Raw genomic sequence first — 55,977 nt, forward strand, 5'->3', positions numbered from 1 at the left:
CAAGACCTATGGCTGCCAGATGAACGTCTATGATTCCACGCGGATGAGCGATGCGCTCGCTCGCGACGGTTACGAACCGACCGAGGATATGGAAGAGGCCGACCTCGTTCTGCTCAACACCTGCCATATCAGAGAGAAGGCGGCCGAGAAGGTCTATTCGGCGCTCGGGCGGCTGCGCGACATGAAAAAGAGGAAGGCGGCGGACGGCCGGGAGATGATGATCGGCGTTGCCGGCTGCGTCGCCCAGGCCGAAGGCGAAGAAATCCTGCGCCGCGCACCCGCCGTCGACGTCGTCATCGGCCCGCAGACCTATCATCGCCTGCCGGAAGCGCTGCGCCGGGCCAAGGAGGGCCAGCGGGTCGTCGATACGGAATATGCGATCGAGGACAAGTTCGAGCACCTGCCGATCGCCGAGAGCCGGAAGATCCGCGCCCGCGGCGTCACCGCCTTCCTGACGGTGCAGGAGGGCTGCGACAAGTTCTGCACTTTCTGTGTCGTGCCCTATACGCGCGGCTCGGAAGTGTCGCGGCCGGTTGCCCAGATCGTCGAGGAAGCCGAAAAGCTGGTCGAAGGCGGCGTGCGCGAGATCACCCTGCTCGGGCAGAACGTCAATGCCTGGCACGGCGCCGGGCCGCGGGGCGAGGCATGGAGCCTCGGCGACCTGCTCTACCGGCTCGCCGAGATCCCCGGCCTCGCGCGGCTGCGCTACACCACCAGCCATCCGCGCGACATGGACGACCGGCTGATCGACGCCCACCGCGATCTCCGGGCGCTGATGCCCTATCTGCACCTGCCGGTGCAATCGGGCTCCGATCGGATCCTCAAAGCGATGAACCGGCGCCACACGGCGGCCGAATATCTCTCGCTGATCGAACGCATTCGCGCGGTGCGGCCCGATATCGCCCTGTCCGGCGATTTCATTACCGGCTTTCCGGGGGAGACAGACGAGGATTTTGAGGATACATTAGAACTTGTGAAGAAGGTGCGCTATGCGCAGGCCTTCTCGTTCAAATACTCGACACGGCCGGGCACCCCCGGCGCGGAACTGAAGGACCAGGTGCCGGAAGAGATCAAGGCAGAACGGCTGGAACGCCTGCAAGCGCTTCTCGTGAAGCAGCAGCAGGAATTTGCCGAATCCTGCGTCGGCAAAGAGATCGACCTGTTGCTGGAAAAGCCCGGTCGCATGCCGGAACAGCTGATCGGACGTTCTCCCTGGCTTCAATCCGTGAATGTTGATGCAAAAGCATCGCAAATCGGTGACATTATTAAAGTGCGAATCACAGGAACCGGAAACAACAGCCTGTTTGCCGAACGCGCAGAGGCTGCGGTTTAACTCAAGGAGCCCGACCGCTTGAACGGACAAGAATTGGTTTCTTCTTCACCGCGCCACCCCCGCACGCCGAGCGACACCAATCACTTCGTCCTGACGTTCGAGAACAACCGCTTCGCCAGCGAGCTCTTCGGTCAATTCGATCAGAACCTCAAGCTCCTCGAGGAACGGCTCAACATCGATGCACGGGCCCGTGGCAATTCGGTCGTCATCACAGGCGATGTCGTGACCACCAACCAGGCGCGGCGCACGCTCGATTATCTCTATGAAAAGCTTCAGAAAGGCGGCAGCGTGGAACGATCCGACGTCGAGGGCGCAATCCGCATGGCGGTCGCCGCCGACGACCAGCTCAGCCTTCCCACGATGGAGCGCAAGGCCAAGCTGACGATGGCGCAGGTTTCCACCCGCAAGAAGACGATCATCGCCCGCACGCCGACCCAGGACGCCTATATCCGGGCGCTGGAGCGTGCCGAGCTGGTCTTCGGTGTCGGCCCGGCCGGCACCGGCAAGACCTATCTCGCCGTCGCCCACGCCGCCCAGCTCCTGGAGCGCGGCGCGGTCGAAAAGATCATCCTGTCGCGTCCGGCCGTCGAAGCCGGCGAGCGCCTCGGCTTCCTGCCCGGCGACATGAAGGAAAAGGTCGATCCCTATCTTCGCCCGCTCTATGACGCGCTTTACGACATGATCCCCGCCGACAAGGTGGACCGGGCGATCACCGCCGGCGTCATCGAAATCGCGCCGCTCGCCTTCATGCGCGGCCGCACGCTCGCCAATGCCGCCATCATCCTCGACGAAGCGCAGAACACGACCTCGATGCAGATGAAGATGTTTCTGACGCGTCTCGGCGAGAACGCCCGGATGATCGTCACCGGCGACCCGAGCCAGATCGACCTGCCGCGCGGCGTCAAATCCGGCCTCGTCGAGGCGCTGCAGCTTCTCAACGGCGTCGAAGGCATCTCGATCGTGCGCTTCAAGGATACCGACGTCGTCCGCCATCCACTGGTCGGGCGCATCGTCAGGGCCTATGATTCCACCTATGCCGAAGCCGAAGCGGTCAGCCGGCAGGACTGATGGCAGACCTCGACATTCAGATCAGCGTCGACGACATCGGCTGGCCGGGCGAGGAGACGCTGCTGTCCTTCTGCGAGCGCGTGCTCGGCGCCGCCGTGGTCTATCTGCGCGACAGCGAGAAGCAGCCCTTCCCGACGATGCCGCCCGAGGTTTCGCTCGTCTTCACCGACGACGCCTCGATCCAGGACATCAACGCCGAATGGCGCGGGAAGGACAAGGCGACCAACGTGCTGTCCTTTCCGGCCTTTCCGGTGCAGCCCGGCAAGATGCCCGGCCCGATGCTCGGCGACATCATCATTGCCCGGGAGACGGTGGAGCGGGAAACCATCGAACTCGAAAAGAGTTTCGACGACCATTTGACCCATCTTCTGGTGCACGGTTTCTTGCATCTTCTCGGCTACGACCATATGAATAGTGCCGAAGCCGAAATTATGGAGGGGCTGGAGACTCGCATTTTGGCGCAGCTCGGCCTATCTGATCCCTACGAGGGTCAAGACCTTAAAATGGAACCATGAGCGACTTTACGACGAAGCCGGCGGCAGACGCCAAGGACTCCGAGCCATCCTCCTCTTCCGACGAGGCGGGCAGTAGTAGTCGGCCATCCGGCCGATCCCAATCCTTCTGGTCGCGCGCCGCGCGCATCCTTCGCCCACAGCAGGGCTCGCGGCTGCGCGAGGATCTTGCCGACGCGCTGATGACCGATGCGGCCGGCGACGACGCCTTTTCGCCCGACGAACGGGCAATGCTGCACAATATCCTGCGCTTTCGCGAGGTGCGCGTCGCCGACGTGATGGTGCCGCGCGCCGATATCGAGGCGGTCGATCAGAACATCACCATCGGCGAATTGATGATCCTGTTCGAGGAATCCGGCCGCTCGCGCATGCCCGTCTATGCCGATACGCTCGACGATCCGCGCGGCATGGTGCATATCCGCGACCTGCTCTCCTATGTCGCCAAGCAGGCGCGCAACAAGCGCCGCGGCCCGGCGAAACCGGCCGTTGCCCTGCCGGCGCTGCCGGCGATCGAAGTCGCGCCCGAAAACATCCAGAAGACCACGCGTCCGGCCAAGCCGAATCTGGATCTCGCCCGCGTCGACCTGCAGAAGACGCTGACGGAAGCCGGCATCATCCGCAAAATCCTGTTCGTGCCGCCGTCGATGCTGGCCTCCGACCTGCTGCGCCGCATGCAGGTGAACCGCACGCAGATGGCGCTCGTCATCGACGAATATGGCGGCACCGACGGGCTCGCCTCGCATGAGGACATCGTCGAAATGGTGGTCGGCGATATCGACGACGAACATGACGACGAAGAGGTGATGTTCAAGCGGGTCGCCGAAGACGTCTTCATCGCCGACGCCCGCGTCGAACTGGAAGAGATCGCCGCGGCGATCGGGCCGGATTTCGACATCAGCGAGCAGGTCGACGAGGTCGATACGCTGGGCGGCCTGATCTTCTCGGCGCTCGGCCGCATCCCGGTGCGCGGCGAGGTCGTCCAGGCGCTGCCCGGTTTCGAATTCCACATCCTCGACGCCGATCCGCGCCGCATCAAGCGGCTGCGCATCACCCGCAAGCGCCATGCGATCCGCCGCCGCGCCAAGGTGGATGGCGACATCCCGCCCGGCTCCGACGCCGGCGACGACCGGCCGGCGGAATCGACCGCCAACTAAAACTGTATTTTGTGCATGTCGTCGTCCCGGAACGGCTGCACGGTTCCGGGCGATCTTCATTAACAGGACAAAGAGCCGCTTTTTTGAAAGACTGCGAACGGGTTGATTCGCGGTTTGATGGGAGTGCGCATGGAGCGGCTTGCGGACAGGGTTATCCTCGTCTGGGGTTTCAAACGGTCGCTGCTGGCCATCGCCGCCGGGGCCTTAGCCGTGCTGGCGCTGCCGCCCTTCGGCTTTTTCGCGGCAATGTTCGTCTCCTTCCCGCTGCTCGTCTGGCTGATCGACGGGGCGGCGGCTTCGCCTGAAAGCGGCCTCATCGGCAGGCTGTGGCCGGCCTTTGCCACCGGCTGGCTGTTCGGCTTCGGCTATTTCGTCGCCGGTCTCTGGTGGCTCGGCCATGCGCTGCTGGTCGATCAGGAGGAATTCGCCTGGGCACTGCCGCTCGCCATTCTCGGGTTGCCGGCCTGCCTGGCGATTTTCTACGGGCTGGCGGCCGCCCTTGCCCGCATCTTCTGGTCCGACGGCATGGGACGGATCGCCGCACTGGCGGCCAGCTTCGGGCTGATGGAATGGCTGCGAAGCGTTGTTCTCACAGGCTTTCCCTGGAACGCCATCGGCTACGGCATGATGCCGGTTCCGCTGATGATGCAGTCGGCGCATTTGATCGGTGCGATGGGGGTGACGGCCCTTGCCGTCTTCATTTTCTCCGCGCCGGCCCTTGCCGGCACCCGGCAAGGCGCACGGGCGGGCATCGCGCTCGCCGTCCTGCTGTTTGCCGCCCATCTCGGTTACGGCGCCTATGCCCTCTATCTGGCGCCGCGGGCGGCGGCCTTGCCGGAAGATAAGCGGCCGGTGGTGCGGCTTGTGCAGCCCGTCATCGACCAGGCGGCGAAGATGGATAACGATGCCGACCGCAATGCGATCTTCGAGACCCATCTGAAGCTCTCGGCCGAAGCGCCGAAAAATGGCGGGCGCAAGCCCGATATCATCGTCTGGCCGGAAACCTCGATCCCCTTCATCCTGACCGACAACCAGGATGCGCTGACGCGGATCGCCGATACGCTCGACGACAACCAGATCCTGATCGCCGGCGCGGTGCGCGCCGAGGAGATGGGGCCGGGCACGCCGGCGCGCTACTATAATTCCATCTATGTCATCGACGGCCGCGGTCAGATCATCGCCGCCTCCGACAAGGTGCATCTGGTGCCTTTCGGCGAATACCTGCCCTTCGAGAACCTGCTCACCGAATTCGGAATCCAGAACGTCGTCGAGATGCCGGGAGGGTTTTCAGCAGCAGTGAGCCGGCACCTGCTGGCGCTGCCCGGCGGGCTCAATCTCTATCCGCTGATCTGCTACGAAATCATTTTCCCGGAGGAAATGACCGGCGACATCAAAGACGCCAATGCGATCCTCAATATCACCAATGATGCCTGGTTCGGTGCGACGCCCGGCCCTTATCAGCACTTCCAACAGGCGCGGGTGCGGGCTGTTGAAACCGGATTGCCGCTGATTCGCGACGCCAACAGCGGTATTTCAGCAATTGTGAATGCACGAGGCGAGATTGTTGCCGGCCTCGACCTCGAACAAATCGGCTATATTGATGCAACTCTTGATAGGCCAGGCGTAGAAGCCCGAACGACATACCCCCGGCAAACATACTTCTGGTTGACCGAGATCCTGCTCATTTTGATTGCGCTGATTTCTCGTAGAGGTTTTATTTCCGGGTTGAATTGACCAAAAACCCCTAAAATTGCATAGTGATGACAATCGGCGTTCCGAACCTATGTTCAAAGGTGGGTTCTCACCACCTGCAACGTGGCGTTTGGGATGGATCAGGGGCATGCCGGTTAAACAGGTTGAAATTCTTAGCTAGGGCACGACCATGATTGAAAACAAAAAGAAGCCGAATCCGATCGACATCCATGTTGGCAGCCGTATTCGCCTTCGCCGCACAATGCTGGGCATGAGCCAGGAAAAGCTCGGCGAAAGCCTCGGCATCACCTTCCAGCAGATCCAGAAATACGAAAAGGGCACCAACCGCGTCGGCGCAAGCCGCCTGCAGAATATCTCGAACATCCTCAATGTTCCGGTTTCCTTTTTCTTCGAGGACGCACCCGGCGAACATTCCGGCGCCGGCGGCGGCATGGCGGAAGCCTCCAGCTCGAATTACGTCGTCGATTTCCTCTCCTCGTCCGAAGGACTGCAGCTCAACCGCGCCTTCGTCAAGATTTCCGATCCGAAGGTTCGCCGCAAGGTCGTGGAGCTGGTGAAGGCTCTGGCAGCCGAGGCCGATTCCGACTGAGCCACACCCATCGCAAAACCCGAAAGGCGGTCGAAAGGCCGCCTTTTTTGCGTTTTTAGGGCAAAATTTGTCACTTTGTCGCGGATATAAAGATATATTTATGTCCTTCTGCGCTTGTCATCGGGCCTCGAACTGAGTACCTACTAGCTAGCTTTTGTTCTTTGAGGGGAATCCCGGAATGCGCGCAAATTATCTCTTTACCAGCGAATCTGTTGCCGAAGGTCACCCTGACAAGGTCTGTGACCGCATCTCCGACGAGATCGTCGATCTGGTCTACCGCGAAGCGGCCAAGACAGGCGTCAACCCCTGGGGCGTGCGCATTGCCTGCGAAACGCTGGCGACCACCAACCGCGTCGTCATCGCCGGTGAAGTCCGCCTTCCCCCGAGCCTGATGAAAAAGGACAAGGACGGTAAGGACGTCATCAATCCGTCGAAGTTCAAGGCCGCCGCCCGCCGCGCCATCAAGGATATCGGCTACGAGCAGGACGGCTTCCATTGGAAGAAGGCCAAGATCGACGTGCTCCTGCATTCGCAGTCGGCCGACATCGCGCAGGGCGTCGACAGCGCTGCCGACCAGCAGGGCGACGAGGGCGCCGGCGACCAGGGCATCATGTTCGGTTACGCCTGCCGCGAAACGCCGGATCTGATGCCGGCCCCGATCTATTATTCCCACAAGATCCTGCAGCTGCTGGCAGTCGCCCGCAAAAAGGGCGACGGCGAAGTCGCCAAGCTCGGCCCCGATGCCAAGAGCCAGGTCACCGTGCGTTACGTCGACGGCAAGCCGTCGGAAGCGACCTCGATCGTGCTTTCGACCCAGCATCTCGACGAGAGCTGGGATTCGAAGAAAGTCCGCGCCGTCGTCGAGCCCTATATCCGCGAAGCGCTCGGCGAACTGAAGATCGCCGACGATTGCAAGTGGTACATCAACCCGACCGGCAAGTTCGTCATCGGCGGACCGGACGGTGATGCCGGCCTCACCGGCCGCAAGATCATCGTCGACACATATGGCGGCGCTGCCCCGCATGGCGGCGGTGCATTCTCCGGCAAGGACACGACGAAGGTCGACCGTTCGGCCGCCTATGCCGCCCGTTATCTGGCGAAAAACGTTGTTGCCGCCGGCCTTGCCGACCGCTGCACGATCCAGATCTCCTACGCCATCGGCGTCGCCCAGCCGCTGTCGATCTATGTCGACCTGCATGGCACCGGCAAGATCAGCGAAGATCAGGTCGAAGCGGCGATCCGCAAGAACATGGACCTGTCTCCGTCGGGCATCCGCCGCCATCTCGACCTCAACAAGCCGATCTACGCCAAGACCTCCGCCTACGGCCATTTTGGCCGCAAGGCCGGCCGTGACGGCTCGTTCTCCTGGGAGCGCACCGATCTGGTGAAGGCGCTCAAGGAAAGCCTAAAGGCCTGAGATAAAGCATGACGGATATGGAACGCCGCGGCCGGGCGACCGAAGCCTTTTTCGGTCGCCGCAAGGGCAAGGCCCTGCGTGAACATCAGGCCGAGACGCTGAACAGTCTGCTGCCGGCATTCCTTATCGATCTCTCAGCGGCTCCGCTGGAGCCGCTGACATCCCTTTTTGCGGCTCCGGTCGAAAGATTGCGGCTGGAAATCGGTTTCGGCGGCGGCGAACACCTGATCCACCGCGCCCTGGAAAGACCGTCCACCGGCTTTATCGGCGTCGAACCCTTCGTCAATTCCATGCAGAAGCTGCTGTCGCGCGTCGGCGAGACGGGCGCGCGCAATATCCGCGTCTATAATGACGACGCGACGCAATTGCTCGACTGGCTGCCGGACGCCTCGCTCGACCAGATCGACCTGCTCTATCCCGACCCCTGGCCGAAGCGGAAGCACTGGAAACGGCGCTTCGTCTCGAAGACCAATCTCGACCGCTTTCATCGCGTGCTGAAGCCCGGCGGCCTGTTCTGCTTCGCCTCCGACATCGATACCTATGTCAACTGGACGCTGCTCAAATGCCGCGACCATGGCGGCTTCGACTGGATGGCCGACAATGCCTCGGATTGGCTGACGCCTTATGAGGGCTGGCCGAGCACACGCTACGAGGCCAAGGCCCGACGCGAGGGCCGGTCTTCGGCCTATCTGACGTTCCGGAAGATCTGAGTTTCAGGGACGGTCCTTGCGGTCATCCAACTTTTGCTTTCATAGCAGCGCCACTGCAGTGCAAGATGCGGTTAAGTGAGTGTCTTTCCCTGAGGCTATCGATGCAGCGCTTGCCGCGTACCCCCAAAGCCATCCTATTCGACATGGACGGCTTGATGTTCGATACTGAAGCTTTGTATCGAGATGCCACGATGGCGGCCGCACGGAATGCAGGGTTCGAATTACCGTTGTCGGTCTATCTCGAAACCGTTGGTTTGCCAGCCTCCCGTGTCCGCGAACTTTTGTTGGCCCAGTTAGGTAGCGATGCTCCTCTGGAGGATTTCTGGAGGCGGGCATCGGACCTATTCACGCAAATGGCTCGAACAGACTTGCGAACGAAGCCCGGCTTGCGGGAAATTCTATCCTTCCTCGAGGTGCAACGAATACCTTCGGCTATCGTAACCTCATCGAGCCGGAACACCGTTGAGGAGCACCTTGCAGCTACCAGCCTGCACGGTCGTTTTCAAACCATTGTCGCCTACGGCGATTACCTCTCGGGAAAACCGCATCCTGATCCATACCTGCTGGCCGCCGAGCGGCTCGGCTTGCCCATCACCGAATGTGTTGTCCTCGAAGACTCGCGAAATGGCGTTCTCTCGGGATCGAGCGCAGGGGCGATGATGGTGATGGTACCTGATCTCGTTCAGCCAACTCCGGACATTCTTGGTCACTGCGAGTGCATATTGGCCGACCTTCACGCCGTGCAGGAGCTTCTGGCAAATAGTCTGACTGACCGCATCGGGCAGAGCGACGCATTGCCCTTTAAGCAGACAGGTTCGTTTTAGGCAGTGCCAGAACGCCTTGCTCCCTCTTCTCCCCAGCGGGGAGAAGGTGGCCTGCAGGGTCGGATGAGAGGGCCGCAGGCACAGCACCAACGGCGATCAGCCTATCCTGAAGCAGCGTCCGACAATTAGGCACTCTCAGTGCAGGCTGACCGTCTTCAGTTCGTCTTCGGCAGCCTTGAAGAAGGTGCTGGAGCGGTTGTCCGTCAAGAGGATCGGCGTGCCGTCGGCGCCGAAGAGTGCCCAGAGGTCGACGTTCGGATCGATATCCGGGGCCTCTGGAAAGCACTTAGCGACCTCTTCGGTGCGCATTTTTCTGATATAGGCGACCTCGCCGCTGCCGATGTGGGCAAGCTCGGATTTGGTCAAGTGAGACGTGGCTTCTTTCATCAACATTCCTGTTCCTCCGGAAGAAGGGACCAACGGTTCGACAAACCGTTGTGCTACTGTGAGACCGAAATGTTAATTTTCTTGACCATGCGCGCGGGCTCGGGCCGAATTAGATCGACGGAGAGCAGACCGTTCTTCAGGCCGGCACCGAGCACCTGCATGCCGTCGGCAAGAACGAAGGTACGCTGAAACTGGCGGGCGGCGATGCCGCGATAGAGATAGTCCCGTTCTCCCTGCTCGACCTGGCGGCCGCGAATCAGAAGCTGGTTTTCCTCGATGGAAACATCGAGTTCGTCCTCGCCGAAACCGGCGACAGCGAGCGTGATGCGCAGACGTTCCGGCGCGCCGCTATCGGCACCGATGCGTTCGATATTGTAAGGCGGATATCCGTCGCTCGCCTTGGAAATGCGCTCCAGCGTCTTTTCCATGGCATCGAAGCCCAGAAGCAGCGGGCTGGCGAAAGGGGTAATGCGGCTCATCTCTTTTCAAGTCCTTGATGCAAGCGACCATCCCGGACCTTAAGGGCAGCATCCGGATGCCGCTAATATGGGGACAGCACCCCGGCGCTGCAAGACGCAGGCGACGTCTCGGCGCCACCCGCAATTTCAAGGTGACGGCCGGGGCTGCTTGACAAAGCGCCTGCTGCCTCGCATCAACACGTGCCGGCGCGCAATGTGCCGATTTGCGACGAGAAATGAAGAAAACGGTGCATCGGATGGCAGGCGCAAGAAAGATCATCATCGACACGGATCCCGGTCAGGACGACGCGGCCGCCATCATGCTGGCCTTCGGCAGCCCCGACGAGCTCGAGGTGCTGGGGATCACCACGGTCGCCGGCAATGTGCCGTTGGCGCTGACCAGCCGCAATGCGCGCATCGTCTGCGAACTCTGCGGCCGGACGGAGACCAAGGTTTTTGCCGGCGCCGACGCGCCGATCGCCCGCAAGCTGGTGACCGCCGAACATGTGCACGGCAAGACGGGCCTCGACGGTCCTGAACTCAGCGAGCCGACGATGGCGCTGCAGCCGGTTCATTCCGTCGATTTCATCATCGAGACGCTGCGCCGCGAGCCGGCAGGCACCGTGACACTCTGCACGCTCGGGCCGCTCACCAATATTGGCTTGGCCTTGCAGAAGGCGCCCGATATCGCCCCGCGCATTCGCGAACTGGTGATGATGGGCGGCGGCTTTTTCGAAGGCGGCAACATCACGCCGGCGGCCGAATTCAATATCTATGTCGACCCCGAGGCCGCCGATATCGTCTTCCGCTCAGGCGTGCCGATCGTGATGATGCCGCTCGACGTGACGCACCAATTGCTGACCCGCAAGGACCGGGTGAAGCGCATGGCCGAGATCGGCACGGCGCCGGCAAAGGCGATGGTCGAGATGCTGGAATTCTTCGAGCGCTTCGATATCGAGAAATACGGCTCCGACGGCGGGCCGCTGCATGACCCGACGGTGATCGCTTACCTCTTGAAGCCGGAGCTTTTCCAGGGTCGGGACTGCAATGTCGAGATCGAGGTCCAATCCGAACTCACCATCGGCATGACTGTGGTCGACTGGTGGCATGTGACGGATCGCAAGCGCAATGCGAAGGTGATGCGCCATGTCGATGCGGACGGTTTCTTCGATCTTCTGATCGAACGCTTCGCCCGCATCTGATCTTTTGGTTTTCCTTCTCTCACACAAGAGAAGGAAAACAACTTCAGGCGTCCTTCTCGTCGAAGACGGAATTGGTTTCGGCTTCGGCCGCCTTCGGGCCGCCCTTGGCGACGCCGACCATGGCCGGGCGCAGCACACGCTCGCCAATGGAAAAGCCTGCCTGCACGACCTGGACGACGGTGTTGTTCGGCACCTCGGGGTTCGGCACCTCGAACATCGCCTGATGGAAATTCGGGTCGAACTTCTGGCCGACCGGCTCCAGCTTGCGAACGCCGTGGCGCTCGAGCGCCGACAGCATGGCGCGCTCGGTCATCTCCACGCCCTCGATCAGGGTGGTCAGGCCGGCATCGGCCGCGTCCTTGACCTCTGGCGGGATGGCATCCAGCGCCCGGCGCAGATTATCCGAGACGGCCAGCATGTCACGCGCGAAACCGGCGACGGAATAGGACTTGGCGTCTTTGACCTCACGCTCGGTGCGGCGGCGCAGATTGTCCATTTCGGCGGCAAGGCGCAGATAGCGGTCGCGTAGCTCGCCGTTTTCGGCTTTCAGAAGCTCGAGTGCATCAGGCTGAGGGGCCTCTTCCTGCGCGATATCGTTCTCGACGTAGGCGGCAGCGTCGGCTGCGGCATCGGCCGCAGTTGCGTCAGGTCCGTTTTTCGTCGTGTCATCGGTCATGACGGTCTCCGGTTGGTGTCTTCAGATGCGCCCGATATCGAGGTTTGACCGAAAAAAATCAAGTCTGCATGACAAAGAAGCGAAAATTCCGCGGTCTTGGTCAAAGCCACGTCAAAGCGGATTGCGCGAAAGCCGGGAGACGAGCTGGGCGGTGTAATCGACCATCGGCACGATGCGGGAATAATTGAGCCGCGTCGGGCCGATGACGCCGACGGCGCCGACAATGCGATCGTCGTCGTCACGATAGGGCGCGACGATGAGCGACGAACCGGACAGCGAGAAGAGCTTGTTTTCCGAACCGATGAAGATGCGCACGCCCGAGCCGGTTTCGGCGAGATTGAGGATCTCGATCAGGCTGTCCTTCTTTTCGAGATCGTCGAACAGCAGGCGCAGCCGGTCGAGATCTTCGGCGCCGGCGAGGCCTTCGAGCAGGTTGGCGCGGCCGCGGATGATCAGTTGCGCCGGCTTGCCCTCGTCCGGGCTGCCGGCCCAGACGGCAATACCGCGCTCGACGAGATCGCGCGACAGGGCATCGAGCTCGTGGCGGACGTTGTCCTTCAGCTGGCTTAATTGTTTGCGCAGCTCCGGCAGGGTCTGGCCGGACATATGGGCGTTGAGAAAATTCGCAGCCTCGGCCAGCTGCGAGGAGGTGACGCCCGCCGGCAGCTCGATGATGCGGTTTTCCACCTGATCGTGATCACCGACGAGTACGGCCAGCGCCTTGGTCGGCTCCAGCCGGATGAACTCGACATGTTTGAGCACCGGATCGCTTTTCGAGGTGATGACAAGGCCGGCACCGCGCGAAATGCCGGACAGCATGCGGCTGGCCTCGTTCATCATCGATTCCACCGGATTGCCGCCGCTTTCGGCCCGCACCTGACGGTCGATGCTGGCGCGGTCCTCGGCGGAGAGATCGCCGACCTGCATGAAAGCATCGACGAAGAAACGCAGGCCGATCTGGGTCGGCAGCCGGCCGGCGCTGATATGCGGCGAATAGATCAGGCCAAGATCTTCCAGATCGCTCATGACGTTGCGCACCGAGGCCGGCGACAGCGACATCGGCAGCAGGCGGGACAGGTTGCGCGACCCGAGCGGCTCACCGCTCTCCAGATAGCCTTCGACGATGCGACGAAAAATTTCCCTGGAGCGCTCGTCCAGCGCAGCAACGGCATCCGAAACCGATGTCGACCTGATGCCCATGAAGCTTTAGAATCCGCGCTGATGATACTTCCCGAAAAGTAAGTCAAACTCGCAGCCGTGGCAAAAGGGAATTTGCAAATGGGCGCCGCCAATCGTAGAAGCGGTCAACAAACCCCAGGAGATAAGAATGCGGCCTTCAGGCAGAAAAATCGACCAGATGCGCAAGGTCTCGTTCGAGCGCAATTTTTCCAAGCATGCGGAAGGCTCGTGCCTGGTGAAGTTCGGCGATACGCATGTGCTCTGCACGGCCAGCCTCGAAGAAAAGACGCCGCCATGGCTGCGCAATACCGGCAAGGGCTGGGTCACGGCCGAATACGGCATGCTGCCGCGGGCGACCGGCGAGCGCATGAAGCGTGAGGCGGCGGCCGGCAAGCAGGGCGGCCGCACCCAGGAGATCCAGCGGCTGATCGGCCGATCGCTGCGCGCGGTCGTCGATCTGCAGGCGCTCGGCGAACGGCAGATCACCCTTGATTGCGATGTCATCCAGGCCGATGGCGGCACGCGTACAGCCTCGATCACCGGCGGCTGGATCGCGCTTTACGATTGCCTGAAATGGATGGAAAGCCGCAACATGATCAAAGTCGACCGGGTCCTGAAGGATCATGTCGCCGCCATTTCCTGCGGCGTCTTCGCCAGCCAGCCGGTGATCGATCTCGATTACCTCGAGGATTCCTCGGCCGAGACCGACGCCAATTTCGTCATGACCGGCGCCGGCGGCATCGTCGAGATCCAGGGCACGGCCGAAGGCACGCCGTTTAGCGAAGAGGAATTCACCTCGCTGATGGGTCTTGCCAAGAACGGCATCGGCGAACTCGTCGCCCTGCAGAAACAGGCGATTGCGGGATGAACTCCATGCTGGAAGGCATGTTGGAAACGGCGCTCTATGCGCGCGATCTCGATAAGGCCGAGGCGTTCTACGAGAGCGTTCTCGGGCTCGAAAAGATCACCCGCGCCGCCAACCGGCATGTCTTCTTCCGCTGCGGCCCCGGCGTTCTGTTGATCTTCAATCCGGAGGAAACCGTGAAGCCGCCGGCACCTGACGCGCTGCAGGTGCCGCCGCATGGCACGAGCGGCGAGGGCCATGCCTGCTTTCGGGTGTCCGGCCGCAACATCGATGCGATGGCCGAACGGCTGAAAGCGGCCGGTGTGGCGATCGAATCCGAGGTGCACTGGCCGAACGGCGGCCGCTCCATCTATTTCCGCGATCCTGAGGGAAACAGCCTCGAATGCGCGGAGGCGAAAATCTGGGGCATCGAACAGGATAGCTGAATGCGAAAGCTCGAAACAAAGACCATTGTCGTCGCCAGCCACAATGCCGGCAAGATCCGCGAGATCCAGGAACTGATCGGGCCGCTCGGCTTCACCGCCAAATCGGCCGCCGAGCTGAATTTCGTCGAACCTGACGAAACCGGCACCAGCTTCGAGGAGAATGCGACGATCAAGGCGGTCGCCTCCGCCAATGCCGCCGGCATGCCGGCGCTTTCGGACGATTCCGGGCTGGTGGTCGATGCGCTCGGTGGCGATCCCGGCGTCTACACCGCCAATTGGGCGGAGACATCGGACGGCACGCGCGATTTCGACATGGCGATGGCGAAGGTGGAAAAGGCGCTGCAGGATGCAGGCGCCACGGCGCCCGAACAGCGCACCGCGCGCTTTGTCAGCGTGCTTTGCCTCGCCTGGCCGGACGGCCATACCGAGCTCTTCCGCGGCGAAGTTGAAGGCAATGTCGTCTGGCCGCCGCGCGGCACCCAGGGCTTCGGCTATGATCCGGTCTTCCAGCCGGAAGGCCACGGCGTCACCTTCGGCGAGATGAGCGGCGAGGAAAAACACGGCTGGAACATCGGCAAGCCACAGGCGCTGTCGCACCGGGCCCGCGCCTTCAAACTCTTTGTCGAAACCTGCCTGGAGGCATAAGGTCGCGAAGTGGACAATTTCGATACGCCAGGCTCCTCGCGCGATGCGGCGCTGCTGCCCGATACCGGCGAGCCCGGCTTCGGCGTCTATGTCCATTGGCCCTTCTGCGCGGCAAAGTGTCCCTATTGCGATTTCAACAGCCATGTGCGCCACCAGCCGGTGGATCAGGAGCGCTTTACAGCCGCCTTCCTGAGGGAGATGGCGACGGTGCGGGCAATGAGCGGGCCGAAGACAGTCACCAGCATCTTCCTCGGCGGCGGCACGCCGTCGCTGATGAACCCGGCAACGGTCTCTTCAATTCTCGACGGCATTGCCCGGCACTGGCATGTGCCCGCCGGCATCGAGATCACCATGGAGGCCAACCCTTCAAGCGTCGAGGCCGACCGCTTCCGCGGCTATCGGGCGGCCGGCGTCAACCGCGTCTCGCTCGGCGTGCAGGCGTTGAACGACCGGGATCTGAAATTTCTCGGCCGGCTGCATGATGTCGCCGATGCGCTGAAGGCGATCCGGCTGGCGCGCGAGATTTTTCCGCGCATGTCCTTCGACCTGATCTACGCCCGGCCGGGCCAGACGGTCGAGGAATGGGAAAAGGAGCTCAAGCAGGCGATCTCCTATGCGGTCGACCATCTGTCGCTCTACCAGCTGACCATCGAGGAAGGCACGCCCTTCTACGGCCTGCACAAATCAGGCAAACTGATCGTGCCGGATGGCGAGCAATCGGCGGTGCTCTACGAGGCGACGCAGGAAATCACCGCGCGCGAGGGCATGCCCGCCTATGAGGTTTCCAACCATGCCCGGCCGGGTGCGGAAAGCCGGCATAACCTGACCTATTGGCGTTACGGCGACTATGCCGGGATCGGCCCCGGCGCGCACGGACGGCTGACGCGCGGCCCCGAAAAGATCGCAACGGCGACCGAGCGCAAGCCGGAAGCCTGGCTCGAGATGGTCGAGCGCGACGGCCACGGCATTCTCGACGAGGAACGGCTCGGCTACGAGGAACAGTCCGACGAATTGCTGCTGATGGGGCTGCGGCTCAGGGAAGGTGTCGACCTTGCCCGCTGGCAGCAGCTTTCCGGCCGCGACCTCGACCCGAAACGCGAGGAATTCCTGCTCGAACACAAATTCATCGAGCGAATCGGCAATTCGCGGCTGCGCTGCACGCCGACGGGCATGCTGATCCTCGATTCCGTCGTCGCCGATCTCGCCTGCTGACATCGGATAACGGATTGTTTCCGGTGCGGCGATAACCTTACCGCCGCACCGGAAAATATTCTCAGCCGTGGCCCTGCATAATTCCTTAAATCGAAATCGACTTTAAGGATAAAATTATGCAGCAATTCAAAGTGCTACAGCGTCCTTTGCGCGTCTGAAGAGACGCGCGGCGCTGTAGTGGCGCCCGCCTTGAACAGGCTGCCGGTCGGCGTCTTCAGGAACATCTCCAGCGGAATATGCTCCTGGTGCAGGAAGCCGGTGGCCGGCAGCAGGCCGTCGCGGACCATCTCGATGACGGCAACGACGGAGGCCGAGGTCGTCCAGGCGATCGCCGTGCGGCGGGCGCCGGCAATCTCGATCGGGTAATAGGCACGCACGAACTCCTTGCGGCGCAGGCTGCCGTTCTCCGTGCCCTCGGCGGCGACATGGACATAGACGACATCGTCTTCAACAGGCGGCTTGGCATTGGTCAGGATCTCGCCCGCAAGCTTGCGCTTGTCGCGCATCAAAAGCTCGTGGAAGAAGAAGTTCATCAGCTCCATATGGCCGGGATAACGCATGGTCTTGTAATCGAGATTGTCGATCTTGCCGAGCATGGTGTCGCACATGGTGCCGAGGCCGCCCGAGGTGGTGAAGGCTTCGAGCTTGACGCCGCCGACATAGACGGTCTCGTGCCATTCCATCGGCGAGACGAGCTTGCGCACCCCACCCTCGATGACCTCGCAATCGTTCAGATATTCGTTGACGACACCTTCCGGCGACCAGTTGAAAGCATAACCCAGCAGCCCAGTCGGATGCTGCGGCAGGGCGCCGACGCGCATGCGGATCGAACGGCAGCGATCGAAGCCGTCGGCAAGGCTGGCGCCGACGATGCCGACGAAACCCGGTGCCAGGCCGCATTGCGGCGCCATCAGGCCGCGGGCGGTCTTTGACAGTTCGATGATGAAATTGGTGGTGGGAACGTCTTCGGTCAGGTCGAAATAATGAATCCCGGCGAGATGGGCGGCGCGCGCCAATTCGATGTTCAGATGGTAAGGCAGGCAGGAAAGCACCGCCTCGACATTCGACAGCAGCTCGCCGACCACTTGGACGTCGGCAATATCGCCGGCCCGGCACTTGAAGGGAACGTCGCTCAGCGGCAGTTGCGCATCGACGCCGATGACCTCGAAACCGCCCTCATGCAAAAGCGTGGCCGCCAGCCGTCCGACCTTGCCGAGGCCGAGAACGGCGATCTTTCTAAAACTCATTCATTATCCTCCCATGCGCCCTCCCGGCGCTTCAGTCTTGTCCGATGCACGCCGCTCCAAATCGGACATGCAGGGGACGGCCGGAGGTATAGAATAAAAAGCTCATAAAGCAAAACGGCCGGAATCGCTTCCAGCCGTCAAAACTTTGCGAAAATCGGATGGCTATTCGTTGATCAGCCGCTTCAGAAGCTCGACCTCGTGCGACAGCTTGGTGTCCCCGGAAATCAGCTCTTCGATCTTGCGCACGGCGTGCAGCACGGTCGTATGATCCCTTCCGCCGAAACGGCGGCCGATCTCGGGGAAGGAGCGCGGCGTCAGCGTCTTCGACAGATACATGGCGATCTGGCGCGGCTTGACGATGACGCGGGTGCGGCGGTTCGAGACCAGTTCCTGGCGCGAGACATTGTAGTGCCTGGCGACGATGCGCTGGATATCCTCGATGCGCACGCGGCGGGGCTCGCCGGAGCCGACCAGATGGGCCAGCAGCTCGTCGACGCGCTCGATCGACAGGTTCGGCTCGAAGGAGCGCCGGAAGACCAGCTGGTTGAAGGCGCCTTCGAGTTCGCGGCCGCTGGCCGTGATGTTGCGGGCGACGTGCTGGAGCAGGTCGGCCGGTATTTCGAGCGACGGATCTTCGAGCCGGGCTGCCGCCAGGCGACGCTTGAGGATTTCGAGACGCATCTCGTAATCCGGCGCGTCGAATTCGATCGCCACGCCGCCCTGCAGGCGCGAGCGGACGCGGGGATCGAGCGATTCCAGCTCCCAGGGGGCGCGATCGGCGGCGACGACAACCTGCTTGGCGCTGTCGAGCAGCATGTTGAGGAGATGGCAGAATTCATGCTGAATCATCTTGCCCTGCAGGAACTGCATGTCGTCGATGATCAGGAGATCGATATTGCGCAGCGAATCCTTCAGCGTCAGCGCGTCATTGTCACGGATCGCGGTGGCGAAGCGCCACATGAAATATTCGGCGGTGAGATAGACGACGCGCAGCGCCCGCGGGTTCTGCACCGCTGCATTGGCGATTGCCTGCAGCAGGTGGGTCTTGCCGAGGCCGACCGCCGAATGGATGAACAGCGGATTGAAGCGCACAGCGCCGGAACCGGCTTCGGCGATCGTCTTCGCAGCCGCAAGCGCGACGCGGTTCGAGCTGCCTTCAACGAAGGTGTCAAAGGTGAAGCGGCTGTCGAGCGGCGAACCGAAGAGCGGCGAACCAAAGCTTGCGGGCCTTGCCGCAGCAACTGAGGAAACCGCCTGCTGGACGGCTTGGCCGGCCGGCTGGGCGCTTGCAGGGCGGCGCGCCTGGGGGGCAACGACCGGCTCGGGCTGGACCGCCTCATCGAGCGCCTTCGTGCCGCTGCGCGTCGCCGTGCGCACCAGGACTTCGATCTTCAGAATTTCCGGATCCTCGGCCTGGAACAGGCCGGTGATGAGATCGAGATAACGATTGTTGATCCACGACTTCAGGAAGGTGGTGGGAACCGACAGGCGAACCACGCTCTTCGATACCGAATGCAGCTTCAGCCGGGCGAACCAGCTGGCATAGACGTCAGGACCGACCTGGGCCTTCAAGCGCGCGCTGACGCGCTCAAACAAGATGCCGTGCTTCATTTCCGCCTGTGCTTCTCCCACTTCGAGGCGAATGGAGCCAAACGCCTGCGGTGCCACATCCCCATTGTCGAGCCCGCCCGTCGTCATCGTATTCATCTGCATAATGCCGCCTTTCAATTCCACCGGGCGGCTTCCGCTAAAATAGCCGCCCGATTATTCCCCGCTTTGGCGGGCCGACGGCATCCTCATGAAGCCGCTTACCTGCCGGTTCACTCAAACACTGCCCCCGAAGGGACCGGCACAAAACGCCGTTGCAGGAACCGCATTCATGCGGCAACCTTCATCGGCTTTCCGTGCCAGGCCAGCGGTCGATCCTCGTTTTCGACCGATCAGCCCGAACGCAATATCACTTTAACCTTCTCCGGCGGCCTCGCCTTAAACGTGTGGCCACTGAAGGCACAAAACATCCCTGCCCGTAACAGCCACGTTACGGCCCAAATCCGTCGAGTGCTTGAAAAAACGGAAGCGCAAGGCTCCGTAACAAATGGCACAAACTTATCGCCCTGCCGACGTGGCAGTTAAGACCGAGCCTCTGCAGGTGATGTCCGCGCCCTTTGTTGAAAGCCATTTAGGCAGGATCAAAAGGCAATATCAACGATGAATTTTACGCAAAATTAAGAAGCGGGCATTGACTCCGGGGGCCGTTTTCGGGCGTCACACCAGCGTCAAAAAAGAATCGCTTTTGAATCAAGGAGATTCCCCGTTCGGGCTATTTTGACACGCATGGAAAGAAAAAAAATAAAAATCTTCTTGACTCCCCCCTGGTCCCGGAAGGTCGGGGCAGAGTCGCGCGGCGTGAAAGCATCCTTGCGCAAGTCTTTGTTTGTGAACGCTTTTTCCTGTCATGGCACTGACACGAAACAGTCGCACGATTAACCATACAGGGGCCGATCGGCGGAATCGAAAAAGCCCGGTAAAATTACCGGGCTAATCATAAAGATGAAGTCGTTAACGGAAGATTACGCGGTCGCGCTAACCGAAAGAGCCTTCACACGAGCGGCCAGGCGAGAGACCTTGCGGGATGCCGTGTTGGAGTGCAGCACGCCCTTGCTGGCGGCGCGGGCAAGCTCGGGCTGAGCGGCCAAGAAAGCGGCCTTCGCCTTGTCGGCGTCACCGGATGCGATGGCCTCTTCGACCTGGCGAACGAAAGTACGAACGCGCGAGCGACGAGCCTTATTGACGTCGGTACGGCGGGCGATCTTGCGGGTCGCTTTTTTCGCCGAAGTTGTATTGGCCATGGATGCCTCTCTCAAGAATTCGAACAAACTCCGCCATTACCGCGGGCCCTGCGGCCACAAAATCCAGCAATGCGGGAGCAATCGCGGAAAACCAAACCGGCTTTCCGAACCGTGGGCGGGCATATAACTCTAAAGCCGGCCCACGTCAACGCGGATTTTCACGCTTTGCCACCGGCAAACGCCGAAAAGCATTCAACGGTGCTTAAAAGCCGGTTTGCGCTTTTCGACGAAGGCCGCCATGCCTTCCTTCTGGTCGTCGGTGGCAAAGAGACTGTGAAACAGCCGGCGCTCGAAGCGGAGCCCCTCCTCCAGCGTCGTCTCGAAGGCGCGGTTGACCGTCTCCTTGGCCATCATCACCGAGGGCTGCGACAGCGAGGCGATCTTTTCGGCCGCGGCGAGAGCTTCCTCGATCAGACGCCCGGGCGCCACCACACGCGAAACGAGTCCCGACCGCTCCGCCTCGGCGGCATCCATCATCCGGCCGGTGAGGACGAGATCCATCGCTTTCGCCTTGCCGACGGCGCGCGTCAGCCGCTGCGAGCCGCCCATGCCGGGAATGACCCCGAGGGTGATTTCCGGCTGGCCGAACTTCGCCGTCTCCGAGGCGATGATGAAATCGCACATCATGGCCAGTTCGCAGCCGCCACCGAGCGCAAAACCGCTGACGGCGGCAATCACCGGCTTGCGGGCCTTGGCAACCTCGTCCCAGCCGCTGATGAAATCACTCTTATAGATATCGGCGAACTGAAGCGCCTGCATCTCCTTGATATCGGCGCCGGCGGCAAAGGCGCGTTCCGAACCGGTGATGACGATCGCGCCGACCGCCTCGTCGGCGTGGAAGGCGGCATAGGCCTCCTTCAACTCCTTCAGGACGGTGGAATTCAGCGCGTTCAGCGCCTGCGGTCGGTTCAGCGTGACGAGGCCGACACTGCCTCGGGTTTCGACGATCAGGGTCTCATAGGCCATGCTGTTCTCCCGGTTTTCGCTTACTTCTGGCAGGTGGCGCAATAGAAGGTGGAGCGGCCCGCCTGGACGACGCGGGCGACCGTACCGCCGCAGCCGGGCGTGCGGCAAGCCTCACCTTCGCGATCATAGACGGAGAAGGAATGCTGGAAATAGCCGAGCGATCCGTCGGTCTGGATATGATCGCGCAGCGACGATCCACCGGCGGCGATGGCATCGGCGATGACGTCGCGGATCGAGGCGACGAGCAGGTCGAGCTGCTGCTTCGGCTTACCGCCTGCGGTTACCAGCGTGCCGGCGGCGCGGACCGGCGAAAGATGCGCGCGCCACAGCGCCTCGCAGACATATATATTGCCGAGACCGGCAATGTTCTTCTGGTCGAGCAGCGCACTCTTCAATGGCTGCGCCTTGTTGCGGAAGCGCTCGGCGAGATAGGCGGCGCCAAGCTCGTTTCCGGTCGGCTCCGGCCCGAGATCGCGGAAGAAGGGATGGGTGGCGAGATCGGCGCGCTCGACCATATCCATGAAGCCGAAACGGCGCGGGTCGTTATAGACGACGCGGCGCGGGCCGCTTGCGCCTTCCAGATGAAAGACGACGTGATCGTGCTTCTCGTCCTTCGAGCGGGCATGGTGGAATTCGCCGGGCGTGGCGGCTGCGGCGCCTTCCTCGATGCGGCCCTCCTCGATGCGAAAAGAGCCGGACATGCCGAGATGGGAGATCAGCGTGTTGCCGTCGTCGAGATCGACCAGCAGATATTTGGCGCGGCGGCCAAGCCCGACGATGGTGCGGCCGGAAACCCTGTCGGCGAATGCGTCGGGAAAGGGAAAGCGCAGATCGCCGCGGCGCAGCTCCAGCCTGGCGACGCGAGCCCCCTCCATCGTCGGCGCCAGGCCGCGTTTTACCGTTTCGACTTCTGGCAATTCCGGCATCTTAACCCATCTGTATCTAACGTGTTTCAACCGAGGACGATGTGCGCTATAGCGCCAGTGGTCCGCGGAGAGCGCGGCCCAGTGATAACGTCGCGCGCGGCCTTTCGCTATGGCCTGCGCGGCTGAATATCAAGGAACGGAGCAGTCTGATGTCAGAAAGCCGCACTTCCGCCGATGGCGGCATGGAGACCTCCTACGGCTTCCGCGAGGTGTCTGACGGCGAGAAGCAGGGCCTCGTCAACCAGGTGTTCCACAAGGTCGCCAAGCGCTACGACATCATGAACGACGTCATGTCGATGGGCATGCACCGCGCCTGGAAGGATGCGATGATTTCGGCGCTGAACCCGCGCAAGGAGCCGGGCTACAAGGTGCTCGACGTTGCCGGCGGCACCGGGGACATCGCCTTCCGCATCGTCGAGGCTTCGGGCCGGCAGGCGCATGCGACCGTGCTCGACATCAACGGTTCGATGCTCGGCGTCGGCGCCGAGCGGGCGGAAAAGAAGAAGCTTTCCGGCAATCTCACCTTCGTCGAGGCAAATGCAGAAGAACTGCCGTTCGAAGCCGCCAGCTTCCACGCCTATACGATCGCCTTCGGCATCCGCAACGTGCCGCGGATCGACGCGGCGCTGTCGGAGGCCTATCGCGTCTTGAAGCGCGGCGGCCGGCTGCTGGTGCTCGAATTTTCCGAAGTCGACATGCCGCTGCTCGACAAGATCTACGACGCCTGGTCGTTCAACGCCATTCCGCAATTCGGCAAGGCGATCACCGGCGATGCCGAACCCTACCAATATCTGGTGGAATCGATCCGCAAATTCCCCAACCAGGAGAATTTTGCGGCAATGATCCGCCAGGCCGGTTTTTCGCGCGTCAGCTACACCAATTATACCGGCGGCATCGCCGCGCTGCATTCCGGCTGGAAGCTCTGAGGGAATGGGACAAGAAAAGACAACCCTCCCTCGGCGGGGCACTGTGGCATGAGCACTTTCGGAGCCTATTTCCGCCTTTGGCGCGTCGGCTGGGTGCTCGTGCGTGAGGGCGTCGTCTCGGCGCTGCCTTCCGAGGGGCTGCCGCCTCCGGTGGCGCTCGCCAAATCCTTCGTCACGATTTTCGAGCGCAGCAAGGCGCGGCATCAGAAACGCAGCGACCGGTTGGCGCAGGCCGTCGAGCGGCTCGGCCCTTCCTATGTGAAGATCGGGCAATTCCTGGCGACACGGCCGGATGTCGTCGGCGTCGAATTCGCCAACGACCTGTCGCAGTTGCAGGACCGAATGGCCTTTTTTCCCTCGGCTGCCGCCAAGGCCAATATCGAAGGCTCGCTCGGGCGGCCGATCGGCGAACTCTATGCGAGCTTCGAGGAGCCGATCGCCGCCGCCTCGATCGCCCAGGTGCATCCGGCCGAAGTCGAGACATCGGCGGGGCGCAAGAAGGTCGCCGTCAAGATCGTGCGGCCCGGCGTGCGCCAGCGTTTTGCCCATGACATCGAGGCGATGTATCTCGTCGCCCACATGCAGGAGCGTTTCCTGCCCTCCAGCCGGCGGCTGCGGCCGGTCGAGGTGACGAAGACGCTGGAACAGACGACGAAGATGGAGATGGATCTTCGCCTGGAGGCGGCCGCCCTTTCCGAGACCGCCGAGAATACCGAGAGAGATCCCGGCTTCCGCGTGCCGAAGGTCGACTGGGAGCGAACGGGGCGCGACGTCATCACCATGGAGTGGATCGACGGCACGCGCATGTCCGACGTCGAGGGGCTGCGCGCGGCCGGCCACGATCTCAACCTGCTTGCCGATACGCTGATCCAGTCCTTCCTGCGCCATACGCTGCGCGACGGCTTCTTCCATGCCGACATGCATCCGGGCAATCTCTTCGTCGATGCGAGCGGCATGATCGTCGCCGTCGACATGGGCATTGTCGGGCGGCTCGGCAAAAAGGAGCGGCGGTTCCTCGCCGAAATCCTCTACGGCTTCATCACCCGCGATTATATCCGTGTGGCCGAGGTGCATTTCGAGGCGGGCTATGTGCCCGGCCACCACAATGTCGAGAGTTTCGCCCAGGCAATCCGGGCGATCGGCGAGCCGATCCATGGGCAGCCGGCCGAGACGATCTCGATGGGCAAGCTGCTGACGCTGCTTTTCGAAGTGACCGAACTCTTCGACATGGCGACACGGCCGGAACTGGTGATGCTGCAGAAGACCATGGTCGTGGTCGAAGGCGTGTCGCGCATGCTCAACCCGCGCTTCAACATGTGGAAGGCCTCCGAGCCCGTCGTCGGCGACTGGATCCGCACCAATCTCGGGCCGAAGCGGATCGCCGCCGACCTCAAGGACGGGCTGAAGGCGGCGGTGAAGCTTGCCGAAGCCGTGCCGGAAATTGCCGCGAAGACCGAAAAATTCCATCACCAGCTTCTGCAGATGAGCGAACACGGCTTACGGTTCGACGAACAGACGGCAGAGGCGATCGGCAAGGCCGAGGCGCGGCATAACCGTTCGGCCAGGATTGCGCTGTGGATCATCGCATTGACGCTTCTCTATATTGCCTGGATGCTGAGCTGATCCGTCCGTAAACATGCTGTGTTCGGCATTTAGGATATCCCATGTGACGGAGGAGCCGCTTAGTCTGACAATCTAAAGCGCGCCGCGATCTTCAGATTCGCTCCTTGCGCTTTAGGTCTTTGGTTTTACGCATGTCGTTATCGCAAAACCGCTGCACACTTTTGCGCGACATGCGTTAGGAGATATGGCACATGCAGCACGAACGCCCTGGCATCGAACTTTCCGGACGGCCGCTCGGGTTTGCCGAGATGGCGGCGATCGGTGCGGGCAAGGCGCGGATTTCGGCTTCGGCGACCGGCATGGCCCGCATCGCCATTGCCCGCGAGATCGTCGAGGATGCGATTGCCTCAGGCATGCCGGTCTACGGCTCGACAACCGGCGTCGGCGCTATGAAAGATGTGGAGTGGTCGGCCGACGAACTCGACACGTTCAATCTCGGCCTGGTGCGCGCTCATCATTTCGGCACCGGCACGCCGTTTTCCTGCAATGTCGTGCGCAACGCCATGGCGATCCGCGTCAATACGGCGCTGACCGGCCAGGTCGGCTGCACGCCGGAGCTGATCGAGGCCTATATCACCATGCTGGCAGCCGATCTCATTCCGGTCGTGCGCCGCACCGGCTCGATCGGCTGCGCCGATATCGGCCTGATGGGGCAGATCGGCGCGGTGCTGACCGGCGTCGGCGAAGCGGTCTACCGCGGCAACCGCATGCAGGCGGCCGAGGCCTTCAAGGCGGCGGGTCTGCAGCCGGTGCGGATGGCGCCGCGCGATAGCCTCGCCTCGCTCAGTATCAATGCGGTGAGCTTTGCCGCAGCGGCGGAAACGACGCGCAATGCCGCCGCCTCGATCCGCATCCTGCTGGCGACGGCGATGATGGCGGCCGGTGCGCTCGGCGCCTCCCGCGATCCCTGGAAGGCGGTGCGCCATGTCGGCACGGCGCGCGAAGCGCTGATCGGCGCCTGGCTCTGCAACGCCTCGGACGACTGGAACTGGCCCGTCGCGACGCATGTGCAGGATCCGCTCAGCCTGCGCATGATCGCTCAGGTGTTCGGCGCGGTGATCGAAAACCTGCTGTCGACGGGCCATAAGATCCTTGCCGCCACCGGGCGTTCGGACGACAATCCCGTCGTGGTCGAAGGCCGGGTGATGACCTCGGGCGGTTCGCTGCCGCTCGACGTGACGATCCTGCTCGAATCGGCCGCACTCTGCATGGCGCATGCGGCGCGCAACGCCTTCAACCGCTGCGTCATTCTCGGCAACGGCCAGCGGCGCGACCTGCCGGTCAATCTGGTGCCGCCGGGACGCATCGCCACCGGTTTCGGGCCGATCATCAAGCTTGCCGGCGAGATTTTTTCGCGCGTGCTGTCGATGTCCAATCCGGTGTCGGCGCAGTCGCTGGTGGTGGCGGCGGGGCTGGAGGACGAGGCAGCCTTCCTGCCGCTGGTCATCGAGCGCTTCGAGCGGCAGATGCAGGCGCTGAAGCGCCTGGCGGCGCTGGAGGCGCTGCTCTCGGCCCAGGCGATCGACATTCTCGGCGACGAACCGAAGGGCGTCGCCGCCATGCTCTACGAGGTCGTGCGCAAACATGCGGATTTCTATATCGTGGACCGGCCGCTTTCGGCCGAGGTCGAGGCAATCGAGGAGGAGCTCGGCTCGGACGACTTCCTCTCGAGGTTGACCGAGCAGGTTCCGATCGCCTCCTTCGACGATTTCTTCGCGCTCGGATCGCTGGAGCATATCGAGGAGCGGCTGCCCCACCACGAGGCGCAGGCACTCTGAACTCAGCCTGGGGAGGAAGCGTCATGGACTTCGATCTCGTTCTGCAGGGCACGGTGGTGCTGCCGGAGCGCATTCTCGAAGCGGGTTATGTCGCCGCCCGCAACGGCAAGATCGCTGAAGTCGGCCTCGGCGTGCCGCCTGCGGCGCGCGAACGGCATCTGCTCGGCAAAGCGCTGATCCTGCCCGGTGCGATCGATGCGCAGGTGCATTCGCTGTCCCAGAAGGACCAGGAGGATTTCATCTGGTCGACGCGTTCAGCGGCAGCCGGCGGCGTGACTGCTATCGTCGACATGCCCTATGACGAGGGCGATCTCGTCTGCTCGGCCGCAGCGGTTAAACGCAAGATCGACCACGCAGGCGCGCAGGCGCGTGTCGACTTCGCGCTTTACGGCACGGTCGACCCGGAAGAAGGCCCGGCGCGGATCGGCGAGATGGTCGAGGCGGGCGTCGCCGCCTTCAAATTTTCGACCTTCGGCACCGACCCCAAGCGTTTTCCACGCATTCCGCCGGCCCTGCTCGACGCCTGCTTTGCGGCGATCGCGCCGACGGGGCTGACGGCGGGCGTGCACAATGAGGACGACGAGGCGGTGCGCAGCTATATGGCTGAGGTTAAGGCGAGCGGCATCACCGACTGGCGGGCGCATGGCCTGTCACGGCCGCCGATTACCGAACTCCTGGCGATGCACACGATCTTCGAGACGGGTGTCGTGACCGGCTGCCCGGCGCATGTGGTGCACTGCTCGCTCGGGCGCGGCTATGACATCGCCCGCGCTTATCGGCGTGACGGTTTTGCCGCGACCGTCGAATGCTGCATCCATTATCTGACGCTCGACGAAGAGAACGACGTGAAGCGCCTCGGCGGCAAGGCGAAGATCAATCCGCCGCTGCGGCCGCGCGCCGAGGTGGAGACGCTCTGGCGGAAGGTGGCCGACGGCGATGTCTGGCTGGTCTCGACCGATCACGTCAGCTGGTCGGAGAGCCGCAAGACCAATCCCGACATGCTCGTCAATGCTTCGGGCGTGCCCGGCCTCGAGGTGATGGTGCCGCTTTTCGTCAAAGGCGCCATCGAACGCGGCATTCCCCTGACATGGGCGGCCCGGCTGATGGCGGAAAACCCGGCGAAGCATTTCCGGCTCGACCATATCAAGGGGGCGCTGACGCCGGGCAAGGACGCCGATATCGCCGTGCTGGAACCGCGAGACAGCGTCTATGATGCGTCGGCAAGCGGCAACAATGTCGTCGGCTGGAGCCCCTATAACGGCATTCGCCTGCCCTGGACCGTTTCCGCTACCTACTTGCGCGGCGAAAAGATCGCCGAAGGCGGCAAGGTGCTGGCTGAGCCCGGTAGCGGGCGGTTCGTCCGGCCGCTGCCGCGCCAGGTCGTTGCGGGAGCGCCCGCATGAGCCGCAATCTGCCCGTCAATGCCGGCCGGATTGCCGGGGATATCGAGGCGCTGGCCGCAATCACCGAGCCGGGGCATCCCTGGACGCGGCGGGCTTTCTCATCGCTCTTTCTCGAAGGCCGGGCCTATATCGAAGCGAAGATGAAGGCGGCTGGACTGGAAACGCGGATCGATGCCGCCGGCAATCTGATCGGCCGGCGCACGGGCCGCAAACCCTGGCTCGGCACGATCATGCTCGGTTCGCATTCCGACACGGTGCCGGATGGCGGCCGTTTCGACGGCATTGCCGGGTTGATATCGGCGCTCGAAGTGGCGCGCGCGCTCAGCGACCAGGCGATCGAACTCGACCACGATCTGGAGATCATCGATTTCCTCGCCGAAGAAGTCAGTATCTTCGGCGTCTCCTGCATCGGCAGCCGGGGGATGACCGGGCAATTGCCGGAAGCCTGGCTATCGCGCGTCAGCGATGGGCGCGACCTGGCCGAAGGTATCGCCGAGGTGGGTGGCAGGCCTGGCGTGCTGGATCAGCAGAAGCGGCCCGATCTGGCAGGCTTCCTCGAGCTGCATATCGAGCAGGGGCCGGTGCTCGAAGCCGAACGGGAGGATATCGGCATCGTCACCGCGATCGCGGGCATCACCCGCATCGAAATTGCCGTCGAAGGGCGGGCCGATCATGCCGGCACGACGCCGATGGACCGGCGGGCGGATGCGCTGGTGGCTGCTGCCCAGCTGGTGCTCGACATTCGCAACGCCGCCGCTGAGCTCTCCAAAACGCCGGGCCACTTTGCCGCGACGGTCGGCGAATTTCGGATCGAGCCGAATGCCGCCAATGTCGTCCCGTCGAAAGTGGTGCTGCTGATCGATGGCCGAGCCGAGATTCGTGCCGACATGGAGGCCTTCTGCCGCTGGCTCGATGGCCATGTCGAAAAGCTGGCCACCGCCTATGGCGTCACGATCGAGACACCGAACCGAGTGTCCGACAATATGCCGACGCCGGGCGATGCCGGACTGCTTTCGACATTGGAGACTGCCTGCGAACGCGTCGGCGCCAAACATCGGCGCATGGCCTCCGGCGCCGGGCACGATACCGCCTGGATCGCCAAGGTGGCGCCGGCGGCGATGATCTTCGTGCCCTGCCGGGGAGGCCGCAGCCATTGCCCCGACGAATGGGCCGACAATGACGATATCGCGCTTGGCGCCGCCGTGCTGTTCGAAGCGGTGCGCGAGATGGATAAGGATTTGAAGCGGGAGAAGGCCGATGGGACGCATACTGGTTGAAAAGGACGTCGAAGCCGCCGTCAAGGGCGGCTCCGTCTATGCCGCCGGCGGCGGCGGCTGGGCCGACCATGGACGCATGCTCGGGCTTGCGGCCGTCAATGTCGGCAAACCGGAGCTGATCTCGATCGACGAACTGAAGGACGAGGACTGGGTTGCTACCGCCGCCGCCATCGGCGCCCCCGCCTCCACCACGCCCTGGGAAATGCAGGGCATCGATTATGTGAAGGCGGTGCAGCTCTTGCAGGAGGCGCTGGGTGAAAGGCTTTCCGGGCTGATCATCGGCCAGAACGGCAAATCCTCGACGCTGAACGGCTGGCTGCCCTCGGCGATCCTCGGCACCAAGGTAGTCGACGCGGTCGGCGATATCCGCGCCCATCCCACCGGCGACATGGGCTCGATCGGCATGGCCGGCTCACCCGAGCCGATGATCCAGACTGCCGTCGGCGGCAATCGCGCCGAAAACCGCTATATCGAGCTGGTGGTGAAGGGGGCGACGGCGAAAATCTCGCCGGTCCTGCGCGCCGCCGCCGATCAATCCGGCGGTTTTATCGCCAGCTGCCGCAATCCGCTGCGCGCGTCCTATGTCCGCAGCCATGCCGCACTCGGGGGCATCTCGATGGCGCTTGCGCTCGGCGAGGCGATCATCGCGGCGGAGAAACGCGGCGGATCTGCTGTGATCGACGCCATCTGCAAGACAACGGGCGGGCATATCCTCGCCGAGGGCGTCATCTCTCGAAAGGACGTCGTCTACACCAGGGAAGCTTTCGACATCGGCACGGTCACCGTCGGCACGGGCTCAAAATCGGTGACGCTGCATGTGATGAACGAATATATGGCCGTGGACGATGCGGGTGGCGGCCGGCTTGCAACCTTCCCCGCGGTCATCACCACGCTATCTCCGGAGGGCGAGCCGCTCAGCGTCGGCCAGTTGCAGGAGGGCATGTCCGTCTTCATCCTGCACGTGCCGAAGGATATCATCCCGCTGTCGGCGAGCGTGCTCGATCCCACCGTCTATCCCGTCGTCGAAAAGGCGATGGGGATCGAGATCGCCCGCTACGCTTTGGAAACGAAGGCCTGAACCATGACGCGCGATCCCGGCCTTGAAGAGCTGTTGCGCGAGGAACTCGGCGATCGGCCGGGGCTTGCCGAAAAATCCATGTTCGGCGGCCGGGCCTTCCTGCTGAACGGCAATCTTCTCTGCGGCGCGCGCAGCGACGGCATGCTGATCCGCCTCGGCAGAGGCAATGACGGCTGGGCGCTGACCCTGCCCGGTGTGGTCCAGATGCTGTCGGGCGAGCGGGTCATGCAGGGCTGGGTGCGGGTGACCGCCGAGGTCTACGGCGACGATGCGCTGAGACGGCGTTTGCTTGATGCGGCGCTCGCCTATGTGGAATCTCTGCCGGAGAAGTAACCTCCCTTCTCCCCAGCGGGGAGAAGGGAAAAGGTTGAGAACCAAGCGAGGAACAACCATGCCGAAGGCCAATCCGCGTCATCCGAAATTCCCGATTCCCGGCGGGCCGGACTTGCGCGCCAAGGGCTGGCGGCAGGAAGCGCTGCTGCGTCTGCTCGAAAACGTGCTATCGGTCGGCGAAGACCCGGACAATCTGATCGTCTATGCCGCACTCGGCAAGGCGGCGCGCAGCTGGGCGGCACACAAGGGCATCGTCGAGGCGCTGACCGAGATGGAAGAGGACCAGACGCTGCTCATCCAGTCCGGCAAGCCGATCGGGCTGGTGCGGACGCACGCCAAGGCGCCGCTCGTTATCATGGCGAACTGCAATATCGTCGGGCAATGGGCGAAGGCCGAGGTGTTCTACGAGCTGCAGCGCAAGGGACTGATCTGCTGGGGCGGACTGACGGCCGGCGCCTGGCAATATATCGGCAGCCAGGGCGTCATCCAGGGAACCTACGAAATCTTCATGCGCATTGCCGATCGGCGCTTCGGCGGCGATCTCGCCGGCCGCTTCGTGCTGACGGCCGGCCTCGGCGGCATGGGCGGGGCGCAGCCGCTTGCCGGCCGCATGGCGGGGGCTGCGATCCTCTGTGTCGATATCGACCCGGAGCGTGCCCGCAAGCGCCAGCAGATCGGCTACCTCCAGGAGATCGCCCCCGATCTCGATACCGCCCTTCAGATGATCGACGCCGCGGTGAAGGAAAAGCGGGCGCTGTCCGTCGGGCTCGTCGGCAATGCGGCCGAGGTCTATCCCGAGATTGCCCGGCGCGGCATCGTGCCCGATATCGTCACCGACCAGACCTCGGCGCACGACCTGGTCTATGGCTATGTGCCGAAGGGCATGAGCCTCGATCAGGTGAGAGGGCTGCGCGACGACGGCCAGGGGCAGTTGATGGCGGCAAGCCGCGCCTCGATCGTCGAGCATGTGACGGCGATGCTGGAATTCCAGAAGCGCGGCGCGGAAGTCTTCGACAATGGCAATCTCATCCGCACCCAGGCGAAAGAGGGCGGCGTCGCCAATGCCTTCGACATTCCGATCTTCACCGAAGCCTATCTGAGGCCGCTCTTTGCCCGGGCTATCGGCCCGTTCCGCTGGATGGCGCTCTCAGGCGAGGAGAGCGATATCGCCCGCATCGACGACCTGCTGCTCGAACTCTTCCCCGACAACAGGATCATCACCAACTGGATCCGGCTGGCGCGCGAGCATGTTCCCTTCGAGGGGCTGCCAGCCCGTATCGCCTGGCTCGGCCACGGCGAGCGCACGATGCTGGCGCGGCGCGTCAACGCGCTGGCCCTAGGCGGCGAGCTCAAAGGCCCCATCGCCTTTTCCCGCGACCATCTCGATGCCGGCGCCATGGCGCATCCAAATATCATGACCGAGCGGATGAAGGACGGCTCGGATGCGATCGCCGACTGGCCGCTGATCGATGCGATGATGCTCTGCTCGTCGATGGCCGATCTCGTCGTCGTCCATTCCGGCGGCGGCGGCTATGCCGGCTACATGACGAGCTGCGGCGTCACCGTCGTCGCCGACGGCACTGAGGCCGCCGATGAGCGGCTGGACCACGCGCTGACCAACGACACCGCCCTCGGTGTCATGCGATATGCCGATGCGGGCTACGAGGAGGCGCTTGATGAGGTGACGAAGAAGGACGTGCCCTATATCCGGCTTGGTTGAACAGCCCCGGACTTGCTATAGATTGCCGTCATCCCATCAGGAGCCCTGAAATGGAAACAGCCAAGATTTTCTGGTCAGGAGGCTTCCAGGCCGTCCGGTTGCCCAAGGAATTCCGTTTCGACGGCGATGCCGTCGCGATCAGACGCCAGGGGCGTGCGATCATTCTCGAGCCGATTTCCGACGATTGCGAATGGCTTGCCGACGTGACTGGTCCTGTCGATCCCGACTTCGCGGCAGCGGCGGAAGAACGGCCCCCGGCTTAGGAGCGTCAGCCGATCGGATTCGAGACTTCGATAAGATTGCCGTCGGGGTCTCGGAAATAAACCGAGCGCAGGCGCCCGGTCGCACCGGTGCGTTCGACCGGACCCCCTTCGATCACAATGCCTCCGGTCTGCAGATGGGCAATGACATCGGCAAGCGGTGTCTCGGCGATGAAGCAGAGGTCGCCGGAGCCGGGTGTGGCATGTCTCGCCTTGGGTTCGAATTCGTGTCCGGCCTGATGCAGGTTGATCTTCTGTCTGCCGAATTTCAGTGCCTTTCGGCCGTCAGCAAAGGTTTCCACCGACATGCCGAGGATGCGGGAATAGAAATCGCAGCTGGCTGCGATTTCGGCGACGGTCAGCACGAGATGATCGAGACGGTCTATGCGGATCATGCTTTTCTCCTCACGAGATGCCGGGCGACACAGGCGGAGATAAAGGCGAGCGCCAGCATGGCAAGCGTGAAAAGGACGACGGCGGCCCAGCCCTCGACCGCGAAGAACCAGCCGCCGGCCGAGCCCATCAGGCTGGAGCCGACATAATAGGCGAGCATATAGAGCGACGAGGCGTGGCCCTTGGTGCCGCGCGCCAGCTTGCCGACGAGGCCGCTGGCGATGGAATGGCTCATGAAGAAGCCGGCGGTCAGCACCACGATGCCGAGAATGATGGATGGCAACGCGGCAAACAGCGTCAGCGCGCTGCCGGCGGCCGTCAGCGTCAGACCGAAGAGCAGCACGCGAAAATGCCCGATCCAGTCTCCGATAAGGCCGCCGATCGAGGCGGCGCCGATGCCGAAGAGATAGACGGCGAAGATCAGGCCGAGTTCGGTCTGATTGAGGTTATAGGGCGGCGCCACGAGACGGAAACCGGCATAATTGTAGATGGTCACGAAGGAGCCCATCGCCAGGAAGGCGATGGCGAAGACGAAGGGCAGCGCCGGATTTTTGAGATGGCCGAGCCAGGCTTTCGCGTGAAAGCGCGGATCGAAGCCCGGCCGGCGGACGAAATTCTTCGACGGCGGCAGCAGGGCGATGAAGCCGATCGCGGCGGCAAGGCCGATGGCGCCGATAAGGAAAAGCGCCGGCCGCCAGCCGAGATCTTCGGCGAAGATGCCGGTGAGGACGCGGCCGGACATGCCGCCGAAGGCCGTGCCGCCGACATAGAGGCCCATGGTGGCGCCAAGGCCGCGCGGATCGATTTCCTCCGCGAGATAGGCCATGGCGACGGCCGGCACGCCACCGAGAACGAGACCCTGCAGGGCGCGGACGACGAGCAGCAGATGCCAGTTCGGGGCAAAAGCCGTGGCCACCGTCAGTAAGGCCGCGCCGACCAGCGACAGCGCCATCAGGCTGCGGCGGCCAAGCCCTTCCGAGAGGGCGGCGGCACAGACGATGGCGACCGCCAGGAAGCCGGTGGAGAGTGAAAGGGACAGCGAGCTTTCGGCCGGGCTGACGGCAAATTCCTGCGAGAAGACCGGCAGCAGCGGCTGCACACAATAAAGCAGCGAGAAGGTGGAAAAGCCGGAAAGGAAAAGCGCCAGGCTGGCGCGGCGATAGGCGCCGGTGCCGCGTGTCAGATAGTGCTTTTCTCCTGCGATCGTAGTCTTCACGCCATGCACTAACAGCGGCATATCTTCATCCTGACGAACCTTCGAGTTCATGGACTATCCGTAAGATCCCAATAGGGCGGATCGCCGAAACTCTTCTTCAAGTGATCGGCAATCGCGCGCAGCTTGGCCGAGGGATTTCGTCCCTCCGGATGGGCCATATAGATGAATTCGGCCTCCGGCCTGTGACCGACATCGATTTCGGCAAGCCTGCCTTCGCGGATAGCCGGGCCGGCGATAAAGGCGGGCAGCAGCGCGATGCCTAGACCGGCAATTGCGGCGTCGCGGAGCATGTCGCCATTGTTGATGGCGAGCGCCAGTTTCGCGCGGACAACGACCGCACCCTCCGGCGTCTGGAAGCGCCAGTCGGCGACGCCGCGATTGGTGTAGAAGATGCCACGATGGCCATTCAGCTCGGCCAGCGACGCGGGCGTGCCCTGACGGGCGAGATAATCCGGCGAGGCGCAGAGCAGGCGGCGGCTGCGCGTCAGCTTCCAGGCGACCAGTCGGCTGTCGGCGATCGGGCCGTTGCGGATGATGGCGTCATAGCCGTCCGAGCCCGCATCGACACGCCGGTCGTCGATATCGAGCGTCAGCTCGATATCGGGATGGTCGGCAAGAAAGGGGTAGAGCGCCGGGCCGAGATGCATGCGGCCGAAGGTGACGGGGGCGGCGATGCGGATCGGCCCGGATAGCGTGCCGCGCCGCTCGGCCATGTCGGCGGCGGCCTCCTCGATCTCACGCACGATGCGCGCGGCCCGTTCCAGGAAGACCGCACCGTCCTCGGTCAGAGTGAGTTTGCGCGTCGTACGGTGCAGCAACATGCCGCCAAGCGCCTTCTCCAGTTCTGCCAGCCTTTCGCTGACGACGGATTTGGAGAGCCTGAGCCGCCGGGCCGCCTCGCTGACCGAGCCGGCCTCGACGACGGCAACAAAAGCGGCAATGCCTTCGATCCTGATCATTGTTCGGTCTTTCCGAATTCGAATTCCCCGATCTGGAGACTAATCCGAACGAAAAGAAAATGCCATCTTCCATTCAACGGAAGGGACGGCAGGGGCCGCCTCGCGTGAACACAGGAGATGGAACCATGAACCGCTTGAACAACAAGGTTGCAATCGTCACCGGCGCAAGCTCCGGCATCGGCCGCGTCACGGCAAAGCTCTTTGCCGCAGAAGGCGCCAAGCTCATCGTCGGCGCCCGCCGTCAAGCCGAACTCGACAGTCTTGTCGCGGAGATCAAGGCAGAGGGCGGCGATGCCGTGGCCGTTGCTGGCGACGTCCGGTCGGAAGACTATCACAACGCACTAGTCGCGGCCGCCTTGACCCATTACGGCAAGCTCGACATCGCCTTCAACAATGCCGGCATCATCGGCGAAGCCGGTCCGAGCACCGGTGTCTCGGAAGCAGGTTTCAGCGAGGCGCTGGCGGTCAATCTCACCGCATCCTTCCTCGCCGCCAAACATCAGATCGGCGCGATGGCGCAAAATGGCGGCGGCTCGGTGATCTTCACCTCGACCTTCGTCGGCTATAGCTTCGCCTTTCCCGGTGTCGCCGCCTATGCCGCCAGCAAATCCGGCCTGATCGGGCTGACGCAGGCGCTCGCCGCCGAATTCGGGCCGCAGGGCGTGCGCGTCAATGCCATTCTGCCGGGTGCGGTCGATACCGACATGTACCGGGACATGAACGATACGGCCGACAAGCAGGCTGCCGTCACCGCTATGCATGCCCTGAAAAGGGTCGCCACACCGGACGAACTCGCCCGCTCGGTTCTCTACCTCGCCTCCGACGATGCGAGCTTCGTCACCGGCACGGCGTCGCTGGTTGACGGCGGCATTTCGATCACCCGCAGCTGAGACGGCGAGGGCTACCGCCATCGACCGGAAAAGACCCCTCCCCAACCCCTCCCCACAAGGGGGAGGGGCTAACACGTTGCACCAACTGCGACAGACATCGGCCTTTCTGCGGATGAGACGATGAAAGGGATATAGGCGGCGCGTCATCTAAGCCCCTCCCCCTTGTGGGGAGGGGTTGGGGAGGGGTCTTCACTACGCAACTATTCACCGCTCTTGAGCAGATCCGATGCCTTTCCCCCGCGATTGCATGTTCTGCGCCAAAGGCTTAGGGTCGGGCCCGGTCAATAAGGCGACGGGTAGAAAGCCATGGCTCTCAGCGGCAAACGCATCCTCCTCATCATCTCAGGCGGCATCGCCGCCTATAAGAGCCTGGATCTGATCCGCCGGCTGCGCGAGCGCGGTGCAAGTGTGCGCCCGATCATGACCAAGGGGGCGCAGGAATTCGTCACGCCGCTTGCCGTCGGCGCGCTGGCCGCGGACCACGTCTTCCTCGATCTGTTTTCGCGTGAAGACGAACAGGATGTCGGCCATATCAGGCTGGCGCGCGACTGCGACCTCGTGCTCATCGCCCCTGCCACGGCCGACCTGATGGCGAAGATGGCGAATGGGCTTGCCGACGATCTCGCCTCGACCGTGCTGCTGGCGACCCAAAGGCCGGTGCTGGCGGCACCGGCGATGAACCCCAGCATGTGGGCGCATCCGGCGACGCGGCGCAATGCAGCGCTGCTCCGGGCAGACGGCATCCGCTTCGTCGGACCGATGGCCGGCGAGATGGCGGAGAGCCGGGAGGCCGGGCTCGGCCGGATGGCGGAGCCGCTTGACATCGTTGCGGCGGCCGAAACCATGCTCGACGACGGAGAAAAGCCGCTGAAGGGGCGCAAGGCGATCGTCACCTCAGGACCGACGCACGAGCCGATCGACCCGGTGCGCTACATCGCCAACCGCTCATCCGGTCGGCAGGGACATGCGATTGCCGCAGCCCTTGCCAAACTGGGAGCCGAAGTGACGCTGGTCTCGGGGCCGGTGACGATCGCCGACCCCGTCGGCGTCAGCACCGTGCATGTCGAGCGGGCGGAGGAAATGCGCGATGCGGTGCTCGCGGCGCTGCCGGCCGACATCGCGGTGATGGTGGCGGCGGTGGCGGACTGGCGCGTTGCCTCGGCCGCCGACCAGAAGCTGAAGAAACATCCGGGCGAATCCATCCCGACATTGGCGCTGACCGAAAACCCCGACATCCTCAAAACCGTCGGCCATCATACGATGCGGCCGAAGCTGGTGATCGGCTTTGCCGCCGAGACGCAGGACGTGGAAAGCAATGCGAGGGCGAAACTCGAGCGCAAGGGCGCCGACATGATCGTCGCCAACGACGTCTCGCCGGCGACCGGCATCATGGGCGGCAGCCGCAACAGCGTCCGACTCATCCGTCACGACGGCGTCGAGCGATGGCCTGACCTCACGAAGGAAGAGGTTGCCGATAGGCTGGCGGCCCTGATCGCCGAGAGTTTCAGGCAGGGATAGCCATGCGCTGGGGCTGGACGGCACTTCGCTTTCCCAGCCGGAACTCTGTGACATCGATGCCGTTTTCGCCGACGGTGACGGCGCTGCCATCGGGAATTTCAGCCCAGGCGTCGACATCGTCGTTCAATGGCTCGGAGACGAGGCAATAGCCGGCGCTGGCGGGTGAGGCATAGAGCGTCGGCGCCTTGCGATCGGTGGCATAGCGGATCGCATAGAGGGTCTTGCCGTCGGAAAAGGCGGCGGTGAAACGCAGCAGGATCGAGCCGAGGATGCTTTCGGCCAGGTCCTCCACGAAGCCGACCATATCCGCCATGGCGGCGATCGGCGCTTCGCGCAGGCCGAATTGCAGCGCCAGCAGGAACATCAGCTCGGAATCGGTCGTGCCGCCGCGGGCATTGAACAACTCGTCGTCGAGCATCGCCTCCATCGGCCGGCGCAGACGCTCGAAGCCGGAGATCTGGCCATTGTGCATGAAGGACCAGGTGTCGTGGGTGAAGGGGTGGCAATTGTCGCGGCGCGTGCCGCCGCCGGTGGCGGCGCGGACATGGGCGAGGAAGAGCGGCGAGCGGATCTGCCGCGCCAGGCTCTTCAGATTGCAATCCGACCAGGCCGGCAGGATATCGCGGTAGCGGCCGGGCTCGGGCCTGTCGCCATACCAGGCGATGCCGAAGCCATCGCCATTGGTCGCCGTCTTGGCGCGGGTGGCGCAATGAGACTGCTCGATCAGCGAATGGGCGGGCGAGGATACCAGCTCCTCGAGATAGAGAGGGTCTCCGCGATACGCTGCCCAGCGACACATGGCTTTCTTGCTCCGGGACCCGCCGCCGCATCGGCGGGCATGCTGAAATTGTCTGCCGTCGCGGCTAATAACAGCTTAACGCGCGACCGGTTTGCAAGCGCAAGGTGACGGTTTCGTGGCGCTCGGGATGTTCAAATTCGGCGAAAGCCTGTGTTCTTTTGTGAACACTGCGTTGTGCGCAGGGCGGGCTTCGCGCTTAGCGGCCGGGCCGCTATAGTTGCCGCCAAGTTGAACCTTCAAGAGGACATCATGTCGATCCGCCCCGTCAAACATGAAAGTACCGCCACACCGACCATGGAAGGCGCGGGCGTGAAGCTGCACCGCGTCTTCGGCTTCGGCGATCCTGCGATGACCGATCCCTTCCTGATGATGGACGATTTCCGCAATGACAATCCGGCGGAATATGTTCGCGGTTTCCCATGGCACCCGCATCGCGGCATCGAGACGATCACCTATGTGCTTGCCGGCACCGTCGAGCATGGCGACAGCCTTGGCAACAGTGGCCTGCTCGGCGCCGGCGATATCCAGTGGATGACGGCCGGCAGCGGCATCATGCACCAGGAAATGCCGAAGGGCGATTTCGCCGGCCGCATGCACGGTTTCCAGCTCTGGGCAAACCTGCCCTCCTCGCTGAAGATGACGGCGCCGCGCTATCAGGACGTCAAATCCGCCGATATCCCTGTCGTCGTCGATGATGACGGCACGGCCGTGCGGGTGATCTGCGGCGATTTCTGGGGCAAGGCCGGTCCCGTCGACGGCGTTGCCGCCGAGCCGATCTATCTCGACGTCTCGGTGCCGCCCGGCAGGAAGAAGCGTCTGCCGGTCGACACCTATCGCAACGCCTTCGCCTATATCTTCGCAGGCTCCGGCACCTTTCGCGATGCGTCGAAACCCTTCGGCGTGCGCGTCGAGAAGGAGGTCGACGGTGAGGAGCTGAACATTCGCGACATGTCCGGCAACCGCACGCTCGTGGTCTTCGACAGCGGCGACGAAGTGACGGTGCAGGCGGGCGACCAAGGCATCCGTTTCCTGCTTGTGTCAGGCAAGCCAATCGAGGAGCCGGTCGCATGGCACGGCCCGATCGTGATGAATTCGCGCGAGGAAATCATGCAGGCGATGCGCGAACTGCAGAACGGCACCTTCATCAAGGCGGCGCATTGATCGCTTTTCTCTCTTGCATCTGCGAAGAATCGGCCTACCTTCCACCTATCAGCAACAGAACGAAAGGAAGGTGATCCAATGTCTAATGAGATTTCGGACCTCGTAACGGGCATGGGAGAGGTGAAGAAAGCGAGGCAGCCCTCGCTGTAATCCCCGCCTTCCTGGGGCTGCATAGACAGTCCAGGCCAGTTTGAGGCCAAACTCATGGAAAGGGTCGCCGAGGCGGCCCTTTTTTATTGCCGTGATGTCGTCAGCATTGACGAACCATCGCGATCCCACTACTCATAAAGTCATCTGATGACTTTATGAGTAGTGGGATGCGGGCGATCAGCAGGACCAATCTTGCCGATGCGGCAATCGAGGCGATCCGCAGCGATATTCTCGGCAAACGCTGGGCCGTCGGCGAGAAATTGCCGAATGAAGCCGCGCTGTCGGCCATGCTTTCGGTGAGCCGCGGCACGGTGCGCGAGGCGGTGCGGGTTCTGGTCTCCCAGGGTTATCTCGAAACGCGGCAGGGGTCGGGTACCTATGTCCGCGCGACCAGCGATGCCGGCCGGCCGCTGACCATGGCACGGCGCGCCAGCCTGCGCGACCAGTTCGAGGCACGCCTGGCGCTCGACGTCGAGGCCGCCCGGCTGACGGCGGTCCGCAAGACGCCGGCGACGGTTGCCGGGCTTCGCCGGCTGCTTGCCGAGCGCGGCAGTTACGAGGACGGCGATCAGGCGGCTTTCATCGAACGCGACCTCGCCTTCCACAAGGCCGTCATTGCCGCCTCCGGCAATCGGGCGATGATCGAGATCTATGATTTCTTCTCGGCCTCGATCGCCGATACCATCGCCGCCACCCTCGGCGGGGATATTCCCGAACCGGATATGCAGGCGCATGCCGATATTGTCGACGCCATCGAAACCGGCGATCCCGTGAAGGCGGATGCGGCGGTGCGCCGCTTCATGGCGCCGGTTCTTGCCGCCCTCGAGCGGATGATCCTGTCATGACCACATCTTCCGCCGATGCCGTCACGGCACTCAACGCATCAGACGAATTGCTTGTGGACGCCGAGGCCGGCAGCCTGCCGCCGCCGCAGGCAACACCGGTGCGAGGACGCGCGGATCGCTTCCTGCTTGGCGCCAGCCTGGTGCTGATCGCCTTCAACCTGCGCCCGGTTTTTTCGAGCGCCTCGGCGCTGCTGCCGGAAATCCGGGCGGAACTAGGCCTCAGCGCGCTTGGCGCCAGCCTGCTGACGACGCTGCCGGTGGTCTGCCTCGGCGCCTTCTCGCCGCTGGCGCCGCGTCTTGCCCAGCGCCTGGGCACGGAACGCACGCTGCTCGGCGTTCTCCTGCTGCTTGCGCTCGGCACCGGTCTGCGCGGGCTTTCCTCCTTGCCGCTACTCTTCATCGGCACCGCGCTCGCCGGCGCCTGCATCGCGGTCGGCAACGTGCTGCTGCCGGGACTGGTGAAACGGGATTTCTCCGGACGCGCGGCACTGATGACCGGCTTCTACACCATGGCGCTCTGCGCCGGTGCGGCCAGTGCGGCCGGGCTGACGCTGCCGATCGAGCACGCGCTCGGCGGCTCTCTCGACGGCGCGCTCGCCGCCTGGGCACTGCCGGCGCTCGCCGTCGCCCTGCTCTGGCTGCCGCAGGTTCTGCGCAGCGGCAGCCAGGCAAGGCGAAACGGATTTCATGTCAATGGCCTCTGGCGGGACCGGCTTGCCTGGCAGGTGACGCTGTTCATGGGGCTGCAATCGGCACTTGCCTATTGCGTCTTCGGCTGGCTGGTCCCGATCCTGCGCGAACGCGGCCTCGACGGTGTCACCGCCGGGGCGATCGTTTCGCTGTCGGTGATGGTGCAGGCGGCATCCTGCCTGATCGTGCCGCATATCGCCGTGCGGGGGAAAGACCAGAGGCTGATCAATGCAGGCCTTTGCGGCGTCGCCGTCACCGCCCTGCTCGGCCTGCTGTTTGCGCCGCTGTCGACGGTCTGGCTGTGGGCCTTGCTGCAGGGCATCGGCCAGGGCGGGCTGATCGCGGCGGCGATGACGACGATCGTGCTGCGCTCGCGCGATCCCGATGTCGCCGCCCATCTCTCCGGCATGGCGCAATGCGTCGGCTACTTGCTTGCCGCTATCGGCCCGCTGATCGTCGGCCTCATCCGCAGTTGGACCGGCAGCTTTTCCTGGTGCGCCGCCCTCTTCGTCGCGCTGGGGCTCGGAGCGGCGATCAACGGCTGGAAGGCCGGCCGGTCGGTCGAGATCAATGTCCATGCCGTGGAAAAGGTGAGCTGAGCCCTCACCGACCCATCACCATCTCTTGATGCCGGTCGCCGGTCGCGGATGTTACGCTATCTCTAAGGCGCAGCCCGCACCGCCGGAGGAGACACTTTGCGTTTACGACCCCTGTTTCTGTTTGCCGCTCTGGCGGTGTCGCTCGCCCCTGCCCTTTCCCCGGCTGAGGAAAGCGGTCAATCGGGAGAGAATGTCGAGCGCAGTGCGCGTGATGGCGTGCTGAAGCTGCTGCCGGCCGATTCCGTCACCGAGCACGAACTGACGATCGGCGGCCGGAAGATTGCTTATACCGCGACCGCCGGCACGCTCGATCTCTTCGGCCAGGACGGCGCGCCGACCGGGGCGATCTTCTACACCGCCTATGTTGCAAAGGATGCAGGCCCGGACCAGCCGCTGACCTTCGCCTTCAACGGCGGCCCGGGTGCTGCTTCCGCCTTCCTGCATCTCGGGCTGGTCGGCCCCAAAGTGCTCGATTTCGGGCCTCAGGCGCGCGACGGCGCGCATGCGCAGCTCGTCGAGAACCCGCAGAGCTGGCTTGATTTCACCGATCTCGTGCTGATCGATCCGATCGGGACCGGCTGGAGCCGGACGGTGAAGGCCGACGACGCCTCCAATTATTACAACGTCAACTCGGACGCTGAGAGCATCGCCAAGGCGATTGCGCTCTATGTCGCGCACAACAACCGTTCCAACGCGCCGAAATATCTGCTCGGCGAAAGTTACGGCGGCTTCCGTGCTGCCAAGGTCGCCTCGGCGCTGCAGGAAAGCCAGGGCATTGTCGTTGCCGGCGCGGTGATGCTTTCGCCGCTGCTCGAAGGCCAGCTGATGTTCAACGCCGATCAATTCCCACTTGGCGCAGCACTGGAGCTGCCGTCGCTGGCCGCGGCCGAACTCGACCGACACAACGCCTTTGACGAGCAGAAGCAGCGCGCAGCGGAAACCTTCGCGCTCGGAGATTATCTGACGACGCTTGCCGGTCCGCCGCCGACGGGCACTGAGGCCGCCGCCTTCTACGGCAGGATCGCCGGGCTGACGGGCATCCCTGAGGATATCGTCACGCGCAACCGCGGCTTCCTCGGCAATTCCTTCGTCAAACATTCGGACGGGGGCAGCGGCGAGGTGATGAGCCCTTACGATGCCGCCTTTGCCGCCCCCGACGCCTATCCGGAATCGGATTACGACCGCGGCGACGACGCCATTCTCGACGGCTTCACCCGCGCCTATGGCGGCGCTTTTGCCGACTATGCCCGCAACGAGCTCGGCTTCAAAACCGAGATGACCTATTCGCTGCTCGACAGCGATATCAGCCGGCGCTGGGAATGGGGCGGCGGGCGCGGCGGCGGATCGCGCTTGCAGGCCAGCGCCACCGACGACATCCGGCAGCTGCTTGCGTCGAACACGGCCTTCCATCTTTTGATCGCGCATGGCTACAGCGATCTGGTGACGCCTTACGGCGTCAGCCGCTATGTTGTCGATCACCTGCCGCCGTCGCTTGCCCGCGGCCGCGTCGGGCTGAAACTTTATCGCGGCGGGCATATGTTCTATACCAAGGCCGATCAGCGAGCCGCCTTCACGGCGGATGCCAAGGCCTTCTACGCCACGCGCCCAGCCACGCCGCCGGCGGAGTGAGGACACGCCGATGCATATCACCGGAGGATGCCATTGCGGAGCGATCCGCTATCAGGCCGAGATTGATCCGGAGCGGGTGTCGATCTGCCATTGCACCGATTGTCAGCGGCTGACCGGCTCGGCCTATCGCATTACCGCGCCGGCGCGGCCGCAAAGCTTCACGCTCGTAGCAGGCGAGCCGCGCGGTTATACGAAATATGGTGACAGCGGTGGCCTCAGCCGGCAATTCTTCTGCCCGAACTGCGGATCGCCGCTCTATCGCACCGATGGCGAAGGCGGCGCCATCGGCATTCGCCTCGGCGGCATCGACCAGCGGCGGGAACTGGCACCGAAGAAACAGATATGGTGCCGCTCGGCCCTGCCCTGGGTGGAGGATATCGAACCGCTGCCGCGGTTCGATCGCGAGGATTAAGCTGGCGCCGCAGCGATCACGCCGCCTTGGCGGCGTGATATTCCTTGATGGCGACCATCTTGATCGCCGGATGGCGTTCCGATTCGTACCGCAGCGAGAAGGCGTCCTGGGCGAGGAAGACCGGGTCTCCGTCGAGATCGCGGGCGATATCGCCGCGTTTGACGGTGAGGAATTTTTCCAGATCGGCCGGCTGATCGGCCGAGATCCAGCGGCAGACGGAGAAACGCGACATTTCGAAGGAGACCGGCAGGCCGTATTCGGCCATCAGCCGCTCCTTCAGCACGTCAAGCTGCAGGGCGCCGACGACGCCGACGATTGCCGGCGAGCCGTCTTCAGGCGAAAACAGCTGGACGACCCCTTCTTCGGCCATCTGCTGCAGCGCTTCCTTGAGCTTCTTCGCCTTCATCGCATCTTCCAGGCGCACGCGGCGCAGGATCTCAGGCGAGAAATTCGGCACGCCCTGGAAGACGAGGGCTTCGCCTTCGGTCAGCGTATCGCCGATGCGCAGCGTCCCGTGATTGGGAATGCCGACGACGTCGCCGGCATAGGCGGTGTCGGCAAGCTGGCGCTGCGAGGCGAAGAAGAATTGCGGCGCCGTCAGGCCGAGCTGCTTGCCGGTGCGGGCAAGCCTTGCCTTCATGCCGCGCTCGAGCTTGCCGGAGCAGATGCGGGCAAAGGCGATGCGGTCGCGGTGGTTCGGGTCCATATTGGCCTGGATCTTGAAGACGAAGGCGGTCATCTTGTCGTCGGTCGCGTGCACGGTCCTGGTATCGGCGACCTGGTCGCGCGGCGGCGGCGCAAAATCGCCAAGCGCGTTGATCAGGTCGCGAACGCCGAAATTGCGCAAGGCCGAGCCGAAGAAGACCGGCGTCATATGGCCTTCGAGGAAGGAGTCGCGGTCGAAGGGGCGGCAGGCCTCGATCGCCAGCTCCGTCTCCTCGACGAAAGCCCGACGCTCGTTTTCCGGCAGCCGGTCTGCAACAGCCTGCGGACCGTTGACCGGCGTTCCCTCGATTTCGGTATCCGAACCGCGCACCGTGTTGGCGGCAATATTGTAGGAGCCGCAGAAGGTCTTCGAGCGGCCGATCGGCCAGGTGATCGGCGCCGTATCCAGCGCCAGCTTCTCTTCCACCTCGTCGAGGATCTCGAAGGGATCGCGGCTTTCGCGGTCCATCTTGTTGATGAAGGTGATGATCGGGATATCGCGCATGCGGCAGACTTCGAAAAGCTTCAGCGTGCGCGGCTCGATGCCCTTGGCGGCGTCGATGACCATGACGGCGGCGTCGACGGCGGTCAGCGTGCGATAGGTGTCGTCGGCGAAATCCTCGTGGCCCGGCGTGTCGAGGATGTTGAAGACATTGTCGTTATATTCGAAGGTCATCACCGAGGTGACGACGGAAATGCCGCGCTCGCGCTCGATCTTCATCCAGTCGGAGCGCGTCTGCATGCGATCCTTCTTCGCCTTGACTTCGCCGGCAAGCTGAATGGCGCCGCCGAACAGCAGCAGCTTTTCGGTGAGCGTCGTCTTGCCCGCGTCCGGGTGGGCGATAATAGCGAATGTGCGGCGGCGGGAGACCGCCTCGGCGAGACTTTCGGCCATACTGTGAATCCTGTGGAATTGCCGCGTATCTAGCGATTAAAGCCCGGCTTTGCAATTGACCTTACCCTTTCCCGCGCAAAGTAATGGGGCATGACCATTCATCACGATACGCGCCCGGCGCTGAACCTCATCCGCCTGACCAATGGCGAAGGCCTCGACCTGCCCTCCTATGAAAGCAAGGGAGCGGCCGGCATGGACCTGCGCGCCGCCGTCGATGGCGATACACCGCTGACGCTGCTGCCCGGCAAACGGGCGCTGGTGCCGACTGGCTTCATTTTCGAGATCCCCGAGGGTTTCGAGGGCCAGGTGCGGCCGCGTTCCGGTCTTGCCTTCAAACACGGCATCACCTGCCTGAATTCGCCCGGCACCGTCGACAGCGACTATCGCGGCGAGGTGAAGGTGCTGCTTGCCAATCTCGGCGAGGAAGCCTTCACCGTCGAGCGCGGCATGCGCATCGCCCAGATGGTGATCGCGCCGGTGACCCAGGCGCGGGTGGCCGAGAGCGCCACGGCCAGCGAGACGATGCGCGGCGCCGGCGGCTTCGGTTCCACCGGGGTGTGATGACCAAGCGCCCCGACAGCGCGGGCCTCTTCTTCCGGCAGGATTATTTCGGCGACCCCGCCGGCTGGACGGCCTTGGTCCGCCTGCTCCAGGATATTTTCGGCATCGACATCGGCCCGCTGCAACAGCTCGGCGGTCCCGACCCTACCAGCATGCCCTTCGGCTGGTTCGATGCCGAGGGCGGGCTTGCGGCCAATATCTCAGCCTTTGCGCTGCCTTTCGTTCTCAACGGCAGACTCGTCCATGCCGCCGGGCTGCAATCGGGCGCGGTGCGGCCGGCGTGGCGCGGGCGCGGGCTCTACCGCGATCTGACGGTGAAAGCGCTCGACTGGTGCGAGCGGCAGGGTTTTGAAGCCATCATCCTCTATACCGACAAGCCGTCGCTCTACGAGGCCTACGGTTTTCGCGCGATCGCGCAGCATCGATACGAAGGAGCGGCCCCCGCCCCCTCTCCTTTCGCCGGCCCCGCTCGGCTGCTTGCGCCGACCGACGCGGACGATCTTTCGCTACTGCAATCGCTGCTGGAAAGACGGAGCCCGGTTTCGACATCGCTCGCGGTGACAGCCAATGCGGCAATGTTTCTCATCAACACGCAGCTCGATCCCGATGTGCGCGTCAGCTTCCTGGAAGACCAGGCAGCCGCCATCGCCTGGAAGACGGATGCGGCGGGCCGCTTCAGTCTTCTCGACATCGTGGCGGCGGAGATGCCGACACTGGCAGAAATCCTCGGCGGGCTCGACATCGCCTCCGCCGCCGTCGACGTGTTTTTTCGTCCCGATAAGCTCGACTGGACGGGCGCTGCGCAGCCGCTGGAAAGCGGCACGGTGCTGATGCTGCGCGGGCTCGGCGACGACGTCCCGCACTTTCCGGCGATGCTGTCGCCGATGGCGGATTTCTAAAGCTCTTTGTTTTGATGCATGTCGTTGGGAATCGCTGCACACTTCCGGGCGACATGCACTCGTCGCCGGCTTTACTTTTTCCGTGACAGCGGCGGCAGGCGACGTTTGACGGGCGAGGCTTTGATCATCGCGGTGTTGGTCTCCGCCCGTTCGGCGACCCTGTCCAGCAAGCCGTCGAGTTCCGCCATCGAGCGGATCACCAGGCGGGCGATAAAACAATCCTCGCCGGTCACCTTGTCGCATTCGACGATTTCGGGAATCTCCTGGATGAGCCGCTCGACCATGTGCAACTGTCCCGGCAAAGGCCGCACACGGACGATCGCCTGCAGGGGATAACCGACCGCGGCGGGATCGAGGTCGATGGTGAAGGCCTTGATGACACCGCGCTCTTCCAGCCGGCGCAGGCGCTCGGCAGCACTGGGCGAAGAAAGCCCCACCTGTTGCGCCAGTTCCTTCAGCGAGATGCGGGCATTGCCGGCCAATGCTTCGAGAATGGCCTGATCGGTTTCGTCGAGCGATTGCACATCGTTAGGCATAACGTCAATCTTTCCTCATATTATTAGGCAATGTCGTTCATCATCCTTTCCAACCTTATATAAAATCGCGCGCCGCCGCAATATTATCATGCCATCGAAAACGGAGGCGATCATGAGCGGCGACATCAGAAGAGGCACGGCGGAGATGACGGCAGCAATGCTGATCTCGGGGACGATCGGCTGGTTCGTCGTCATCTCGGGCCAGCCGGTCAGCGGCGTGGTTTTCTGGCGCTGCCTGTTCGGCGCGCTCACCCTGCTCGTCATCTGCGGCGCCCTCGGGCTGCTGCGGCCCGGCATTCTCACCCTGCGCACTTTCGCCATCGCCATCTTCGGTGGCATCGCCATCGTGTTAAACTGGCTGCTGCTGTTTGCCTCCTATTCGCATGCGACGATCTCGATCGCCACGACCGTCTACAATACCCAGCCTTTCATGCTGCTGGTGCTCGGCGCGCTGTTTCTCGGCGAGAAGATCACCGCCACCAAGCTGTTCTGGCTGGTGCTCGCCTTTGCCGGCATGATGGCGATCGTCCAGGCGAAACCGGGCGGGAGCGGCGATACATCAGACGGCTACGGCCTCGGCATCCTGATGGCGCTGGGCGCGGCCTTCTTCTATGCGCTGGCAGCACTTGCCGCGAAATGGCTGAAAGGCACGCCGCCGCATCTGATCGCGCTGATCCAGGTCGCGACCGGCATGCTGATGCTGGCGCCGATGACCGATTTTTCCCATCCGCCCGTGGATCTCGGGACATGGGCGATCCTTATCACGGTCGGCGTCGTTCATACCGGACTGATGTATGTGCTGCTCTATGGCGCCATCCAGAGGCTGCCGACGCATCTGACCGGCGCCTTGTCCTTCCTCTATCCGATCGCGGCAATCCTCGTCGACCGGCTGGCCTTCGGCCACGCGCTGCAGCCGCTGCAGATCGCGGGCGCCGCAATCATCCTCATTGCCGCCGCCGGCATGAACCTCGGATGGAGCCCGAGATGGCTGCGGCCGAGGGCGCTGCAGAGCTGAGAGCCGGGGTGCCGCACAGATGAGACCACGCCCGGCTGGCGATATTATTTCTGCGGCCGGGTCGTTTCGAACAGGAACCAGGTGCGGCGCTCTCCCTCGTCGATCCAGTTCTCGATCAGGCTGGCGGTCGCGACATCATTGTGCTCGTCGCAGAGATCGTGCACCTCGCGCAGCAGCGAAACGAGCTGGCCATTATCCTCACGCAGTTCCGACAGCATGTCCTCGGCGGTGACGAAATCCGCGTCATTGTCGGAAATGCGCTGCTGGCGGGCGATCTGGCCGATCGAGCGCAGCGTCACGCCGCCGATCTTGCGGGCGCGCTCGGCAATGTCGTCGGTCATGGCGAAGATCTGCTCGGCCTGTTCGTCGAGCAGCAGGTGGTAGTCACGGAAATGCGGGCCGGACATGTGCCAGTGGAAGTTCTTGGTTTTCACATAAAGCGCGAAGACATCGGCGAGCAGCGCGGTCAGCGCCGCCGAAATATCGGTGACGGCGTTGGTCGGCAGGGTGGACGGCGTCTTGAGCGGCTGGAGCCTGCGGGTTTCGGCTGCGGTCGGGGACATGCATTTTCTCCTTGGTGATGAAATCTCAAGAGCGCCGCGCGCCTTTTCGAAAAGCGCAAGGGTGCCGACGGCGCGCGTGCAGAGAGAGAACTAGCAGGGCCGGATCGCTTTCCAAGTGGATCATGGTGCCGCAGACCTATTCCTGATGGTGATGGACCGATCAGCGCCGAAGCATTGATGTGGCCGCAACACGCGCCTATAGAGAGGTCACGCAATCCAGTGGATATCAAAGATGAGCCTAACCGCCCTGATCGCCTATGCCGGAGCGCTGTTCATCGCCGCCGCCATTCCCGGGCCGGGGATCACCGCGATCGTCGCCCGCGCGCTCGGCTCGAATTTCCGCGAGACCTTCTTCATGGGCCTCGGCCTGGTGCTCGGCGACATGACCTATCTCACAGCCGTCATCCTCGGCCTGGCCTTCGTGGCGCAGACATTCACCGAAGTGTTCATCGCCATCAAGATCGCCGGCGCCCTCTATCTCGGCTATATCGCCTGGAAGCTCTGGACGGCGGGGCTGCTGCCGCAAGATATCGCGGCGAAGAAATCCAGCAATATCGGCCTGTCCTTCCTCTCCGGCCTGCTGGTGACACTCGGCAATCCGAAGACGATGCTGTTCTATGTCGCGCTGGCGCCGACACTGATCGATATCGGCCATATCGGCTTGCGCGACTACGCGATGCTGCTTGCGGTGACCTTCGTGGTGCTGATCGTCGTGCTGGTGCCCTATATGCTGCTGGCCTCGCGGGCCCGCACGATGCTGAAAAAGCCGCGCGCCCTGCAGGCACTGAACCGGGTCGCGGCCGGCATCCTGGCCGGCACGGCAGCCTTCATCGCCACGCGGGCGGCCTGAAATAAACATCCGGCAAGAAACGGTTTTCAAAGCTTTTTTTCTCCGCCGTCGGCTCTCCCGGCATGAACGCGGTCTGGCCTCTTCAGCCCTTTGACCCTATTCTCCTCCTCGATTTCAGACGCAGGATTTCAAAGGGAGGCACTCATGTCGCACAAGCCTGGCCGCGGCCGCATCTATTCCTCGATCACCGAGACCATCGGCAACACGCCGCTCGTGCGCTTCGACAAGCTGGCGCGGGAAAAGGGCGTGGTGGCCAACCTGATCGGCAAGCTCGAATTCTTCAACCCGATCGCCTCCGTCAAGGACCGCATCGGCGTGGCGATGATCGAAAGCCTGGAAGCGCAGGGCAAGATCACCCCCGGCAAGACCGTGCTGATCGAGCCGACCTCCGGCAATACGGGCATCGCGCTCGCCTTTGCCGCCGCCGCCAAGGGTTACCGGCTGATCCTCACCATGCCGGAAACCATGTCGGTCGAGCGCCGCAAGATGCTGGCGCTGCTCGGCGCCGAGCTGGTGCTGACCGAGGGACCGAAGGGCATGAAGGGCGCGATCGCCAAGGCCGAGGAACTGGCGGCGTCGCTGCCCGACGCCATCATTCCGCAGCAGTTCGAAAACCCGGCCAATCCTGAAATCCACCGCAAGACGACCGCCGAGGAAATCTGGAACGACACCGACGGCACGGTCGATATCCTCGTCTCCGGCATCGGCACTGGCGGCACGATCACCGGCGTCGGCCAGGTGCTGAAGAGCCACAAGCCCGAGATCCAGATCATCGCCGTCGAACCCGCCGATTCGCCGATCCTCTCCGGCGGCAATCCCGGCCCGCACAAGATCCAGGGCATCGGCGCCGGCTTCGCCCCCAAAATCCTCGACACCGGCATCTATGATGAAGTCGTTACCGTCACCAACGACGAGGCCTTCGAACAGGCACGCCTGGTGGCAAGGCTCGAAGGCGTGCCGGTCGGCATCTCCTCGGGTGCGGCACTGGCGGCGGCCATCAAGGTCGGCAGCCGTCCGGAGAATGCCGGCAAGAACATCGTCGTGATCATTCCGTCCTTTGCGGAGCGGTATCTGTCGACGGCGCTGTTTGAAGGGCTTGGGAGCTGAGGCAGGGCTTTGGCGGGTGACTTTCCGGTAATTTGTCTTGCAGAGCATCGGGGCGCTTTCGGCGCCCCTTCTTTTTACGCCGTGACGTGTATCCAAAACCGCAGAGCCTCTAATCGCAGTCGGATGAGAAGTCCCGTGGTAGATCAGTTCGTTCCACGCGGTTGTTGTCGATCTCGGTTCGGTCGTCGTCAGTCGAGAGTGACCCTGGTCGCGTTTATACCCCGTTGCATCATGATCTCCTCAACTTTTCCGGTGAGGCGGACGTCACACCCAGTTCCGCAATTCGAATACAGAAGGCTACGCTGATCGCGCGGAAGTTTTTGCACATTCACGAAGAATGCTGTCATTCCCATTTGACGGTCGTAGAGCAGTCCCTGCTCTCCCATGAACAAGAATTTTCCGCTCGTGGTGACGGTTTTCCCCTTCATTTCGTTGTAATCGACTTGAAGATCCGTCCACGAAATCTCGGCACCTTCCGCACTTTGCTTTGCAGAACCCGAGGGCGCTCCAAATAGTTCGTCGTAGCAGTTGAGCCGGTCTTTCCCGCCAGCAATCTTCCGGCACGCAAATACATCGCCAGCAAAGGCGTCGGACGCTCCACCGGCAACTACACCGAGCAACGCGAGCACAACGATCTTCATATGAATCTCCATTTGTTAAACAGAGTATTGCACAGAAAAGTTGTAGAACCGTATCAGATGGATGGCGATGCCCGCTAGACTGCCGTGATTATGTTGATTCGATTTAAAGGTGAGCGATGAAGGATGCCGTTCGAGCCGGAGCATTATTTGCGTCGGCAGTCCTCTTTGTATTCTTCCTGTATCTCGTTTTTACAGGCGCAGACGAGCGCCGGTTTATTACGGTGGCAGTGATCTTTGTGTTCACAGTTCTCGCCACAAGGCTCGATGACATAACAAACCTGACTTTCGGCGCTACCGGCGTTCAGGCGGCTCTTGAAAAGAAACTGCGTGAAGCCGAGGCAACGGTAACTCAGTTGCAACGGATAGCCGAGCTATTTGGTCAGATCGGCGTAGAACAGATTTCGATGAGTAATCGCATGCTTGGATTGTCGTCGAGAAAGAAGCGCGAATTCATCACCAGCATCGAGCAGGAGTTAAGGGTAATTGGTGTCTCTGATGAACGGGTCAAGAACGTTCTCTCCACTCAACGGAATTTCGACATCTTCGACTATTATCACTGGGTCGCACAGGCGCTAATGGTTAATCCAACTCAGAATGAGGTAGTTGCGTACACCAGTTTTATCTCCGAATTTCCTAACGTAGACATTGGCTCAACTCCCTCACCGGATGAGGTCGAGGCGTTTCTGGCGCGGAATGGTGTGACCCGGGGCGAAGGTATTGAACGTCTGAAAGATTGGAGACATTACGAGGCAACTGGCAAACACCTTAGACTGGATCTATGGGACCACAGGCATGATCTTCCCAAATGATTTCGGCAACCGCCTTGTCAGGTAGGTCGACGATCGCCCCGTCTTCTCAAGCCGCAGCCGTCAACCTCTCCCCGGCGATCCTATAAGAGATCGCCTCGGCAAGATGCAGGCGGCCGACTGTCGGTTTGCCGTCGAGATCGGCAAGGGTGCGGGCAACCTTGAGGACGCGGTGGTAGCCGCGAGCGGAGAATTTCATTTTTTCGGCGGCGTCGCGCAGGAGCTGCAGGCCGGCGGCGTCGGGTTCGGCGAGTTTTTCGATCATCGAGGTGGAGCAGCGGGCATTGGTGCCGATGCCCTTGGCGCCGGCGGCCTCGAAGCGCTCTTGCTGGCGTTCGCGGGCGCGGGCGACGCGGCGGGCGACGTCGGCGCTGGTTTCCGCGGCCAACGGGCGGATGAGATCGGCGGCGGAGACGGCCGGCACATCGATGCGGATATCGATGCGATCCATCAGCGGGCCGGAGATGCGGGCCTGGTAGTCGTTCATACAGCGCGGGCCGCGGGCGCAAGTATGGCCGGGCTCGCCGGCCATGCCGCAGCGGCAGGGGTTCATCGCCGCGATCAGCTGGAATTTCGCCGGATAGGAGACGCGGTGATTGGCGCGGGCAATGACGCATTCGCCGCCTTCGAGCGGCTGGCGCAGCGCATCCAGCGCCTGCGGCGTGAACTCGGGAAACTCGTCGAGGAAGAGCACGCCGTGATGGGCGAGCGAGGCTTCGCCGGGCCGGGCGCGGATGCCGCCACCGACGAGGGCGGCCATGGTGGCGGAATGATGCGGGGTGCGGAAGGGCCGGCGATCGGACAGCTTGCCGCCGGTGAGCTGACCGGCGATCGAATGGACCATCGACACTTCAAGCAATTCGGCGGCCGAGAGCGGCGGCAGGATCGACGGCAGCCGTGCCGCCAGCATCGACTTGCCGGAGCCGGGAGGGCCGACCATCAACAAGGTATGCTACATTAATTTAATCGAATCACTTGATCGGGCCGACATGAAAACCGCCTACGCTTATTTGAGATTTTCCACACCTGAACAACTCCTTGGAGACTCCGCTCGTCGTCAGACAAATCGGACAACGGAATGGTGCGAGAAGAATGGTGTTCACCTTGATGAAACGCTCAGCTTTCAGGACCTGGGCGTTTCTGCATATGAAGGGAAACATTTCGAAGAAGGCGCGCTCGGCGTGTTCTTCGACTTTGTCAAGAATGGAAAAATCGAACGAGGGTCATACTTGGTCATAGAAGCGCTAGATCGGTTCTCGCGCGAAAAGCCCTTAGCTGCGGCAAGCCGCCTGTTCGACCTGGTGAAACTCGGGATAACTGTAGTGACGGTTGAGGATGGGATTGAGTATTCCGAAGCGACGCTTGGCAGCAGCGATAGCTCGGCAATGTTGCTACTGGTGATCAAGCTCTCTCAGGCACACGCAGAGTCGGTGCGAAAGTCCGAGCGAGTTGGTCCGGCGTGGCAAAAGAAAAAGGACCTTGCCCGGTCCGAAGGAATTCCTCTCACCTCAAGGTGTCCAGAATGGCTCGAACTTCGTGACGGCCAGTTTCATTTACGCGACGAGCGGGTCAAGATTGTTCAGCGTATCTTCGAGGAGACGATCGAGGGTTTCGGTCGCCGCGCAATTGTTACCAGGTTGAATGGTGGGCCGACGCCGGTCGCACCGTTCAAGGCGGGCCAGAAGTGGAAGAATCCAAACCGTGCAGGCGGTTGGCAAACCTCCAGTGTTGCAAGAATCTTGAACAATCGGGCAGTGCTTGGAGAGTATCAACCTCACACCGGAAAAGCGGGCAATCGGGTGCCCTATGGCGAACCGATTGCGGATTACTACCCCAAAGTGATTGATGAGGCGATTTTCTGGCGTGCCCAATCTACTATGCAGGAACGTCGACATCAATCCGCGGGGCGACGAGGCGACAGGGGTGCTCACCTTCTTCGGGGGCTTGCAAGGTGCTCGGACTGTCGAAGCCCGATGCATATCGTCAATAAAGGGCCGCCGCCAAAGGGCGGGATTTATCTCTCGTGTTCAGCTAACCGTCGAAACATCGGGTGCGAAAACAATAGGTCTTGGCGTGTGGACGGGCTTGAAGAGGCGCTTCTCCTGGTCCTCACATCGTTCAAAACTCAATCTTTTTTACCCGACAAGAACAAACCCGATCGGTACGTCGACGAGATCGATGGGATGAAGGGCGAGCTCGCCGAGCTTGAATCCAGAGCCGGTAATCTACTGGGAATGGTAGAGCGCGGTGATAAGCGAGCCGAAACCCGATATCTCGAACTGTCAGGAGAGATCGAAGAAAGAAAGGTTACCATTGAGAGGGCCGAGAAGGAGTTAGGCATACGCCGGAGCGATCCGGGCGATGAAGCCCGCCTTGCCGAAGTCCTCAAGCTTTCGACCGACATATTCGACCTCGAGGGCGCTGAACGGCTAGAAGCTCGTACACGGCTGTCGACGTTGATGAGACGCATGGTAAAACTTATAGAATGTGATCCTGACCGTGGGTCTTACGCGGTATTATCAATCGATACCAAGGTGTGGCGTGTAGAGTTCCCTACAGAGGGAGCCTTCGCCTATCAAATCGACGCATCGCCTGGAGCTGCTCCCCGTTTGCTATTTCTGCTTGCCAAGAATCCGAGTGCCGACGCTCGTGACGCATTCTTTCGAAACAAAGGCGGTTACGTCTTTTCGCCAGAAGGGAAGAAAACGTTTTTCCCTGAAAAACCGAAATGAACGCGCTCCGTTTCCACGAATGGCAGGACTGGAGCATCAGGCCTCATCTGTGAGACAGGGCCGAAGTGTTAGATGAAACAGTCTTGCGCTTGACCTGTTCACCGACGCGCATGATCATAAAAAAACACCACGTCGTAGGGCGGGAACCCTCAGTGGTGTTTTTTGGAGTAGTAAGATGATCATTGCCCTTGGCGCGATCGCTGTAAAGCCTCCCGTATTTGAACGGTGACCGCCAGGCTGGGATATACCCCAGCCGACCCAACGGAAGCCCCTTTCACAAATTTCAGTGTTGACAATTCGGACGCGCACGTAAGGTCTGACAGTCCGCGCAAGGCCGACGCACAAGTCTGCGTCGTGCCCGAATTCTCTACCGACGGCGAGTGGCGCAAGGACCCCAAAAGGCACCGTCCCGTCGGCATGTCGTGGCGTATGCCGTCCGAGGAACTCAAGAAGGTCCTCGATATCCCGGTGATGGCCAACGCATCCGAACAGGAAGTCTGCGACGCCTTCACTGCTGACGCGATTGTATCCGCCCATCTCTATCCCGGTCGCCGCATCTCCTATTCGAGGCGCGAAGCGTACTGGCAGAAGCGCGCCCGCTATGCAGGCCCCGTCTTCCGTCGTGACACCGTCATCAAGGCTATCGACGCG

The 55,977-nt window shown here is 62.6% G+C and carries 55 protein-coding genes and 1 pseudogene (2 of these 56 cut by a window edge); 38 read left to right on the forward strand and 18 right to left on the reverse strand.

All coding sequences use genetic code 11. From position 1 onward, the window contains the following. The 9 genes from miaB to ATY75_RS27920 all read left to right on the forward strand — a co-directional run. On the forward strand, window positions 1-1,333 hold the 3' portion of the coding sequence (miaB, locus tag ATY75_RS27880) for a tRNA (N6-isopentenyl adenosine(37)-C2)-methylthiotransferase MiaB (protein ID WP_088940001.1). 77 nt of this gene lie to the left of the window's left edge; 1,333 of the gene's 1,410 nt are visible here — the last part of the coding sequence; the start codon falls outside the window, past its left edge; its stop codon occupies window positions 1,331-1,333. Between the two features lie 18 nt (window positions 1,334-1,351). Further along, the gene (locus tag ATY75_RS27885; protein ID WP_088940002.1) at window positions 1,352-2,401 is read left to right on the forward strand and encodes a PhoH family protein; all 1,050 of its coding nucleotides are present in this window, start codon (window positions 1,352-1,354) and stop codon (window positions 2,399-2,401) included. Then, window positions 2,401-2,916: an rRNA maturation RNase YbeY gene (gene ybeY / locus ATY75_RS27890; RefSeq protein ID WP_088940003.1), complete on the forward strand. Its 516-nt coding sequence runs from the start codon at window positions 2,401-2,403 to the stop codon at window positions 2,914-2,916. The genes ATY75_RS27885 and ybeY overlap by 1 nt, the downstream gene beginning before the upstream one ends. Next, complete coding sequence (locus ATY75_RS27895; protein WP_088940004.1) at window positions 2,913-4,067, forward strand: hemolysin family protein; 1,155 nt, start codon at window positions 2,913-2,915, stop codon at window positions 4,065-4,067. The genes ybeY and ATY75_RS27895 overlap by 4 nt, the downstream gene beginning before the upstream one ends. A gap of 129 nt (window positions 4,068-4,196) precedes the next feature. After that, on the forward strand, window positions 4,197-5,801 hold the full coding sequence (lnt, locus tag ATY75_RS27900; protein ID WP_088940005.1) for an apolipoprotein N-acyltransferase: 1,605 nt from the start codon (window positions 4,197-4,199) through the stop codon (window positions 5,799-5,801). A gap of 148 nt (window positions 5,802-5,949) precedes the next feature. Continuing rightward, window positions 5,950-6,369, forward strand: coding sequence for a helix-turn-helix domain-containing protein (locus ATY75_RS27905; protein WP_064836083.1), 420 nt, complete (start codon window positions 5,950-5,952; stop codon window positions 6,367-6,369). A 178-nt stretch (window positions 6,370-6,547) separates the two neighbouring features. Further along, window positions 6,548-7,786: a methionine adenosyltransferase gene (gene metK / locus ATY75_RS27910; RefSeq protein WP_064836081.1), complete on the forward strand. Its 1,239-nt coding sequence runs from the start codon at window positions 6,548-6,550 to the stop codon at window positions 7,784-7,786. Window positions 7,787-7,794: 8 nt separating this feature from the next. Further along, window positions 7,795-8,496, forward strand: coding sequence for a tRNA (guanosine(46)-N(7))-methyltransferase TrmB (locus tag ATY75_RS27915; protein WP_064836079.1), 702 nt, complete (start codon window positions 7,795-7,797; stop codon window positions 8,494-8,496). Between the two features lie 101 nt (window positions 8,497-8,597). Next, window positions 8,598-9,320, forward strand: a complete 723-nt coding sequence (locus ATY75_RS27920; RefSeq protein WP_088940006.1) for an HAD family phosphatase — start codon at window positions 8,598-8,600, stop codon at window positions 9,318-9,320. Window positions 9,321-9,455: 135 nt separating this feature from the next. Here ATY75_RS27920 and ATY75_RS27925 read toward each other — a convergent pair whose 3' ends face one another. After that, entirely contained in the window at window positions 9,456-9,713 is a 258-nt protein-coding gene (locus ATY75_RS27925; protein ID WP_003570822.1) for a DUF1150 family protein, read from the reverse strand. Window positions 9,714-9,760: 47 nt separating this feature from the next. Next, window positions 9,761-10,186 (reverse strand): Hsp20 family protein, encoded by a 426-nt coding sequence (locus tag ATY75_RS27930; protein ID WP_088940007.1) that lies wholly within the window; start codon window positions 10,184-10,186, stop codon window positions 9,761-9,763. Window positions 10,187-10,422: 236 nt separating this feature from the next. Between ATY75_RS27930 and ATY75_RS27935 the strand changes: the two genes are divergently transcribed. Beyond that, window positions 10,423-11,367: a nucleoside hydrolase gene (locus ATY75_RS27935; RefSeq protein ID WP_088940123.1), complete on the forward strand. Its 945-nt coding sequence runs from the start codon at window positions 10,423-10,425 to the stop codon at window positions 11,365-11,367. A gap of 43 nt (window positions 11,368-11,410) precedes the next feature. Here the strand turns inward: ATY75_RS27935 and grpE are convergent, their stop codons facing one another. Continuing rightward, entirely contained in the window at window positions 11,411-12,043 is a 633-nt protein-coding gene (grpE, locus tag ATY75_RS27940; RefSeq protein ID WP_088940008.1) for a nucleotide exchange factor GrpE, read from the reverse strand. A 111-nt stretch (window positions 12,044-12,154) separates the two neighbouring features. Beyond that, the gene (gene hrcA / locus ATY75_RS27945; protein WP_003570826.1) at window positions 12,155-13,243 is read right to left on the reverse strand and encodes a heat-inducible transcriptional repressor HrcA; all 1,089 of its coding nucleotides are present in this window, start codon (window positions 13,241-13,243) and stop codon (window positions 12,155-12,157) included. Between the two features lie 127 nt (window positions 13,244-13,370). Between hrcA and rph the strand changes: the two genes are divergently transcribed. Genes rph through hemW form a run of 4 tightly spaced genes read left to right on the forward strand, consistent with a single transcriptional unit; the run spans window position 13,371 to window position 16,369 of the window. Further along, window positions 13,371-14,090: a ribonuclease PH gene (gene rph / locus ATY75_RS27950; RefSeq protein ID WP_003570827.1), complete on the forward strand. Its 720-nt coding sequence runs from the start codon at window positions 13,371-13,373 to the stop codon at window positions 14,088-14,090. Beyond that, the gene (locus ATY75_RS27955) at window positions 14,087-14,512 is read left to right on the forward strand and encodes a VOC family protein (RefSeq protein WP_088940009.1); all 426 of its coding nucleotides are present in this window, start codon (window positions 14,087-14,089) and stop codon (window positions 14,510-14,512) included. Before rph ends, ATY75_RS27955 begins: the two co-directional genes overlap by 4 nt. Continuing rightward, entirely contained in the window at window positions 14,513-15,157 is a 645-nt protein-coding gene (rdgB, locus tag ATY75_RS27960) for an RdgB/HAM1 family non-canonical purine NTP pyrophosphatase (RefSeq protein ID WP_088940010.1), read from the forward strand. Window positions 15,158-15,166: 9 nt separating this feature from the next. Beyond that, window positions 15,167-16,369 carry a radical SAM family heme chaperone HemW gene (hemW, locus tag ATY75_RS27965; protein WP_088940011.1) on the forward strand — a complete coding sequence of 401 codons (1,203 nt, stop codon included), beginning with the start codon at window positions 15,167-15,169 and terminating at the stop codon, window positions 16,367-16,369. Between the two features lie 134 nt (window positions 16,370-16,503). On the opposite strand, the gene ATY75_RS27970 is transcribed toward hemW, so the two are convergent. The 5 genes from ATY75_RS27970 to mutM all read right to left on the reverse strand — a co-directional run bounded on the left by ATY75_RS27970 (window position 16,504) and on the right by mutM (window position 22,357). Beyond that, window positions 16,504-17,616: a saccharopine dehydrogenase C-terminal domain-containing protein gene (locus ATY75_RS27970; RefSeq protein ID WP_088940012.1), complete on the reverse strand. Its 1,113-nt coding sequence runs from the start codon at window positions 17,614-17,616 to the stop codon at window positions 16,504-16,506. A 162-nt stretch (window positions 17,617-17,778) separates the two neighbouring features. Further along, entirely contained in the window at window positions 17,779-19,329 is a 1,551-nt protein-coding gene (gene dnaA, locus ATY75_RS27975; RefSeq protein ID WP_064841238.1) for a chromosomal replication initiator protein DnaA, read from the reverse strand. 857 nt (window positions 19,330-20,186) lie between these two features. After that, window positions 20,187-20,465, reverse strand: a complete 279-nt coding sequence (rpsT, locus tag ATY75_RS27980; RefSeq protein WP_008524652.1) for a 30S ribosomal protein S20 — start codon at window positions 20,463-20,465, stop codon at window positions 20,187-20,189. A 192-nt stretch (window positions 20,466-20,657) separates the two neighbouring features. Beyond that, a complete protein-coding gene (locus ATY75_RS27985) occupies window positions 20,658-21,431 on the reverse strand; it encodes an enoyl-CoA hydratase (protein ID WP_088940013.1) in 774 nt (257 codons plus the stop codon). Window positions 21,432-21,451: 20 nt separating this feature from the next. After that, complete coding sequence (mutM, locus tag ATY75_RS27990) at window positions 21,452-22,357, reverse strand: bifunctional DNA-formamidopyrimidine glycosylase/DNA-(apurinic or apyrimidinic site) lyase (protein ID WP_088940014.1); 906 nt, start codon at window positions 22,355-22,357, stop codon at window positions 21,452-21,454. Between the two features lie 149 nt (window positions 22,358-22,506). On the opposite strand from mutM, the gene ubiE reads away from it, so the two are divergent. From ubiE to vapB, 9 genes are all read left to right on the forward strand, one after another. Beyond that, the gene (ubiE, locus tag ATY75_RS27995; RefSeq protein WP_088940015.1) at window positions 22,507-23,283 is read left to right on the forward strand and encodes a bifunctional demethylmenaquinone methyltransferase/2-methoxy-6-polyprenyl-1,4-benzoquinol methylase UbiE; all 777 of its coding nucleotides are present in this window, start codon (window positions 22,507-22,509) and stop codon (window positions 23,281-23,283) included. Window positions 23,284-23,331: 48 nt separating this feature from the next. Further along, window positions 23,332-24,906 (forward strand): 2-polyprenylphenol 6-hydroxylase, encoded by a 1,575-nt coding sequence (ubiB, locus tag ATY75_RS28000; RefSeq protein WP_088940016.1) that lies wholly within the window; start codon window positions 23,332-23,334, stop codon window positions 24,904-24,906. Between the two features lie 191 nt (window positions 24,907-25,097). Then, window positions 25,098-26,684, forward strand: coding sequence for an aromatic amino acid lyase (locus tag ATY75_RS28005; protein ID WP_088940017.1), 1,587 nt, complete (start codon window positions 25,098-25,100; stop codon window positions 26,682-26,684). A 23-nt stretch (window positions 26,685-26,707) separates the two neighbouring features. Beyond that, window positions 26,708-28,087 (forward strand): amidohydrolase family protein, encoded by a 1,380-nt coding sequence (locus ATY75_RS28010; protein WP_088940018.1) that lies wholly within the window; start codon window positions 26,708-26,710, stop codon window positions 28,085-28,087. Beyond that, window positions 28,084-29,364, forward strand: coding sequence for a Zn-dependent hydrolase (locus ATY75_RS28015; RefSeq protein WP_088940019.1), 1,281 nt, complete (start codon window positions 28,084-28,086; stop codon window positions 29,362-29,364). Before ATY75_RS28010 ends, ATY75_RS28015 begins: the two co-directional genes overlap by 4 nt. After that, window positions 29,345-30,442 (forward strand): DUF917 domain-containing protein, encoded by a 1,098-nt coding sequence (locus ATY75_RS28020; protein WP_088940020.1) that lies wholly within the window; start codon window positions 29,345-29,347, stop codon window positions 30,440-30,442. Before ATY75_RS28015 ends, ATY75_RS28020 begins: the two co-directional genes overlap by 20 nt. Before the next feature lie 3 nt (window positions 30,443-30,445). After that, window positions 30,446-30,775, forward strand: coding sequence for a TfoX/Sxy family protein (locus ATY75_RS28025; RefSeq protein ID WP_088940021.1), 330 nt, complete (start codon window positions 30,446-30,448; stop codon window positions 30,773-30,775). A gap of 58 nt (window positions 30,776-30,833) precedes the next feature. Next, complete coding sequence (locus ATY75_RS28030; RefSeq protein ID WP_088940022.1) at window positions 30,834-32,495, forward strand: urocanate hydratase; 1,662 nt, start codon at window positions 30,834-30,836, stop codon at window positions 32,493-32,495. 50 nt (window positions 32,496-32,545) lie between these two features. Beyond that, window positions 32,546-32,758, forward strand: coding sequence for a type II toxin-antitoxin system VapB family antitoxin (gene vapB, locus ATY75_RS28035; RefSeq protein WP_088940023.1), 213 nt, complete (start codon window positions 32,546-32,548; stop codon window positions 32,756-32,758). Between the two features lie 5 nt (window positions 32,759-32,763). Here vapB and ATY75_RS28040 read toward each other — a convergent pair whose 3' ends face one another. From ATY75_RS28040 to ATY75_RS28050, 3 genes are read right to left on the reverse strand one after another with little or no spacing between them, the layout of a single operon-like run. Further along, window positions 32,764-33,150: a VOC family protein gene (locus ATY75_RS28040; protein WP_088940024.1), complete on the reverse strand. Its 387-nt coding sequence runs from the start codon at window positions 33,148-33,150 to the stop codon at window positions 32,764-32,766. Then, window positions 33,147-34,385, reverse strand: coding sequence for an MFS transporter (locus ATY75_RS28045; protein WP_088940124.1), 1,239 nt, complete (start codon window positions 34,383-34,385; stop codon window positions 33,147-33,149). The genes ATY75_RS28040 and ATY75_RS28045 overlap by 4 nt, the downstream gene beginning before the upstream one ends. A 26-nt stretch (window positions 34,386-34,411) precedes the next feature. Next, window positions 34,412-35,323, reverse strand: a complete 912-nt coding sequence (locus ATY75_RS28050; RefSeq protein WP_088940025.1) for a LysR family transcriptional regulator — start codon at window positions 35,321-35,323, stop codon at window positions 34,412-34,414. A gap of 125 nt (window positions 35,324-35,448) precedes the next feature. Here ATY75_RS28050 and ATY75_RS28055 point away from each other — a divergent pair, with 125 nt between their 5' ends. Both ATY75_RS28055 and coaBC read left to right on the forward strand, forming a co-directional pair. Continuing rightward, window positions 35,449-36,213 (forward strand): SDR family oxidoreductase, encoded by a 765-nt coding sequence (locus ATY75_RS28055; RefSeq protein ID WP_088940026.1) that lies wholly within the window; start codon window positions 35,449-35,451, stop codon window positions 36,211-36,213. 306 nt (window positions 36,214-36,519) lie between these two features. Beyond that, on the forward strand, window positions 36,520-37,731 hold the full coding sequence (gene coaBC, locus ATY75_RS28060) for a bifunctional phosphopantothenoylcysteine decarboxylase/phosphopantothenate--cysteine ligase CoaBC (RefSeq protein ID WP_088940027.1): 1,212 nt from the start codon (window positions 36,520-36,522) through the stop codon (window positions 37,729-37,731). On the opposite strand, the gene ATY75_RS28065 is transcribed toward coaBC, so the two are convergent. After that, entirely contained in the window at window positions 37,718-38,530 is an 813-nt protein-coding gene (locus ATY75_RS28065; protein WP_088940028.1) for a class II glutamine amidotransferase, read from the reverse strand. The two genes, coaBC and ATY75_RS28065, sit on opposite strands and share 14 nt — an antisense overlap. Before the next feature lie 249 nt (window positions 38,531-38,779). Between ATY75_RS28065 and ATY75_RS28070 the strand changes: the two genes are divergently transcribed. From ATY75_RS28070 to ATY75_RS28090, 5 genes are all read left to right on the forward strand, one after another. Then, window positions 38,780-39,691 (forward strand): pirin family protein, encoded by a 912-nt coding sequence (locus ATY75_RS28070; RefSeq protein ID WP_088940029.1) that lies wholly within the window; start codon window positions 38,780-38,782, stop codon window positions 39,689-39,691. 317 nt (window positions 39,692-40,008) lie between these two features. Further along, the gene (locus ATY75_RS28075; RefSeq protein ID WP_088940030.1) at window positions 40,009-40,686 is read left to right on the forward strand and encodes a FadR/GntR family transcriptional regulator; all 678 of its coding nucleotides are present in this window, start codon (window positions 40,009-40,011) and stop codon (window positions 40,684-40,686) included. Continuing rightward, a complete protein-coding gene (locus tag ATY75_RS28080; RefSeq protein ID WP_088940031.1) occupies window positions 40,683-41,975 on the forward strand; it encodes an MFS transporter in 1,293 nt (430 codons plus the stop codon). Before ATY75_RS28075 ends, ATY75_RS28080 begins: the two co-directional genes overlap by 4 nt. Window positions 41,976-42,071: 96 nt before the next feature. Beyond that, window positions 42,072-43,604 carry a carboxypeptidase gene (locus tag ATY75_RS28085; protein ID WP_088940032.1) on the forward strand — a complete coding sequence of 511 codons (1,533 nt, stop codon included), beginning with the start codon at window positions 42,072-42,074 and terminating at the stop codon, window positions 43,602-43,604. 10 nt (window positions 43,605-43,614) lie between these two features. Beyond that, on the forward strand, window positions 43,615-44,016 hold the full coding sequence (locus ATY75_RS28090; RefSeq protein WP_088940033.1) for a GFA family protein: 402 nt from the start codon (window positions 43,615-43,617) through the stop codon (window positions 44,014-44,016). Window positions 44,017-44,032: 16 nt separating this feature from the next. Here ATY75_RS28090 and ATY75_RS28095 read toward each other — a convergent pair whose 3' ends face one another. Continuing rightward, complete coding sequence (locus ATY75_RS28095) at window positions 44,033-45,616, reverse strand: peptide chain release factor 3 (RefSeq protein WP_088940034.1); 1,584 nt, start codon at window positions 45,614-45,616, stop codon at window positions 44,033-44,035. A gap of 90 nt (window positions 45,617-45,706) precedes the next feature. On the opposite strand from ATY75_RS28095, the gene dut reads away from it, so the two are divergent. After that, entirely contained in the window at window positions 45,707-46,177 is a 471-nt protein-coding gene (gene dut / locus ATY75_RS28100; protein ID WP_064836024.1) for a dUTP diphosphatase, read from the forward strand. Further along, complete coding sequence (locus ATY75_RS28105; RefSeq protein ID WP_088940035.1) at window positions 46,177-47,076, forward strand: GNAT family N-acetyltransferase; 900 nt, start codon at window positions 46,177-46,179, stop codon at window positions 47,074-47,076. Before dut ends, ATY75_RS28105 begins: the two co-directional genes overlap by 1 nt. A 71-nt stretch (window positions 47,077-47,147) precedes the next feature. Here the strand turns inward: ATY75_RS28105 and ATY75_RS28110 are convergent, their stop codons facing one another. After that, window positions 47,148-47,612: an Lrp/AsnC family transcriptional regulator gene (locus ATY75_RS28110; protein WP_088940036.1), complete on the reverse strand. Its 465-nt coding sequence runs from the start codon at window positions 47,610-47,612 to the stop codon at window positions 47,148-47,150. Between the two features lie 112 nt (window positions 47,613-47,724). Between ATY75_RS28110 and ATY75_RS28115 the strand changes: the two genes are divergently transcribed. Next, window positions 47,725-48,627, forward strand: coding sequence for a DMT family transporter (locus ATY75_RS28115; protein ID WP_088940037.1), 903 nt, complete (start codon window positions 47,725-47,727; stop codon window positions 48,625-48,627). Between the two features lie 44 nt (window positions 48,628-48,671). Here the strand turns inward: ATY75_RS28115 and ATY75_RS28120 are convergent, their stop codons facing one another. Next, window positions 48,672-49,190 carry a DNA starvation/stationary phase protection protein gene (locus ATY75_RS28120; RefSeq protein ID WP_065092043.1) on the reverse strand — a complete coding sequence of 173 codons (519 nt, stop codon included), beginning with the start codon at window positions 49,188-49,190 and terminating at the stop codon, window positions 48,672-48,674. 232 nt (window positions 49,191-49,422) lie between these two features. On the opposite strand from ATY75_RS28120, the gene ATY75_RS28125 reads away from it, so the two are divergent. Continuing rightward, window positions 49,423-50,040, forward strand: coding sequence for a LysE family translocator (locus ATY75_RS28125; RefSeq protein WP_064836013.1), 618 nt, complete (start codon window positions 49,423-49,425; stop codon window positions 50,038-50,040). A 144-nt stretch (window positions 50,041-50,184) separates the two neighbouring features. Next, the gene (cysK, locus tag ATY75_RS28130; RefSeq protein ID WP_088940038.1) at window positions 50,185-51,147 is read left to right on the forward strand and encodes a cysteine synthase A; all 963 of its coding nucleotides are present in this window, start codon (window positions 50,185-50,187) and stop codon (window positions 51,145-51,147) included. Between the two features lie 188 nt (window positions 51,148-51,335). On the opposite strand, the gene ATY75_RS28135 is transcribed toward cysK, so the two are convergent. After that, window positions 51,336-51,788, reverse strand: a complete 453-nt coding sequence (locus ATY75_RS28135) for a hypothetical protein (protein ID WP_088940039.1) — start codon at window positions 51,786-51,788, stop codon at window positions 51,336-51,338. A gap of 116 nt (window positions 51,789-51,904) precedes the next feature. Between ATY75_RS28135 and ATY75_RS28140 the strand changes: the two genes are divergently transcribed. Continuing rightward, complete coding sequence (locus ATY75_RS28140) at window positions 51,905-52,597, forward strand: hypothetical protein (protein ID WP_088940040.1); 693 nt, start codon at window positions 51,905-51,907, stop codon at window positions 52,595-52,597. A gap of 46 nt (window positions 52,598-52,643) precedes the next feature. Here ATY75_RS28140 and ATY75_RS28145 read toward each other — a convergent pair. Further along, a pseudogene (locus tag ATY75_RS28145) lies at window positions 52,644-53,540 on the reverse strand (ATP-binding protein); the annotation flags it as partial. A 43-nt stretch (window positions 53,541-53,583) separates the two neighbouring features. Here ATY75_RS28145 and ATY75_RS28150 point away from each other — a divergent pair. Both ATY75_RS28150 and ATY75_RS28155 read left to right on the forward strand, forming a co-directional pair. Continuing rightward, window positions 53,584-55,326, forward strand: coding sequence for a recombinase family protein (locus tag ATY75_RS28150; protein ID WP_088940042.1), 1,743 nt, complete (start codon window positions 53,584-53,586; stop codon window positions 55,324-55,326). A 354-nt stretch (window positions 55,327-55,680) separates the two neighbouring features. After that, a protein-coding gene (locus ATY75_RS28155) for a hypothetical protein (RefSeq protein WP_143535355.1) crosses the window boundary here: on the forward strand, window positions 55,681-55,977 show its 5' portion. The gene runs 1,455 nt beyond the window's last position; 297 of the gene's 1,752 nt are visible here — the first part of the coding sequence; its start codon is at window positions 55,681-55,683; its stop codon lies beyond the right edge, outside the window.

It is taken from the genome of Rhizobium sp. N122 (genome assembly GCF_002211295.1).
In the GTDB taxonomy this organism is placed as follows: domain Bacteria; phylum Pseudomonadota; class Alphaproteobacteria; order Rhizobiales; family Rhizobiaceae; genus Rhizobium.

Bases quoted from the DNA above. Each gene is read 5' to 3' on its own strand.
- ybeY (WP_088940003.1), top strand. From the start codon at position 2,401: ATGGCAGACCTCGACATTCAGATCAGCGTCGACGACATCGGCTGGCCG.
- ATY75_RS27895 (WP_088940004.1), top strand. From the start codon at position 2,913: ATGAGCGACTTTACGACGAAGCCGGCGGCAGACGCCAAGGACTCCGAG.
- lnt (WP_088940005.1), top strand. From the start codon at position 4,197: ATGGAGCGGCTTGCGGACAGGGTTATCCTCGTCTGGGGTTTCAAACGG.
- ATY75_RS27905 (WP_064836083.1), top strand. From the start codon at position 5,950: ATGATTGAAAACAAAAAGAAGCCGAATCCGATCGACATCCATGTTGGC.
- metK (WP_064836081.1), top strand. From the start codon at position 6,548: ATGCGCGCAAATTATCTCTTTACCAGCGAATCTGTTGCCGAAGGTCAC.
- ATY75_RS27915 (WP_064836079.1), top strand. From the start codon at position 7,795: ATGACGGATATGGAACGCCGCGGCCGGGCGACCGAAGCCTTTTTCGGT.
- ATY75_RS27920 (WP_088940006.1), top strand. From the start codon at position 8,598: ATGCAGCGCTTGCCGCGTACCCCCAAAGCCATCCTATTCGACATGGAC.
- ATY75_RS27925 (WP_003570822.1), bottom strand. From the start codon at position 9,713: ATGTTGATGAAAGAAGCCACGTCTCACTTGACCAAATCCGAGCTTGCC.
- ATY75_RS27930 (WP_088940007.1), bottom strand. From the start codon at position 10,186: ATGAGCCGCATTACCCCTTTCGCCAGCCCGCTGCTTCTGGGCTTCGAT.
- ATY75_RS27935 (WP_088940123.1), top strand. From the start codon at position 10,423: ATGGCAGGCGCAAGAAAGATCATCATCGACACGGATCCCGGTCAGGAC.
- grpE (WP_088940008.1), bottom strand. From the start codon at position 12,043: ATGACCGATGACACGACGAAAAACGGACCTGACGCAACTGCGGCCGAT.
- hrcA (WP_003570826.1), bottom strand. From the start codon at position 13,243: ATGGGCATCAGGTCGACATCGGTTTCGGATGCCGTTGCTGCGCTGGAC.
- rph (WP_003570827.1), top strand. From the start codon at position 13,371: ATGCGGCCTTCAGGCAGAAAAATCGACCAGATGCGCAAGGTCTCGTTC.
- ATY75_RS27955 (WP_088940009.1), top strand. From the start codon at position 14,087: ATGAACTCCATGCTGGAAGGCATGTTGGAAACGGCGCTCTATGCGCGC.
- rdgB (WP_088940010.1), top strand. From the start codon at position 14,513: ATGCGAAAGCTCGAAACAAAGACCATTGTCGTCGCCAGCCACAATGCC.
- ATY75_RS27970 (WP_088940012.1), bottom strand. From the start codon at position 17,616: ATGAGTTTTAGAAAGATCGCCGTTCTCGGCCTCGGCAAGGTCGGACGG.
- dnaA (WP_064841238.1), bottom strand. From the start codon at position 19,329: ATGCAGATGAATACGATGACGACGGGCGGGCTCGACAATGGGGATGTG.
- rpsT (WP_008524652.1), bottom strand. From the start codon at position 20,465: ATGGCCAATACAACTTCGGCGAAAAAAGCGACCCGCAAGATCGCCCGC.
- ATY75_RS27985 (WP_088940013.1), bottom strand. From the start codon at position 21,431: ATGGCCTATGAGACCCTGATCGTCGAAACCCGAGGCAGTGTCGGCCTC.
- mutM (WP_088940014.1), bottom strand. From the start codon at position 22,357: ATGCCGGAATTGCCAGAAGTCGAAACGGTAAAACGCGGCCTGGCGCCG.
- ubiE (WP_088940015.1), top strand. From the start codon at position 22,507: ATGTCAGAAAGCCGCACTTCCGCCGATGGCGGCATGGAGACCTCCTAC.
- ubiB (WP_088940016.1), top strand. From the start codon at position 23,332: ATGAGCACTTTCGGAGCCTATTTCCGCCTTTGGCGCGTCGGCTGGGTG.
- ATY75_RS28005 (WP_088940017.1), top strand. From the start codon at position 25,098: ATGCAGCACGAACGCCCTGGCATCGAACTTTCCGGACGGCCGCTCGGG.
- ATY75_RS28010 (WP_088940018.1), top strand. From the start codon at position 26,708: ATGGACTTCGATCTCGTTCTGCAGGGCACGGTGGTGCTGCCGGAGCGC.
- ATY75_RS28015 (WP_088940019.1), top strand. From the start codon at position 28,084: ATGAGCCGCAATCTGCCCGTCAATGCCGGCCGGATTGCCGGGGATATC.
- ATY75_RS28020 (WP_088940020.1), top strand. From the start codon at position 29,345: ATGGGACGCATACTGGTTGAAAAGGACGTCGAAGCCGCCGTCAAGGGC.
- ATY75_RS28025 (WP_088940021.1), top strand. From the start codon at position 30,446: ATGACGCGCGATCCCGGCCTTGAAGAGCTGTTGCGCGAGGAACTCGGC.
- ATY75_RS28030 (WP_088940022.1), top strand. From the start codon at position 30,834: ATGCCGAAGGCCAATCCGCGTCATCCGAAATTCCCGATTCCCGGCGGG.
- vapB (WP_088940023.1), top strand. From the start codon at position 32,546: ATGGAAACAGCCAAGATTTTCTGGTCAGGAGGCTTCCAGGCCGTCCGG.
- ATY75_RS28040 (WP_088940024.1), bottom strand. From the start codon at position 33,150: ATGATCCGCATAGACCGTCTCGATCATCTCGTGCTGACCGTCGCCGAA.
- ATY75_RS28045 (WP_088940124.1), bottom strand. From the start codon at position 34,385: ATGCCGCTGTTAGTGCATGGCGTGAAGACTACGATCGCAGGAGAAAAG.
- ATY75_RS28050 (WP_088940025.1), bottom strand. From the start codon at position 35,323: ATGATCAGGATCGAAGGCATTGCCGCTTTTGTTGCCGTCGTCGAGGCC.
- ATY75_RS28055 (WP_088940026.1), top strand. From the start codon at position 35,449: ATGAACCGCTTGAACAACAAGGTTGCAATCGTCACCGGCGCAAGCTCC.
- coaBC (WP_088940027.1), top strand. From the start codon at position 36,520: ATGGCTCTCAGCGGCAAACGCATCCTCCTCATCATCTCAGGCGGCATC.
- ATY75_RS28065 (WP_088940028.1), bottom strand. From the start codon at position 38,530: ATGTGTCGCTGGGCAGCGTATCGCGGAGACCCTCTCTATCTCGAGGAG.
- ATY75_RS28070 (WP_088940029.1), top strand. From the start codon at position 38,780: ATGTCGATCCGCCCCGTCAAACATGAAAGTACCGCCACACCGACCATG.
- ATY75_RS28075 (WP_088940030.1), top strand. From the start codon at position 40,009: ATGCGGGCGATCAGCAGGACCAATCTTGCCGATGCGGCAATCGAGGCG.
- ATY75_RS28080 (WP_088940031.1), top strand. From the start codon at position 40,683: ATGACCACATCTTCCGCCGATGCCGTCACGGCACTCAACGCATCAGAC.
- ATY75_RS28090 (WP_088940033.1), top strand. From the start codon at position 43,615: ATGCATATCACCGGAGGATGCCATTGCGGAGCGATCCGCTATCAGGCC.
- ATY75_RS28095 (WP_088940034.1), bottom strand. From the start codon at position 45,616: ATGGCCGAAAGTCTCGCCGAGGCGGTCTCCCGCCGCCGCACATTCGCT.
- dut (WP_064836024.1), top strand. From the start codon at position 45,707: ATGACCATTCATCACGATACGCGCCCGGCGCTGAACCTCATCCGCCTG.
- ATY75_RS28105 (WP_088940035.1), top strand. From the start codon at position 46,177: ATGACCAAGCGCCCCGACAGCGCGGGCCTCTTCTTCCGGCAGGATTAT.
- ATY75_RS28110 (WP_088940036.1), bottom strand. From the start codon at position 47,612: ATGCCTAACGATGTGCAATCGCTCGACGAAACCGATCAGGCCATTCTC.
- ATY75_RS28115 (WP_088940037.1), top strand. From the start codon at position 47,725: ATGAGCGGCGACATCAGAAGAGGCACGGCGGAGATGACGGCAGCAATG.
- ATY75_RS28120 (WP_065092043.1), bottom strand. From the start codon at position 49,190: ATGTCCCCGACCGCAGCCGAAACCCGCAGGCTCCAGCCGCTCAAGACG.
- ATY75_RS28125 (WP_064836013.1), top strand. From the start codon at position 49,423: ATGAGCCTAACCGCCCTGATCGCCTATGCCGGAGCGCTGTTCATCGCC.
- cysK (WP_088940038.1), top strand. From the start codon at position 50,185: ATGTCGCACAAGCCTGGCCGCGGCCGCATCTATTCCTCGATCACCGAG.
- ATY75_RS28135 (WP_088940039.1), bottom strand. From the start codon at position 51,788: ATGAAGATCGTTGTGCTCGCGTTGCTCGGTGTAGTTGCCGGTGGAGCG.
- ATY75_RS28140 (WP_088940040.1), top strand. From the start codon at position 51,905: ATGAAGGATGCCGTTCGAGCCGGAGCATTATTTGCGTCGGCAGTCCTC.
- ATY75_RS28150 (WP_088940042.1), top strand. From the start codon at position 53,584: ATGAAAACCGCCTACGCTTATTTGAGATTTTCCACACCTGAACAACTC.